Origin of the sequence: Streptomyces sp. R11, assembly GCF_041051905.1 — a bacterium.
Lineage (GTDB): Bacteria > Actinomycetota > Actinomycetes > Streptomycetales > Streptomycetaceae > Streptomyces.
Map to the genome: position 1 here is coordinate 8640426 of NZ_CP163432.1, position 57318 is coordinate 8697743.

Genomic DNA, 57318 nt, shown 5'->3' on the forward strand with positions numbered 1-57318 from the left:
CCTCGTCGTTGGCGAGCAGCAGCCGACCCTCGCTGCCGACGATGATCACGCCCTCCCGCACGGCGTGCAGGACGGCGTCGTGATGCTCGTACATCCGCGTCATCTCGTGCGGTCCGAGACCGTGTGTCTGCCGCAGCAGCCGCCTGCTGACCAGTGCCGTGCCCGCCGTCGACAGGGCGAGCGCCACCGCCGCCGCGGTCAGCACCAGCGGCAGCTGCCGGTCCGCGGTACCGCCCACGGTCGCCTTCGTGACCCCGGCCGAGACCAGCCCGACGACCTGCCCGTCGGGTGCCTTGATGGGCACCACGGCCTGCACGAGCGGTCCGATGGTGCCGGTGATCTCCTCGGTCACGACCCGCCCGGCCTGCGCGGGTGCGATGTTCCCGACGAACTGCTTGCCGATCCGGTCCGGCTTGGGGTGGGTGTAGCGGATGCCGTCGATGTTCATGACGACGATGAAGTCCACGTCCGTCGCCTCGCGCGCCGCCTCGGCACGGGGTTGCAGCACGGCGGACGGATCCGGGCTGCTCAGCGCCTCCCGGGTGCCGGGCGCGTTGGCGAACGACTCGGCTACGGCCACCGAGCGGTTGCGGGCCTCCTGCGTGGTGTCGTACCGCACCTGCAGCACCAGCGCCACCACCGCGGCGACGACCAGCAGGAGCACGATCACCACCTGCAGCAGGAACACCTGCCCGGCGACGCTGCGTCCGCCCACCGCCGCCCGCAGGGCAGCGAACCATCCCTTGCGTCGCCCCTGACCCGGCTCGTCGCCCGGGACTCCCGGCTCGGGCACTCCAAGGAAGCGGTCGGGCGCACCGCGTGTGCGCAGACCGCTGGGACGAGAGGCCGACCGGGCCCCGGATCGACCCAATAGTCGGACCATGTGCCCATGTCTACACTGCCGGGCCCCGGGAGGCGAGAGACGTCACAGACCGTGACAGGACTTGCCGGCTCTCTCACACCACGGCCACGGGTGTGATGCCCGGATTGGGGCAACTCCCGTCCCCGCAGCAGGGTTACGACGCCGAGGACGCCGCACGGCCCCCGGCGCGCGGCCTCAGCTCGGGCGCACGGGCGTGGCGCGCCGAGTGGCGAGCAGCAGCGCGATGTCGTCGGGGCGGTCCGCCATGTGCCGGGCCACCGCGGTGAGCCGGTCGGCCACGCCGGCCAGCGAGCGCCCGCCCGGCCGGGCGCCGGGGGCACCCGCCTTGGCCAGCGCCACCCGCAGCGCACTGATGCCGTCGTCGATGTCGGCACCGGGCCGCTCGACCAGCCCGTCCGTGTACAGCGCGAGGACGGCGCCCGGCTCCATCCGCAGCTCCGCCACCGGATACGTGGCCTGCGGATCCACGCCGAGCACGACCCCGCCGGGCAGGTCGACGACATGGGTACGGCCGTCCGGGCGGCGCAGCAGCGGCGGCGGATGCCCGGCCACGGCCGCCTGGGCGACGCCCGTCCTTGGATCGAGCCGGATGTAGCAGCAGCTCGCGAACAGGCCGGCGTCGAGGTCGATGAGGAGGTGGTTGGTGCCGCTCATGACCTCGTCGGGCGGCCGGTCGCCGAGCGCGAAAGCCCGCACGGCGCTGCGCAACTGGCCCATGGTGGCCGCCGCCTGCACGCCGTGCCCCTGCACATCGCCGATGACCAGCGCCAGGCCGTCCCCGGCGGCGACGACGTCGTACCAGTCACCGCCCACCTCCATGCCCTGGGTGCCGGGCAGATAGCGTCCGGCGGTCTCCATCAGCGGGTGCTGCGACAGCCGCCGGGGGAGCAGCGCCTGCTGCAGCCCACGGGCGAGCGCGGCCTCGCTCTCGTAGCGCTGCGCCTTCTCCATGGCGTGGGCGATCAGTCCCGCCATGGCGGTGAGCACGGTGCGCTCCTCGGTGCTGAAGCTGCGCGGCCGGTCGAAGCCGAGGATGCAGGACCCGACGGGACGCCCGGAGGCGATCAGCGGCAGGAAGGCCCGGGCCCCCTCCGTCGCGTCCAGCGCGATGCCCGGATAGGCGTCGGAGAGCTCCTGCATCGAGTCGAAGAACAGCGGGCGCCCGCTGGTCAGCGTCTCGACCCCGGGCAGCCGCTCGTCCAGCCCGACCCCGTCGAACGGGGCGAGGAACCCCTTGGGGAAGCCCGTCTCCCAGGCCAGGTACAGATGCCGCTCCTGCAGCAGGTAGATGGCGAGCCGGCGGCCGCCGAACACGGGCAGCAGCTCCCGCATCACCACCGCCGACACCTGACGGGCGGTGACCGCTTCGGTCAGCGCGATGGCGAGCACGATCGGGCGGTACAGCGGGGCGAGCGACGGCGCACCGGTCGACGCCGGGGTGCCGTGCGCCTGCGGGGCACCGGACGGGCTGTCCGCGACCCGGTGTCCCAGGCGGATCGTGCAGGTCAGAATGTCCGGGCCGGGATAGATGGACAGGGCGAGCCAGTCTCCCGCGACCGGGTGGGTGGCGCGCTCACGGCCGTGCGCGGACGGTCTTCGGACATGGAAGTGCACCGGATCCGGGGACAGCAGCGCGCCGCGCATGTGGTCCTCGAGGGTGGGCTGGTTGAGCCAAGGCACGCCCTCCCACAGAGCCCGGCCCAGCAGTTCGGTGCGCGGCCGGCGCAGCAGCCGTGCCGCGTGCGGATTCGCGTAGACGACCGTCCCCAGCCGGTCAAGGCACAGCACGCCGTCCGGCAGCAGATCGGCCGCCGCGTCCGCCACCGTGCCCTGCCCCGGGTCGACCACCACGCCCCGCACGTTCGTCGAACGGGAGCGTGCGGAGTCGTCGTACGGCCCCCAGACCTCGACCAGGCGAAGAGCGCCGTCCGCGGAGCGCACGTACAGCGGCAGCGCGGGCGGCCGGCCACTGGCTGCCTCCCGCAGCGCCGCCAGGATCCGCATCGCGTCAGCCGGAGCGACCGCGTCCGCGAACGCCTCCGCGGTGCTGTGTGCCTCCGCCGCAGCCATGCCGAGTACGGCGTTCAGCCGCTCGTCCGCCGCCAGGACGCCCGTCATCGGATCCCAGGTGAACCGCCCGAGCTGCCCGGCCGGCGGGCGGCCGGCGGGCGGCCGCAGACACAGGGGCCCGCTCTCCCAGGAAACCGCCGACGCGTCCTGGTCCTCCAGCTTCTCCAGTGCCACCCCCAGCTCCTCGGCCAGCCGTGCGACACGCTCGCGCAGGGGCAGCAACTCGGTGCCGTCCGACGCCGACGGCAGCAGCACGGTCAGCACACCGAAGACGCTCGACGCACCCACGACGGGAACGTGCAGGGACCCGAACGGGAACGGCAGGCCGGCCGCGAACTGGGGATAGCGGCGCATCGTCTCCGTCGCGTTGGGCAGCGCCACCTCGACCCCGAGCCGAAAGGCGTCCGCGACGGGGAACGGCCGGTCCACATGCACCCGCCACCACGGCCGGAACAACGGCCCCGGCAGCCCTTCCAGCACCGCGAGACGCAGCAGTCCGGGCGTGCGGGAGCGCAGGTAGACCCCGCCGGCGAGGCCACCGGCCGCGCTGATCGCCTCCGCCGAGGCATCGATCAGCAGCGCCGCCAACCTGCCCGGCGCCCGCTCTGCGCCCTCGGCGCTCCCAGTCATCGGCCCTACCTCGTCCGTACGCCGTCACGCGCGCGACACAGCAAGAATGCGCCACGACGCCCCCCGCCCGCACCTGGGCGGCACGAACCGACTCACCCGGCCGCGGCACCGGGCTCGCCACCGCACCACCGTGCCGAGTACCCGCTTCGACGCGGACCGACGCCGGCAAGTGCTGCGGGTCGGCGCGCAGGATGCCGAGGCCGGTGCCCGGCACGGCGGCACCGGAGATGGCGGACCCCGCAACCGGGCAGGGCCTGTCCCCGTTGTCGGTGCGAGACGTGGTGCTCTCGGGAAGACTCGGGAACAGACCGGCGGGGCGCACAGGCAGGAGACAGAGCCATGGAGTACTACGACCTCGGCACCTACACACGCTCCGTGACCACCTCGTCGGCGCAGGCCCAACTCTGGTTCGACCGCGGGCTGATGTGGACGTACGCCTTTCACCACGAGGAGGCCGTCGCCTGCTTCCAGGCGGCTGCCGAAGCCGACCCCGACTGCGCGATGGCCCACTGGGGCATCGCCTACGCGCTCGGCCCGAACTACAACAAGCCGTGGGAGTTCTTCGACGACGAGGACCTGGTGCGCACCGTCGACCGCACCCACGCCGCCGTGGAGACGGCCCACGAGAAGGCGGCGGCCGCCACCCCCGTCGAGCAGGCCCTGATCGGCGCACTGCGCGCCCGCTACCCGCAGTCGAAGGCCGTCGAGGACTGCTCGGTCTGGAACGCCCCCTACGCCGACAGCATGCGCGCGGTCTACGAGCTCGCCCCCGACGACCTGGACGTGGCCACCCTGTACGCCGACGCCCTGATGAACCTCACCCCCTGGCAGCTGTGGGACCTCAGGACCGGCGAGCCGGCCGAAGGCGCGCGCACGGTGGCGGCCAGGGCCGTCCTCGAACGGGCCCTCGCCACCGACGCGGGACGCGACCACCCGGGCCTGGTCCACCTGTACGTCCACCTGATGGAGATGTCCCCGACCCCCGAAGCCGCCCTGTCGATCGCGGACCGGCTGCGCGGTCTGGTGCCCGACGCCGGGCACCTGCATCACATGCCCTCGCACCTGGAGGTGCTCTGCGGCGACTACCGGCGGGTGGTCTCGGACAACACGACGGCGATCGCGGTCGACGAGAAGTACCACGCCCGGGCCGGCGCGATGAACTTCTACACCCTGTACCGCTCGCACAACTACCACTTCAAGATCTACGGCGCCATGTTCCTCGGCCAGTCGGAGGTCGCTCTCAAGACCGCCGCGGAGCTCGAGGCGTCCATCCCCGAAGACCTGCTGCGCGTGCCGAGCCCGCCCATGGCCGACTGGCTCGAGTCCTTCCTCGGCATGCGGTTCCACGCCCTGATCCGCTTCGGCCGCTGGCACGACATCCTCGCCCTGCCGATGCCCGCCGACCCCGAGCTGTACTGCGTGACGACCGCGATGCTCCACTACGCCCGCGGCGTCGCCCTGTCCTCGACCCATCGCGTCCCGGAGGCGGAGACGGAACGCCGGCTCTTCCACGAGGCCGTCGCCCGGGTCCCCGAGACCCGCATGCTCTTCAACAACACCTGCGCCGACATCCTCGCGATCGCCTCGGCGATGCTCGACGGCGAACTGGAATACCGCAAGGGCAACCACGACGCCGCCTTCGCCGCACTGGAACGCTCCATCGAACTGGACGACAACCTCCCCTACGACGAACCGTGGGGCTGGATGCAGCCCACCCGGCACGCCTACGGCGCCCTCCTTCTCGAACAGGGCCGTGTCGAGGAGGCGGAGGCGGTCTACCGGGCCGACCTCGGCCTCGACGACACCCTCCCGCGCGCCCTTCAGCACCCCAACAACGTCTGGTCCCTGCACGGCCTGCACGAGTGCCTGACGCGCCTGGGCCGGACCGGGGAGGCACAGATGGTGGCCAAGCAGCTGCGTCTCGCCGCCGCGCTGGCGGACGTACCGGTCGAGGCCTCCTGCTTCTGCCGACTCGACGCGATCACCGCAGGCAGCGTCGAGGGCGGCTGCTGCGCCGACTGACGGGTTCAGCCATCCGCAGGTGCGTCGGGCAGGGGTTGTTCGAACCAGACCACCTTGCCCGTGCTCACCCTCGTCGCGCCCCAGCGCTGTGCCAGCTGGTCGACCAGGAACAGGCCCCTGCCGCCCTCGTCGCTCAGCCGGGCATGCCGCATCCTCGGCACGATCGGCGAGTCGTCGCCCACTTCGCAGCGCAGCACGTCGGTGCAGAGCAGCCGCAGGGTGATCGGCCGGGACGCGAAGCGCACGGCGTTCGCCACCACCTCGCTGACCATCAGCTCGGTCGTCTCCACCAAGGACTCCAGTCCCCAGTGGTCCAGCGTCCGGCGGGTCAGGCGACGGGCCTGGCCCGCGGTCTGCGGGCGAGGCGCCATGTACCAGTACGCGACGGTCTCCGGCAGGATGCCCTCGAAGCGGGCGGCGAGCAGCGCGATGTCGTCGTCCCGGCCACCCGCCCCCAGCGCGCCGAGCGCCTTGTCGCACAGCTCCTCCAGCGCCGGCGGCCCGGACCCTGACGAGGCCGCGCGCAACCGTGCACGCAGCGCCTCCACGCCGGTCAGCACGTCCGAGTCGCGGGACTCGACCAGGCCGTCGGTGTACAGCAGCAGGGTCGCCCCGGCCGGTGCATGCGTCTCGACGGACTCGAATCCGCCGCTGCCGACGCCGATCGGCGCCCCGGGCGGGACCTGGAGAACCTCCGCCCGCCCGTCGGGATGGAGCAGCACCGGTGGCAGATGGCCGGCGCTGGACACCAGCAGCCGCTGCTGCACGGGGTCGTACATGGCGTACAGGCAGGTCGCCGTGTGCTCGCTGCCCAGCCGGCCCGCCTGCTCGTCGAGGTGGTGCAGTACCTCGTCCGGGGGCAGATCGAGCCCGGCCAGGGTCTGCACGCTGGTGCGCAGCTGGCCCATGATCGCGGCCGAGGTCATGGAGTGCCCCATCACGTCGCCGATGACCAGGGCGACCCGGTTGCCGGGCAGCGGGATCGCGTCGTACCAGTCGCCGCCGACCTGCGCGGTCCGCGAGGACGGCAGATAGCGGCTGGCCAGTCGGACACCGGGCGGCTCCGGCAGCGACGGCGGGAGCATCGTGCGCTGCAACGTGTCCGCGACGGCCGCCTCACGCTCGTACAGCATCGCCTTCTCCAGCCCGAGGGCGGTGTGCGTGGCGAGCTGGGAGGCGACGATCAGGTCGTCGTCGGTGAACTCCGGGCGGCCGGGTCCGCGGATGAGGACGGCGCTGCCCAGGACGTGGCTGCGGCCGTGCAGCGGGGCGATGATGAGCCGGTGCCCGGGCGGCAGCGCCGGGGAAGCGCTCGCCGTCCCCAGCAGCTCGGCCGCCGCGGAGGTGACGCCCGTGGTGTTGCCGAACACCGGCCGCCCGTCCTGAAGCAGTTTGCTGAGCCGGCCGTCGGCAGCGGGGTTCACGACCTCTGCCGCCGGGACGGCGCGCATGTCGGCCGGGGGCGGTCCGGAGTGCCGGGTGCCCGGTTCTCGAGGTGACGCGCGCTGCGCGCTGTGCAGCCGCAGGACGCCGGGGGCGGCGCCCGCCTCGTCGCCGACCGGCAGCGGGGCGTACAGGTGGACGAACGCGGTGTCGGTGAATGCCGGGACGGCCGCGCCGCACAGTTCGCGCAGGGTCTCGTCGAGGTTCATGCCCCGGGCGATCCGGCGGGTCGCCGCGTCAAGATAGCGGAGCCTGTCGATGTGCCGCTCGGCGTCGTCCGGTCCGCCGGCGAGGGGGGTGCCGGGGGAAGCCTGTGCGGCCGGCGGCGCGGGATCACCACCTCCGAGCTGCTTCGTCATGCCTGTCCTTCCGGCCGTGCGGCCTGCGCCGGGGCGGGCGGGTCAGGGGGCGTCAGGAATGCCGTACGCACCGCAGGAAGATCTGTACCTCGGGCTGGATGTCGGCGACCGCCGGAGCGTAGGTGTACGAGGACTCCCCGACGATCTCGAAGCCCGCCCTCTCGACGACCTCGCGCAGCTCGTCCCGCAGATAGCCGGAGACGCGGATGTTGCTGCCGATGAACGGGATCGCGAAGTCGTCCACGTCGGCCTCCACCATCGACAGCGCGAACAGTCCCCCCGGAACCAGCAGGTGGCAAACGGTCCGCAGGGCGAGGGGGATCTCGGCGCGCGGCAGCATGAGCAGGGCGAAGAAGGCGGTCAGCCCGGCGAAGCGGCCGAGGTCCAGGGAACCTGAGGGACGCAGGTCCGCGATGTCGGCCCGGTGGAACTCGCCGCCGGGCACATGATCGCGGGCCAGCGAGACCATCCGCTGCGACAGGTCCACCCCGACGACGTCGAAGCCCGCCTCCGCCAGCCGGCGGGCGGTCGGGAGGCCGGTGCCGCACCCGAGGTCCAGTACCCGGGATCCGCGCGGCAGCGACCCGATGAGCCACTCGGCGGCCGCGACCTGCCCTTCCTTGTGCGGGAAGGCTTCGTCATAGCGCTCGCCGATGGCGTCGAAGGCCTCGGCCTGACCGGTGCGGTCGAGCCGTAGGGTCCGGTAGTCGAGCTCGTCGGCGGGATTGCTCACAAGGGTTCTCCTTGCAGGCATTATGGGCTATTTCTCTGAATTCCTATAGGCGAGGACGGTTCGGGGCCGACCGCCGAGACCGTTGGTTCCCGGCGGTCGGCGTGTCCCGGCACGCCGGGGATCTACGGCGCCACGTCCTCCAGTCGTCGGCCGCTCGTCTCCTCCGCCGCCACCCCTGCCGTGACCGCCCCGACCAGCGCGACCGCGGCGAGGGTCACGAAGACGGTGCCGAGGGCGCCGCCCGCGTACACCGCGCCGACGACGATCGGGCCGAGGATGACGCCGAGCCGGTTCACGGCGCCGCCGAGGCTGGTGCCGAGGGCCCGCATCCGGGTCGGGAAGAGTTCGGGCGTGTACAGGTACAGGCAGATGTTGGCGCCGAAGAAGAACACCGCCGACAGGGACGTCCAGATCAGCACGCTGGTCGCCGAGCCGCCGGCGAAGAGGCCGAGGAAGAGCAGGCTGAGGGCGGCGCCGCCCAGACACCAGGTGACGGTGTGCCGGCGGCCGACCCGGTCCACGGTCAGGGCGACGGCGAGACAGCCGAGGAAGCCCGCGCAGGACGTCACGGTCGAATACAGCAGCGCGTCGGACAGGTCCAGGTGGAAGCGGGAGCCGTAGATGGTGGGCAGCCAGGACGAGATGCCGTAGTTGACGAAGTAGCCGCAGAACCACAGGACGCAGACGACCAGGGTGCGCTTGCGGTAGCGGCCGGAGAGCAGCTCGCGCAGACCGCCCTTGGCGGCGGACTGCCGCGCGACGGGGGCCGCGGGCGCCGGCTGCGGCAGCGGCTCGCCGGTGATCCGCTCTACCTTCGTCTCGATCGACGCCATCGTCGCCAGTGCCTCCTCGTGCCGGCCGTGGTCCGCGAGCCACCTCGGCGACTCGGGCACATAGCGGGCGACCAGCACGCACAGCACGCCGGGGATCGCGGCGAGGCCGAACATCCAGCGCCAGCCGAGGATCGGCATCAGCCACCAGGCCAGCACGGCGCACGCGGTCAGACCCGCCGGGAAGACCAGCTCGTACAGCAGGACGAAGCGGCCCCGTTTGTGGGCCCGGGTGATCTCGGCGATGAAGGTGGCCGCGACCGGCACCTCGCCGCCGATGGCGAGTCCCTGCACGAAGCGCAGCCCCATGAACGGCCCCGGTGAGGCGCACAGCGTGAGCAGCAGGCTGCACACGCTGGACAGGGCGATGCACGCCGCGATCACCTTCACCCGGCCGATGCGGTCGGCCATGCGGCCGGAGAGGAGCGCGCCGACGAGCATGCCCAGGGAGCCGACCGTGATCAGGGACGTGGTCTGCCCGGTGGTCAGCTGCCACTCGGTGCGCAGTTCGGGCAGGGCGTAGGCGATGAGCAACTGGTCGAAGGCCTCGAAGAAGGTCACCGCGCCGATGATGAGCCGGACGGTGACGTGCCACCGGCACAGCGGCAGGCGTTCGAAGCGGGCGCCGATCGCGGCGACGAGCGCCGCGGTGTCCGCGGGCCGGCCCGCGGTGGCATGGGGAGTGTCGGTCGTCATGGAGGGGTCCTCCGGACCCGCGCACGGGGTGCTGGGAAAGGCACAGGATACGCACGGGACGGTTCGGGCCGGTCGGCGGCGGCTGGACAGCCGTACGCCGGCTCGGCGGCAGAGGGGGACGGGACTCGGAGATCGGGGGCCGTAGAGGCCAGCTGGCTAAGCGCTAAATCTCTCAGCGCTCAAGTTTTATCCCGTCTGTGAAGCGGTCAGTCAAGGGTTCCTCCTCACGTCGTGGAAAAAACTTGCCGGGTTCCCCTTGCGGTCGAAATAGTTAAGCCCTTAGATGTTTAGCACTTCGATACATCCGATCCGGAGGTCCTGCCATGCCGCGCACGCCAGTCGACGAGATCCTCATCGCGGGGTGTTTCAGGCGCGGCACGGGCGCGCCGATCGAGACCGTGAACCCCGCCGACGGCACCCCGATCACCACCGTCCACGCCGCCTCACCCGCCGATGTCGACGAGGCGGCCGAGGCAGCAGCCGAGGCCGTGGCGGTGCCCGCGTGGCGGGACCTGCTCCCGCACCGGCGCGCCCGCGTCCTGCACCGCATCGGCGACCTGATCGAGGAGCACGCCGACGACCTGTCCGCCCTGCAGACCGCCGACACCGGCAAGACACTCACCGAGACCCGGGCGCTCGCGCTGAGCGCCGCAGCCACCTTCCGGTACACGGCCGCCGCGCTGGAGACCGCCGAGGAGTCGCTCACCCCCGCCCGGGGGCCGTACGTCACGATGAGCGTGCACGAGCCGATCGGCGTGGTCGGCGCGATCAACCCGTGGAACTCACCGATCGCCTCCGACGCCCAGAAGGTCGCCCCTGCCCTCGCCGGCGGGAACGCGGTGCTGCTGAAGCCGGCCGAGTGGACCCCGCTCGTCTCCCTCGCCTTCGGTCGCCTGGTCCATCGGGTGCTCGCCGAGGAGGGGCTGCCGACCGCGCTGCTGTCCGTGCTGCCCGGCAAGGGGCGCGTCGTCGGGGACGCGATCGTCAACCACCCGCTGGTGCGCCGCATCGGCTTCACCGGCGGCACCGCCACCGGCCGCGCCATCGCCCGGACCGCCGCCGACAAGCTCGCCCCTGCCTCGCTGGAACTCGGCGGCAAGTCACCGACGGTCGTGCGCGAGGACGCGGACGTCGAGCAGGCCCTCGCGGGCGTGATGTTCGGGGTCTTCTCGTCCAGCGGACAGTCCTGCATCGCCGGATCCCGGCTCTTCGTGCACCGGTCCCTGTACGACTCCTTCGTCGCCGAGCTCGTCGAGCGCGTGCGCAAGCTGCGCGTGGGGCCCGGGACCGACCCCGACACCCAGGTCGCCCCGCTCGTCCATCACCGGCACCGGGACACGGTCGCGGCGTACGTGGATCTCGCGCGGGCGGAGGGCGGGCGCGTCCTGTGCGGGGGCGCGATCCCGGCCGGGGAGGGCTACGCCGACGGCGCCTACTACCTGCCGACCGTCATCGACGGCCTGCCGAACTCCGCCCGGACCTGCCAGGAGGAGATCTTCGGCCCGGTCCTCGTCGCGCTGCCCTACGACGACGAGGACGACCTGGTGCGGCAGGCCAACGACAGCGCCTACGGGCTCGCCTGCGGCATCTGGACCCGCGACGCCCGCGCCGCCTGGCGGCTCGCCCGGCGCATCGACGCGGGGACCGTCTGGATCAACACCTACAAGCAGTTCTCCATCTCCACCCCCTTCGGCGGGATGAAGGACAGCGGCCTCGGCACCGAGAAGGGCCGCGACCTCATCCGCTCCTACCAGCGGCAGAAGTCCCTGTACTGGGGCATCGAATCCACGCCCCTGCCCTGGGCCAACTGAACCGCACCCCGGAGACCCTCACCATGACTCACCCCCCGATAGCCCGGCTGCGCGCCCTGCGCTCGGTCGAGCTGCTCACCTCTCAGTTCACGCAGGCCACCGACTTCTACGAGGAGGTGTGGGGGCTGGAGGTCGTCGAGGCCGAGCCCGGCACGAGCTGGCTGCGCGGCACCGGCGGCGAGCACCACGCCCTCCAGCTCACCCGCGCCGACCGGATCGGCCTCGGCCGGCTCGCCTTCGCCGTGGCCACCCCCGCCGAGATCGACGAAGCCGCACGGCGACTCGAAGCGCGCGGCATCACGCCGGTCACCGGGCCGGGACCGCTCGACCAGGTCGGGGGCGGTTACGGCCTGCGCTTCCGCGACATCGACGGACGGCTCATCGAACTCTCCGCCGAGACCTGGGCCGTCACGGCCCGCGGACGCGACGCCGCCGTGCCGGTCGGCGTCACCCACGCCGTGCTCAACACACCCGACATCGACGCCTCGGTCGCCTTCTACCGGGACGTCCTCGGCATGCGCGTCTCGGACTGGTCCGAGCACCAGATGGCGTTCCTGCGCTGCAACGCCGACCACCACAGCATCGCCTTCAACCAGGCGCCGTGGGTGTCGCTCAACCACGTGGCGTACGAGATGACGTCGGTCGACCACTTCATGCGCGGCCTCGGCCGGCTCCGGCACCACGGTGTCACCCCCGAATGGGGTCCCGGGCGGCACGGGCCGGGCAACAACACCTTCTCCTACTTCACCGACCCGACCGGCCTCGTCTGCGAGTACACCTCCGAGGTCGCCCAGGTCGTCGAGGACGCCTGGATCTGCAAGGTGTGGCGGCGCACACCCGAACTCTCCGACGTATGGGGCACGGCAGGACCGCCCTCCCCGCAGATCCGCGCGCACATGGCGGGCACGCCGGACGGCAGCCCCGTCGTCCCGCCCGCCGACGCAGAAGCCGCCACCGCGGTCGACGCCGCAGCCGATGCCGAAGGAGTCCGCGCATGAACAGCACCGCACCTGGCCGGGCCGACACCCCCCGCCGAGTCGGCCTCATCGGCTGGGGCGCCATCGGCCGGGTCGTCGGCGGTGCCCTCGCCGCGGGCGGGATTCCGGGCACCGAACTGGTCTGCGTGGTCGACAACCGGCCGCTAGGCGACTCGGTCCCGGCGCCGCAGCGCACCCTCGAACAGGCCCTGGAATCCTGCGACCTGATCGTCGAGGCCGCCGGGCAGGGCGTCGTGCGAGAGTGGGGTACGGCGATCCTCGCCACCGGCACGGACCTGCTCGTCGCCTCGACCGGGGCGCTCACGGACGAGCAGTTGGCGAAGGAACTCCTGAATGCCGGCCCGGGCCGGGTGTACTTCACCGGCGGCGCGGTCGGCGGCCTCGACCTGCTCCAGGCCGTACGCGCCATGGGCCCCCTCCACGAAGTGCGGCTGACCACCACCAAGCTGCCGTCCACCCTCGAACAGCCTTGGATGGACGAGGAGTTGCTAGAGCGGATGCGGTCGGCCACCGGGCCGGTCGAGGTGATGGCCGGCACCGCGCGGGACGTACCCGTGAAGTTCCCCAAGTCGACGAACGTGGCCGCGTCCGTGGCCTTCGCCACCGGAGACCTGGACGCGGTGCGGGTGAGCGTCGTCGCCGACCCCGCCGCCGCGCACACCTCCCACGTGGTCGAGGCGAGCGGCACGCACGGCACCTACCGCTTCGAGGTACGGCACCTGCCCGACGCCGCCAACCCGGCGACCAGCCAGATCGTCCCGTACGCGGTACTGCGTTCCCTCGCCGCGCTCGCCGGCCGGACGGGGCAGATCCTGTGACCGCCCCTGCGGCCCCGTACGACCCGGCCGGGCTCCACCTGGAGGAGGCGGGGGACAGCGGCCCGCTGGTGCTGTGCCTGCACGGCATCGGCTCGTCCTCGGCCGCCTTCGCCCCGCAGTTCGCGGCGCTGAGCGGGTCGTACCGGATCGTCGCCTGGGACGCCCCCGGATACGCCAAGTCGGCCGATCCGACCGGCCCGTTGACGATGGACGACTACGCCGACCTCGCGGCGGAGGTGATCCGTACTCGCGGCGGCGCCGCCCATGTCCTCGGCGTCTCCTGGGGCGGCGTGATCGCGCTGCGGCTCGCGGTACGGCACCCGGACCTGGTCGAGTCGCTGATGGCCGTCGCCTCGACGCCCGGCTCCGGCACCGATCCCGACAAGGCGGCCGCGATGCGGGCCCGCGCAGGCGAGCTCGCCCGGCTCGGCCCGGACGCCTTCGCCGCGGCCCGAGGACCGCGCCTGCTGTCCGCCGCCGCGCCCGCCGACCTCGTCGAGCGCGTATCCGCCACCATGGCCGCCGCCGTCCGGCTGCCCGGCTACGGCCACGCCGCCGAGGCCATGGCCACCACCGACCTGCGCGGCGAACTGCACCGCGTCACCGCGCCCACCCTCGTCCTGTGCGGCGACCAGGACCGGGTCACCGGTCCCGACGCCTCACAGGTCCTGGCCGGCGGTCTGCACAGGACCGCGTACGTGATCGTCAAGGACGCCGGTCACCTGGCCAACCAGGAGCAGCCCGGGCACGTCAACGCCTGGCTCGCCTCCCATCTGCACATCGTCACCCACCGCTAGGAAGGCTCGAATCCCATGCCGCTGACCACCGACGAGTACGACAACAACGGTGACCTCGCCAAGTACACCGACGCCCTGATCGCCACCAAGGACTCCCGCGAACCCGACTGGGGCACCCTGTCCTTCCAGGAGAAGGCCGGCCCGCAGTTCAAGCGCGCACAGATCCGCTACGTCGGCTCCGGCGCCACCGGCAACCACGAGAACGACAACCGGATCCTCCCCTCCGGCGGCTTCACGTTCTCCAACATGCTGCTGCCGCCCGGCGCCGAGGGCCCGGCCCACACCCACCACGACGTCGAGGAGGCGTTCTTCGTCCTGGAGGGCCAGGTCCGCGTCGGCATCCACCGCGGCCCCGACGAGGTCGAGTACCGCACCCTCGGCTACCGCGACATGATCGTGGTGCCGGCCGGCGTCACCCGCTCCCTGAAGAACGAGGGCGACACCGACGCGCTGTTCTGCGTGATCATCGGCACGCAGAAGCCGCAGGTGCCGACCTACCCCGAGTACTCGCCGCTGTACGGCGTCACCCGTGACTGAGCAGCCGGGCGCTGTCGTCGTCACCGGCGGTGGCCGTGGCCTGGGGGAGGCCATGGCCCGCCGGGCGGCGGCCGACGGATTCCGGGTCGTGGTCGCCGAGCTCAACCGAGAGTGGGGCGAGCGTACGGCCACGCGGATCCGACAGGAGGGCGGCACGGCGGAGTTCGTACCGCTCGACGTCGCCGACCCGGAGTCGGTCGCCGCGCTCGCGGACCGGCTGGCCGCCACCGGCCCGGTGTACGGCCTGGTGAACAACGCGGCGCTCGCCAACGGCGTGGGCGGCAGGGAGTTCCAGGACATCGACGTCGAGACCTGGGACCGGCTCATGGCGGTCAACGCACGCGGACCCTGGCTCGTCGCCAAGCACCTGCTGCCACTGATGACCCGGCCCGGCCGGATCGTCAACATCGCCTCGGACGCGGCCCTTTACGGCTCGCCGCGCCTCGCCCACTACATCGCCTCCAAGGGCGCGGTCATCTCCCTCACCCGGGCCATAGCCCGCGAACTGGGGGAGCGGGGCATCACCGTCAACGCCCTTGCCCCCGGCCTCACCGAGGTCGAGGCCACCGAGACGGTCCCGCCCGAGCGCCACGCGCTCTACGCCGAGCGCCGCGCCATCTCGCGACCGCAGCAGCCCGACGACCTGACCGGCCTCGTCGCCTTCCTCCTGTCCGAGGAATCCGGGTACCTCACCGGCCAAGTGATCGCCGTCAACGGCGGCTTCACCATGCACTGAACCACCCCATCTGCAAGGAGTACGTCATGGATCTCGGCCTCGCCGGCCGCACCGTCCTGGTCACCGGCGGCAGCTCGGGCGTCGGCCTGGCCACGGTCCGCGCCCTGCTCGACGAGGGCGCCCGCGTCGCCACCTGCGGTCGCGACCCCGAACGGCTCGACAAGGCCGCCGCCCGGCTCGGCGCGGGCCCCGACCGGCTGTTCACGGGAGCGTGCGATGTCCGCGACGCGGATGCCGTACGGCACTTCACGCAGGAAGCCGCCCAGCACTTCGGCGACGGCCTCGACGGTCTGGTCAACAATGCGGGTCAGTCCCGTATGAAGCGGCTCGACGAGACGACCGCCGAGGACTGGCGCGACGAACTGGAACTGAAGTTCGCCGGTGTGCTCAACCCGCTGTCCGCCGCCCGGAGTCACCTGCGCGCCTCGGACACCGCCGCCGTCGTCAACGTCAACGCGGTCCTCGCCAAACAGCCCGAGACCCGCCTGATCACCACCAGCGCCGCACGCGCAGGCATCCTCAACCTCTCCAAATCCCTTTCCGCCGAACTCGCCGCCGACGGCATCCGCGTCAACTCCGTCTGCCTCGGCCTGATCGACACCGGCCAGTGGACCCGCCGCCACGCCGGCGCGGACAGCGGCCTGACGTACGAGGAATGGCAGGCCGAACTCGCCGCCGACCGCGGAGTCGCCCTCGGACGCGTCGGGCGCGCCGAGGAGGTCGCCTACGCGATCGTCGCGCTGCTCTCCCCGCGCGCCTCGTACATCACCGGCACCAGCATCGACGTCTGCGGCGGAGTCGGCCGCGGCATCCTGTGAGGACTCTTCCCATGCAGCACGACAACGGGGGCGAACTCCTCGTAGCCCACCTGGAATCCCTCGGCATCGACACCGTCTTCGGCGTCGTGTCGGTACACAACCTTCCGCTCGTGGAGGCCGTCGACCGGCACCTGCGCTTCGTACCGGTCCGGCACGAGGCGACCGCCGTCAACGCGGCCGACGGCTACGGACGGGCGCGCGGCTCGATCGGCTGCGCCCTCACCTCGACCGGCACGGGGGCGGGGAACGCCGCCGGCTCGCTGATCGAGGCACTGGCGTCCGGGACGGCCGTCCTGCACGTCACCGGGCAGGTCGAGTCTGCGTACCTGGGCAGCGGGCGGGGCTTCATCCACGAGACCAAGGACCAACTCGGCATGCTGAGCGCGGTGTCGGCGTACGCGGCCACCGTCACCTCCGCTCATGACGCCGGGCGCGTCCTGCGCGAGGCGACGTCGGCAGCGCTCGCGGTGCCCGGAGGCCCCGCCAGCGTGGAGTGGCCGATCGACCTGCAGTACGCGGCACAGCAGGATGCCGAGGAGGCAGTCCCCGGCGGCACGGCTCCCGCCCCGGACGCCGCCGAACTCGCCGCCGCCCAGGAGCTGTTGAGTGGCTCCCGACGCCCGCTGATCTGGGCCGGTGGCGGGGCCTGCCGTGCCCGACCGGAACTCCTCGCGTTGCTGGAAGCGACCGGCGCCGGACTGCTCACGTCCAACTCCGGGCGTGGCTCCGTTCCCGAGGACCACTCCCTCGTGATCGGCAACTTCGCCACCACACCCGCCGCCCGCGCCCTGCTCGCCGACGCCGATGTCCTCGTCACCGTCGGCACCCACTTCCGGTCCAACGAGACCGCCGACTACGGCCTGAAGCTCCCCGACGCGCACATCCAGATCGACGTGGACGCGGCCGCTCTCGGCCGGGTCCACCCGGCACGCCATGCCCTGCACGGCGACGCTGCCACCGTCCTGCCCGCGCTGACCGGGGCCGCCGTGCGCGCGGACGCCGACTGGACGGCCCGTGTCACCGCTGTCCGCGAGGAGGTCCGAGCCGCACTGCACGAGGGCATCGGACCCCAGGCCGCGATCTGCGACGCCCTCGCCGCCGCCCTGCCGCGCGGCACGGTGGTCGCCCGCGACGTCACCATCCCGTCGTCCTCCTGGGGCAACCGGCTCCTGCCCATCCATGACCCCCGCGCCAACGTCTTCCCGCGCGGCGGCGGCATCGGACAGGGCCTCGGCATGGGCATCGGCGCCGCGCTCGCCCGCCCCGGCGAGCCGACCGTGGTGATCGCGGGCGACGGCGGCCTCGCCGTGCACTTCGGCGAACTCCTCACCGTCGCTCAGGAGCGGCCCCGCCTGACCCTGATCGTCTTCAACGACGGCGGATACGGGGTGCTGCGCAACATGCAGGACAAGTACGCCGAACGCCGCTCCGGCGTGGACCTGTTCACGCCCGACTTCGGCCCGCTCGCCGCCGCCTGCGCACTGCCGTACGCCCGGATCGCCTCCCCGGCGGACGCCGCACCGGTCCTTGCGGCGGCTCTCGGCGGCGACGGCCCGACCCTCGTCGAGGTCGACCTCGCCGCGCTCGGCCCGATGAAGAACCCGTTCACCCCGCCCGTCAAGATCCCCACCGCGTAGGGAGGCCCACCGTCATGACCACCACTGCCGACGAGCACGAACTCGACCTCCTCGTCCGCCGGATGACCTGGGAGGCGGACGGCGTGCTCTCCGTCGAACTTGCCCGGCCGGACGGCAAGCCGCTGCCCGCCTGGACCCCGGGCTCCCATCTGGACCTGCACGTCGGCGGGTTCGTCCGCCAGTACAGCCTCTGCGGCGACCCGGCCGACTCGACGACGTACCGCCTAGGCGTCCTCAACGAGCCCTCCTCGCGCGGCGGTTCGCGGCACGTGCACACCAGGCTCCGCCCCGGGCAGAGCGTCCGTGCGGTCGGCCCGCGCAACCACTTCGCGCTGGAACCCGCCTCCTCATACGTCTTCCTCGCCGGAGGCATCGGCATCACCCCGATCCTGGCCATGGCCCGCCAGGCGGACCGCGACGGCATCCCGTACCGGCTGGTCCACGGCGGCCGGTCCCGGGCCTCGATGGCCTTCGGCGCCGAGCTGTCCGCGCTCACCGGCGACGTGACCCTCGTCCCGCAGGACGAGCGGGGCCACCCCGACCTGGCAGCCGCCCTCCGCGACCTGCCGGCCGACGCGCTGGTCTACTGCTGCGGGCCGGAACCCCTGCTCAAGGCCGTCGAAGAGGCGTGCCCCGCCGGGCAGTTGAGGGTGGAGCGGTTCGCCGCACCCGTCGTCGAGCGCACCGGCGACGACACCGCCTTCGAGGTCGAGTGCCGAACGTCGGGTGTGACCCTGACCGTCGACGCCACCACCTCCGTCCTGGAGGCCGCCGAGAACGCCGGGCTGAACGTCAACTCCTCCTGCCGGGACGGCATCTGCGGCTCCTGCGAGACCCGCGTGCTCGCCGGCACCCCCGACCACCGTGACTTCCTGCTCAGCGAGGCCGAACGCGCCACCGGCAAGACGATGATGCTCTGCGTCTCCCGGTGCGCCTCCGACCGCCTCGTCCTGGACCTGTGACCCGTACGGAGACCCTGATGACCACCGAAGCCACCCCTTGGCCCTACCTCGCCCCGCACCAGACCCGCGACCACGAACCCACCTCCTACGAGCTGAAGCTCGCCCGGACGCTGGAGGAGATCTTCACCCAGGACGGCCACGAACTGGCCGACGTCGTCGCCGGGCTCAACGCCCGCCAGGTCCGCACTCCGTCCGGCGAGCCCTGGACCGAGGAGACCTTCCGTACCGAGATGCACCGCCTGGGAGCCTGAAATGCCACTTTCCGTATCCGACACCGCGGACCACGTCTACGCCCACGGCCTGCGCAACCAGTGGCACCCGGTCGTCCCCTCCCACTTCGTCGCGCCCGGCGGCCTGCGCAAGGTCACCGCCCTCGGCGAGAACTGGCTGCTGTTCCGCAAGGCCGACGGCACCCTGTCGATGCTCGCCGACCGCTGTCCGCACCGCGGCGCGCCGCTCTCCCTCGGCAAGCACCTGGGCGACCGGGTGGCGTGCTGGTACCACGGCGTCGAGGTCGACGGCTCCGGCACGGTCACCTCCGTACCCGGCCTGCCCGGCTGCAACCTGGAGGGCAAGACACTCGTCACGTCCCTGCCGGTCCGCGAGGTCGGCGGCGCGATCCTCGCCCACTTCGGCGACGAGGAGCACCCGGAGCCGGCGGACCTGACCCTCCCCGAGCCGCTCACCGACCCCGCCGTCTCCGCCTTCCTGTGCTACACCGAGTGGAACGTGCCGTGGCGCTACGCCATGGAGAACCTCCTCGACCCGATGCACGGCGCGTTCCTGCACCACGAGTCGCACACCATGTACGACGGTGACACCCGGGCGAAGTTCCGCATCCGGGAGACCCAGCGCGGCTACTTCTTCGAGAAGACCGACCAGCGGGGCGTCAACTTCGACTGGGTGGAGCTGTGCCGGACCGGCGTCGACTGGGTGGACCTGTCCATTCCTTACCCGCCGTCGGCGGGACCCGGCGGCGGGTTCGGCATCGTCGGCATGGCCTGCCCGGTGGACGCCGAACGCACCGGTGTCTTCTTCTGGCGCTACCGCAGGGTCGACGGCTGGCAGCGCGACAGCTGGCGGTTCCTCTACAAGACGCTCATCGAGGAACGCCACTGGCAGGTCCTCGAACAGGACCGCGTCATGCTGGAGGCCATGCCCTCCGACGCCGACCAGTACGAGAACCTGTACCAGCACGACCTCGGCGTGGTCCGCCTGCGGCGCCTCTACCAGGCCGAGGCGGCGCAGCAGTCCAAGGCCGTGCGGCAGTCCGAGACGGTCGGGGCGGGTCCGGCCGTGTGACGCCCCGGGGGAGGCGCGGCCCGCTGGTCAGCCGGCCGCGTCCTCCCCCGCCGTGTCGGATTCGACGATCGAGAATTCCAGCCCGGACAGCAGCCGGGCAAGTTGACGGCGCTCGGTGAGGGAGAGTCCGCTGAGCATCCGCCGCTCGTTTTCCAGGTGCTCGGCGAACACCTCGTCCACCTTCTTCAACCCGGCGTCGGTGAGCCGCGAGTAGACCACACGGCGGTCCACCGCGTCGCGCTCGCGCACCAGGAGCCCGTCGTTCTCCAGCCGGTCCAGACGCAGCGTCACTCCCGCCGAGGAGATCAGGCCGGAGGCGGCCAGCTGCCCCGCGGTGAGCCGGTAGGGGGCACCGGCCCGGCGCAGCGCCGTGAGCACGTCGAAACCGGCGACCGACAGGCCGTGCTTCTCCATCTGCGCGGTGAGCCGCGACTGGTACTGCAGGTAGGCACGGTGCAGCCGGGCGAGCACCTCCAGTGGCGAGGTGTCCAGACCCGGTCGCTCGCGCGCCCAGTCCTCCACGAGCCGCGCCACGGCATCCGGCCGCTTCGCCCTGCGCTGAGCCATGTCGTCCCTTCGCGGATTCCTGTCGGGAAACGCGGGCCCAGTGGCCCTGCGCAACCTCGGAGAAATCTTAGCCCTGAAACAACGTGCGGCGAACGCCCAGTGTCACCTCGCCGGGAAGATCCCCTGTCCCGGCACCAGAATCCCTCGTGGGTCGTACGTGCGCTTCGCCCGCTGCAACCCTGGCCAGGCCGGGCCGAAGTGGGCCCGCCAGTCCGCATGGCTGAAGGGGACGCTGCCGACCGGGTGCCGCCCGCCGCTGCGGTGGCCTCGTAGACCGAGCGGTTGGCGGCCCCCGCACACCGGCTACACCCGGGCCGACCGGTCCGACGAGTGGTCCTTGCGGCTCGGCGGCGAACGGGCCTCCCGGGCCTGGCGTCTGCGCGATCTGCGGGACGCGGGCGCGGTCGTCGCGCTCGGCTCGGACTGGCCCGTCGCCCACTACGACGTCCGCGCCGTCCTGGCGACCGCGCGGACGCCCCGGGGCGCGGACTCCGCCAGGGCGGGACTCACCGGTCTGCAGGCTCTGGAAGGCTGCACCGCGCACGCGGGCCTCGCGGCCGGGAGGCGACCTACGCCGGCCGCATCGCCGAAGGCTTCAGGGCCGACCTGACCGCCCTCGGCCTCGACCCGGTCGACTCACCCGCCGACGAGGCCGCCGAGGTGCCGGTGCGTCTCACCGTGACCGGCGGGCAGATCGTGCACCGGTGCGCCTGAGGGGAGTGACACGAGGCCGAAGCCCGGTCAGGGCAACTCCGCCTGCGCCGGGCTGTCCTCGAGAAAGCCCCCCGACTGGTGCTGCCACAGCTTCGCGTAGGCGCCGTCCAGGGTGAGCAGTTCGTCGTGGGTGCCCTGCTCGACGATCCGTCCACGGTCGAGGACGACGAGTCGGTCCATGGTGGCGACCGTGCTCAGCCGGTGCGCCACCACGAGCGCGGTCCGCCCGTCCATGAGCCGCCACAGCGCCTCCTGGACGAGGATCTCGCTCTCGGAGTCCAGGGCGCTGGTCGCCTCGTCGAGCAGCAGGATCGGTGCGTCGCGCAGGATCGCCCGGGCGAGCGCGACCCGCTGGCGCTGGCCGCCGGACAGCTTGATGCCGCGCTCGCCGACCATGGTGTCGAAGCCGTACGGCAGCGCGTCGGCGAACTCCGTGACGTGCGCCGCCTCCGCCGCGTGGCGGATCTCGGCGTCGGTGGCGTCCGGCCGGGCGAAGGCGATGTTGTCCCGCAGCGTGCGGTGGAACATCGCCGGGTCCTGCGGCACGTAGGCCATCAGGCCGCGCAGGTCCGCCTGGCGGAGCATGGTGATGTCCTGGCCGCCGATCAGGATCCGGCCGGCGTCGATGTCCGTCATCCGTAACAGCAGTCGGGTCAGCGTGGTCTTGCCGCCGCCGGACCGGCCCACGAGGCCGATCTTCGCCCCGGCGGGCACGGCCAGTTCGAGGCCATCGAAGAGGGGCCGGCCACCGGCGTGGGCGAAGGTGACCTTCTCGAAGCGGACGTCGGCGGGCGCGGGCAGCAGCGGCTCCGGCGACGGCGGATCGAGCACGGTCGGCGGCGTCAGGAGCAGCTCGGTGAACTGCGCGGCCTCCGTCATCGAGCTCTCCAGCCGACGGTAGATCTGATTGAAGTCGAACATGATCCGCGTCGCGTTGTTGTAGTAGGTGAAGGCCACCACGATCGCCTCCACACCGTGCGCGCCCCCGGCCAGCGTCACCGCGAGCAGCAGCCCCAGCGCGTTGGTCAGCACCGACATCGGCGCCACCAGTGTGTCGATGCGCAGATTGCCGTAGTCCCACGCCCGCAAGGTCAGCCGGCGCGACACCGCGACCCGGGAGCGGTGCTCGGCGGCCTCGCGCTCCTCGGCGCCGAACGCGCGCACCGTGTCCATGTTCATCAGGCTGTCGGCGACGTGCCCCGACACCCGGGCGATCGCCTCCTCCCGCTGGTCGACGAGGGCCTGGCGGCGCCGGATCAGGGGCACCACACACACCGCCGTCAGCGCGATCATCGTCAACAGCCCGACGACGAGCAGCGGTTCGTAGCGCCACAGCACCACCGCGCCGAACACCAGCGGCACGAAGCTGCCCACGATCTGGAACGTCAGCGTGTCGACGAACTGCTCGAAACGCGAGGCGAAGCTCAGGACGCGCTTGGTCAGCGACCCGGCGAAGTTGTCGTGGAAGAACGCGGCGTCCTTCGCGAACAGCTCGTCCATCCCGATCACATACAGATGCTCGATGCCGAGGGCGTCCAGCCGGTTCAGGCAGTGCAGCGCGACCCGCCACAGGGCCTCGGCCAGCAGCAGCACACCGACGAAGCCGAGGACGTACGGCAGCGTCGAAGCGACCGTGACGTCCCCGCCGCCGGCGATGTCGCCGACGAGCTTGGCCACGATCAGCGGCGCGACATAGTTGATGCCGATGTTGCCCAGCGCCGACAACACCATCGCGGGAGCCGTCAGCAGGCGAAGCCGGGCCAACTCCCGTCCGTAGTAGCGAAGTGCGAGAAGTACCGAGCGCTTGCCCGGCTGAACCTTGGGCGATTCAGGAGTTCCCATTTCGACCGTAGTGTCCCGTGGCGGCGACCGCGAAGTCCAAGCGTTTTCCGGTCGGTGGGGAGCTCGCAGGGGGCGTTCGGGGACCTGCGCCGGAGCGTGCGGTCGCACAGGATTCACGACTTTCCCGTACCACAAGTAACATGATCAACTTTGTCCTCAGGTGGACCTCGCAGTCACCGCGACACCCGCTCCGCCACCAACCCCCTTCCGTCGTCAACTCCGAGGACCTCGATGTCGTCCCAGACCGATGCCGTGCAGCAGGCACGTGCCGACTACGAACACCACATGCAGACCTGCCGGCAGTGCTACGCCGACTCGATACCGTGCGCAGTCGCCAAACACCTGCTGCGCCTGTACAACAACACCCGTAGAAGCGGCGCCCAGCCGGGCACGAGAGGCCGCTGACCCCGTCACCCTCGGAGGACCGCGTGCGACGCCTGCCCCGCTCCCTGTCCGGCTGGACCATGGCGGTGTTCGGCGTCCTCGCCGCAGTCATGGGCGCGGTGGGGCTCGTGGCCCCGGACGCCCTGCTCACCGTCATGGGCTTCGCCCCTGAGGCGGGCTCGCGGCGTGCGGAAGGAGACCACACCCTGGTCTTTCTGACCGCTTCCTCCATGGCGGCGCTCAACATGGGCGTCTACTACGTGCTGGCCGCGCTCTCCGACTGGAAGGCGTTCTTCCGCTGGACGGTCCCCTTCCGCCTGCTGACCTGCACGGTGTTCACACTGGCGGCGATCAGTGACCGTGCTCCCGCCGGCTTCCTGGGCGTGGGCCTGTGGGAGGGGATCGGCGCGGTGGTCACGGGCGCGGCCCTGCGCCTCGAGAGCCGGCGCGCAGCGGGCTCCGGCCAGGTCGAGGCCGGCGTCAGCTGAGCACCGTCTCCCAGGTGTCGACGGCGTAGTGAACGGCCATGCCGTGCCGGGCGTACAGCGCGGGCGCCCCCGTGGGGTTGGCGGTGTCCACTCCCAGCCCCACCGTGTCCCGCCCTCGCGCCGCGAACGCGGCGAACGCGTGCCGCAGCAGGAGACCGCCCAGACCGGCACCGCGTGCCTCGCTCAGCACGCCGATGCTCCGGATCCAGCCCATCGCCTCACGGTCGTCGCGGGCGATGAGGAACCCGGCGTCCCCCGACTCCTCGGTGCCGACGATCCACACCAGGGACCAGTCGAGCACCTCGGCGTCGACGTCGTGCAGCCACTGGTCGTAGCTCCGTGGCTGGAAGTCGAAGTGCTCGGCGAAGCTCGACTGGTACAGCGCGTGGACCCGCGCACGGTCCGCCTCCTCGGCACACGGCCGCAGGCGTATGCCCTTCGGGAGTTCCGGAACGAGGTCCGCGGAGCCGTCCACGGGCCGTTGCAGCACGTGATAGCGCCGTACGACGTGCCAGCCCCGTTGCTCGATCAGCTCCGTGTCGAGCGTGGGCTCGATGTTGAGGTGCAGATGCACCACCGCCCTGGCCGCACCGTTCTCGCGGGCCTTCTCCAGGGCTCGCGCCTCCAGCGCGTCCAGGATCAGTTCGCCGGCCTGCTGGTGGTCGGGCAGCACGTAGTGGTCGACGTCGACGCGCTCACCGGCCGACTCGTCCCACAACAGGCCGTACGCCACCAGCCGGTCGCCGTCGAAGGCCAGCCACGAGTCGCGGTCCAGAGCGATGTCGGGCCGCTTCAGGTCGGCCTCGACGGTGTGCAGGTCGGTCTCGGGCCTGCCGATCTCGATGCGGTCGACTTCGTTGAGGAGTTCGGTGATGGCGGCCGCGTCGGTGAGGCCGGCCGGACGAAGGGCGTAGGGCATGGGCCAAGGGTCGGGGGAGGGGAGGACGGCCGCAACGGATTTTCGGTGACCCGCGGCCTGCCCTCCTCTCCACTCGCCGCAGGTCGGTCAGCAGGTCGCGAAACCGGGCAGGTCCCCGTACTCGTTGCCGTTGAGGTAGCCCGCGCTCACGTAGCCCTCGACGAGCTTGACCCACACGTTGTTCGTGTAGCCGTTGTCGCGGATCGTCTCGCCGCGCACCCAGCAGTACGCGCCGCGCGGCTGGTTCGCCGCGACACTGCCGACCTGGGCGTACGAACTCGTCGGCCCGGAACGGACGTTGACCGTCTCGTACGGCACGACGGCGTACGGCGCGGCCATGATGCGTGCCCCGCCACCGTCCGCGTCGGACGCCGCCACGGCGGTCGCGGCGGTGAGCGGCCCGAGCAGGCCAGCGCACCGGCACCGACGAGCGCGGCCCGGGCGAGGATACGAGTGGACATGACCTGTTCCCCCTGTTTGACGGTCATTGCCCGGCACTCAACCGGTGCTCGGAACACAAGGGAAACGCGAGGCCACACGGATCCTGAGACTTCTCAGGTACCGCCGCTTCGCGCAACCGAGGGCGCCGCGAGCTCGTCTTTGGGATCATGGTCACCACAAGCATCGCCGGCACCCTGTCGGCGTCGTTGCGCCAGCTGCTCGATTTCGCCTGGATACAGACACGGTCCTGCGCCTTCGCCATCGCCCTGATGTCCGGCGTAGCCGCCTCCGCCCTGCTGCCCGGCCTCCCCGTGGCCCGCTACGACCTGCTCGTCGTCTACGGCGTGCTGCTGACGCTGCTGTTCTGGCTGCGGGGCTGGGAGAACGGGCGGGACGTCGCCGTCATCGCCGTCTGCCACGTCATCGGCCTGGCCTTCGAGTTGGTGAAGGTGTCCCTCGGCTCGTGGAGCTATCCGGAGCCCGCCGTACTGAAATTCGCGGGCGTCCCGCTGTACGGAGGCTTCCTCTACGCCGCTGTCGGCAGCTATGTCTGCCGTGCCTGGCACCTGTTCGACCTGGAACTGGTCCGGTACCGCCCGCGGGCGACGGCCGTGGTCGCCGCGGCCATCTACGTCAACTTCTTCAGCCACCACTGGCTCCCCGACGCCCGCTGGCTCCTCGCCGCACTGCTCCTGGCCGTCACCGCTGGCACCTCGGTCCGCTACACGGTGCGCACCACCCGCCGCCGGATGCCCCTGGCGCTGTCCTTCGTCCTGATCGGCTTCTTCCTGTGGGTCGCGGAGAACCTCGCCACCTACCTGGGCGCCTGGCGCTACCCCTACCAACTCGACGGCTGGCAGCCCGTGGGAGTGGAGAAGTTCGGCGCCTGGGCCCTGCTGATCAGCGTGACGTTCGTCCTCGCGGCAGTGACCCGGTCGCACCGGCGGCCTGCATCAGCTTGCGAGTGAAGCGATGCATGTGGGGGTCCATGGAGTCGAGCGACTCGGCGAGCACCTGCTCGGGAGTCAGCCATCGGATCGCCGTGAACTCCTCCTCGTCGTAGGAGGTGAGGGTTCGCGCGTCCGCGGTGATGACATACCAGAGCGAGACGTCGGTGTGTTCCCCCTGACCGCGGGTTCGGGTGACGGTGAGGAAGAGGGGGTGCTCGCCCGTGATGTCCGAGGCGACCGCCGGGATACCCAGTTCCTCCCGGCACTCGCGTTCAACAGCCGCCCACGGGTCCTCACCCGGCTCCACGTGGCCGCCCGGGGGCAGCCACAGACCGGCTTTGCGGTGCGCGACCAGCAGCAGTTCGCCGCACTCGGCGTCCAGCACGACGAAGTAGCTGACGAGGTGAGTGTCCGGGACGTCAGGCTTACGCGTCCTGTGGACGGGCGCGCCGCCGGCGAGCCACTCACCGGCCAGGCGCAGGTGGTCCCGCTCAAGGTCGTCCCAGGGGTCGATGGCGTCGACCAGGCCGACCAACTGGGCCCGAAGGCGACCGTCGGAGGGAGCGGGGAGGCTGTGCGAGGACACCATGTGCGCATTCTGGCATCCGGCGCGCGCCCGGAGGGCGGACACGGCGGGGGCATTGCCGCAGCCCCCGCCGCTTACCGCCGGCCGCTCGCCGTTACTCGCCCTTCGGCCCGGCCTGCTGCACGACCTCGAAGGACCACAGCGTGGACCCGCTGGCCGCCGGCTTCGGGCGCTCGGCGCCTTCCTGGCCGCCGCCCTGGTGGGCCGACTTCATGGGGCCCTCCATCCAGGCCTGGAAGGACTCCTCGTCGCGCCAGCGCGTGTACACGAGGTAGGTGTCGGTGCCCTCGACCGGCCGGAGGAGTTCGAACCACTCGAACCCGTCCGAGTTCTCCACGGCGTGGGCACGGGAGGCGAAGCGCTTCTCCAGCGTCTCGCGCTGCTCTGCGGGCACGGTCAGTACGTTGATCTTGACTACGCTCATGGTCCTCATCCTGCCGCACGGCCGCCGGCACAGGCGCGGCGGCTCGTGCTTCACAGGTGTGGCGCCACGAATCAGGCCCGTTGCATCAGGTCCGGTGCATCAGGTCCGGTGCATCAGGCCGTGTGCAGGGTCAGCCCGTACCGGCCGAGTATCTCGTTCACCGGCTGGAACCAGGTCTCGCCGCCGCCGGAGCAGTTGCCCCAGCCGCCCGAGGTGACCCCCTGGGCCTGGTCGCCGCTGATGAAGGACCCTCCGGAGTCGCCGCCCTCGGCGCAGACGCTGGTCTTCGTCATCTGGTGCACCGCGCCCTGGCTGTAGTTGACGGTCTCGTTCTTGGCCAGCACGGCGCCGCAGTGCCAGTGCGTCGTGGAGCCGGAGCGGCATATGGAGGTGCCGACGGGGGCCTCCGCCGAGCCGCGCACGAGCTTGTCCGGGACCGTGCCCCAGCCGAGGACCACCGGCACGGTCCACCAGCCGCTGCCGACGCTCACCCAGGCGTAGTCGTTGCCCGGGAACGAGGAGCCCTGGAACGTTCCGATGTGGCTGCCGTCCCAGCCCCGGACAGCCGCTCCCTGCCCACCGCAGTGCCCGGCGGTGACGAAGCCGCCGTGCACCGAGAAGCCTATGGAGCAGCGGACGTTGCCGGTGTAGTAGGGGTCGCCGCCGACCGTTCCCGCCGCGAAGGTCCGCGGGGCCGCCGCGACCGTCTCCACGGTGACGGGTCCGGCCGCGCGGGCGCGGGAGACGAAGCCGCGGACATCGTTGTCCGACCGCTTGTCGCGGACGACGTTCACGACGACGGTGTTGGCCACCGGATCGACGTGCCAACTGCTCACGCCGGACGGTGCGGGGAGACGGTCGATGCGTGCCTTGGCCGCGTCGAGATCGCGCGCGCTGTGCGCGACGGTGCGCACCGTCACACCGGTGGCGCGGACCTCCCGTACGGTCGCGGGCGCGGCGTCCGACGTGACGGCCACGGTGAGCCGCTCGCTCTTCGCGTCGAACCACGAGCCGCCGTAGGCTGACCCGGCGGCCTTGCGTGCCTTCGGTGCGACGTCCATGGCGGTGCGTTCCGCGGCCAGCCGCGCCTCGGCCCGCTCCTTCGACAGGCCGAGGTCGCGCCGCATCGCCTGCAGCAGTCCGGGGGAGGCCGGTTCGGCGTCCGCCACCGTGGGGGAGTCGTCCGCCGTGGCCTGCGCGGTTCCGCCCGCCGTCCAGCTGCCGAGGACCAGGAGCGCGGCGAGGCCGGCGTACGTGAGTCTGATGCGTCTCAAGGGAGTTGCCCTTCGTCGTTCCAACAAGGTGGGGTGGAACAACCGCAATCTGAGAGCGCTCTCATTCAGGGTCGGGCAGAGCTTAGCCCTGACGACGCATCAGGTCCATACCAGCGACCGGGTCGAGTGGGTGCGGGAGGCCGGGACCTCAGCCGAGGTTTCCGGTCCGCGCGTCCTGCCACAGGTCGACGCCGCCGTCGGTGGCGTACTTGTCGATCTCGGCCAGTTCCTCGTCGCTGAAGTCGAGGTTCTCCAGCGCGGCCACGTTCTGTTCCAACTGCTCGGTGCGCGAGGCACCGATGACCAGCGAGGTCACCCGGGGGTCGCGCAGCGCCCAGGCGAGCGCCATCTGGGCGAGGCTCTGGCCGCGGCGGGCCGCGATGTCGTTCAGCGCACGCAGCCTGCCCAGCATGTCCTCCGACAGCCACGTCTCGTCGAACGACTTGCCCTGCGTGGCGCGCGAGTCGGCAGGGACGCCGTCGAGGTAGCGCCCGGTCAGCAGCCCCTGGGCGAGCGCGGTGAAGCCGATCACGCCGAAGCCCTCCTGCCCGGCGGCCTCCAGCAGGCCCTCGTTCTCGATCCAGCGGTTGAGCATGCTGTACGACGGCTGGTGGATGAGCAGCGGTGTGCCCAGCTCGCGGAGGATGGCGGCCGCCTGCCGCGAGCGCTCGGCGTCGTAGGAGGAGATGCCGACGTACAGGGCCTTGCCCTGGCGGACGGCCGTGTCGAGCGCCCCCATCGTCTCCTCCAGCGGCGTGCTCGCGTCGAGCCGGTGGGAGTAGAAGATGTCGACGTAGTCCAGCCCCGTCCGGCGCAGGGACTGGTCGAGCGAGGCGAGCACGTACTTGCGCGAGCCGCCGCCCTGGCCGTACGGACCGGGCCACATGTCCCAGCCGGCCTTGGTGGAGACCACCAGCTCGTCCCGGTACGGCGCCAGGTCCTGCTTCATCAGCCGGCCGAAGTTGATCTCCGCGGCGCCGTAGGGCGGGCCGTAGTTGTTGGCCAGGTCGTGGTGGGTGATGCCGAGGTCGAAAGCGCGCAGGGCGATCTCGCGCTGGGCCTCGAAGGGCCGGTCGTCACCGAAGTTGTGCCAGTACCCCAGGGACAGCACGGGAAGGTCGAGTCCAGAGCGTCCGGTGCGCCGGTATCGCATGGTGCCGTCGTAGCGCTCGGGATCCGCGACGTGGTTCATCGAGTGTTCTCCGCAGGGTTGCAGTCGGGGTGGTTCGGTCCGGGTGAGGACGTGTTCACTGTGCTCCTGACTGATTCTGACGTCCAACGCATCCTTTTCATCGGATTCAGCGATGCCGTTTCTGAATGACGTGCCGGCCTCACGTGCGCGCCCGGCCCGCCGTGGTCGTCGGCACGTTGTAGCCCTCCAGCCGTACGGCCGGCCTGCCGGAGGTGAGGGAAGCGGCCGGCCAGGACAGCGTGACGCTGCGGGACTCGCCGGGGAGCAGCCAGAGGTAGTTGTCGCCGTACAGCGTGGGCAGGACCCGGTGTCCGGACTCGGCGTCGAGCAGGGAGATGCGCACCATCGCCGCGACCGTCGTGCCGCGGTTTCGCACGCGGGCGGTGAGGCCGTGGCGGGCGCCCGAGCGGTCCGCGTCGGTGATCTCCACCGACACCCTGGTCCGCCCGACCTGGTTCAGGGCGCGCATGTCGGCGGCCTCGCGGTACCGCCAGTAGGTGTTCTCGGCCAGCAGTTCCCCGCGGGCGTCCACCAGGCGCAGCCGCAGCAGATGGAGGCCGGGCAGGTCGTCCGGCCGGCCCGCGGTGAACGCCGGCGCGGTCGACGAGGCGGCGACGTCCACGGTCGCGCGCTGCTCGGCGCCGAGCGGACGGCCGGAGAGGTCGTAGCGGCGCGCGGAGAGCGTCGCGCCCGAGATGCGGCGGGGGGTGTGGTTGACCGCGATCACCTCGCCGCTCACCGGATCGGCCTGCACATGCACGGCCTCGCTCGCCTTGCGCACGCCGTAGTAGGCCCCGTTGACGTCGAAGTCGTAGTCGTACGTCTGCCACACGGTGCTGTACCAGGCGGGGTGGGACATCCACAGCATCAGCCCGCTCGCGTCGTCCCACAGCCGGGCGTTCCACGCCTCGAACATGGCCCGGAAGTTCTCGTAGTTGACGAACTGCGCCTTGCGGCAGAAGTCGTCGAGGTCCTTCGCCTCGCCGAGCCTCGTCTCGATCGCCGCCCGGTAGTTCTGCGGTGCCTGGTTCCCGCGGGTGCTCCAGTCGTGGTGGTACCAGGCGCCCTTGATGGGCCACTCCGGCTCGTCGCCCACGAGCCGGCGCATGGTCTGCGCCGTCGGCAGCACCGGCATGCCGATCTCCGTGTGGAAGCCGAAGCCGCCGCTGCCGTAGGTGGTCGCGGCGGAGTAGCGCCGCGGTTCGACCCAGCCGTAGGGGCCGCCGCCGGAGACGATGCCGCCCGCGGAGTTGTTCTGGTACAGCAGATCGGGCGCCTCCGCGCGGACCGCGGCGCGCATGCCGTCGTCGACCGGGCCGGGAGGGTTGCCCTCGTTGGCGCCGCACCACACGACGATGCTGGGGTGGCTGCGGTAGCGGCGCACGGTGTCCTGCGCCAGGCTCAGGAAGGCCTCATGGTCCGGCGGGTCCATGGCCCAGGCGTTGGGGAAGTCGTTCCAGACCAGCAGGCCGTGTTCGTCGCAACTGGCGTAGAACTCCTCGCGGTTGCTGCTTCCGAGCCAGTTCCGGATCATGGTGAAGTTCATGTCCCGGTGCATGCGCACGGCCGCGTCCATCCGCTCGGCGGGCATACGCCGCAGCAACTCGTCCCAGCCCCAGTTCCCGCCCCGGCAGAACACCCGGACACCGTTGACGCTGATCTTGAGCGGCACGGTGGAGTTGTCGACGGACTTCACGTCCGTCCAGTCCTCGCCGTCGTTGGAGACCTGGACGGTGTACTCCTTCGCGTACGCCTGCTCCCACAGGATGACCACGCGGTCGAACGCCACCCGCTCGCCCAGGTCGACCTGGATCGACTGCTCGTCCTCGTACGCCGACGACCACCGTGTGTTGGGGTCACCGTCCACGGCGTTGGCGGCCGCGCTCCCGGAGCCCTCCTCCGAGGACGCGGTGGCCGTCCTGCGCAGCGCCAGGTCGGTGCCGGGGGAGGAGCTGTCCACGACCGACAGGCTCCACATCGACGCGCCCCAGCTCGTCGCCCGGCTGTGGCACAGCACCCGGACGTGGCGCGCCGTCCGCGGCTCGAACTCCACGTTCTGCAGAGCCGCCGCGCCCGCGGTACGGAAGGGGAGCGGAGCAGCGGTGTTGTCGACGGCCGAGGCCTCTCGCCAGTCCTCGCCGTCGTCGGAGACCTGGACGGTGTACGTCTTCGCGTACGCCTGTTCCCATGTGACGACCACGCGGTCGAAGGACACCGCGGCGCCGAGGTCGACCTCGATCCACTGCTCGTCCTTGAACTCCGAGGACCAGCGCGTCTTCGGATCGCCGTCCGTCACGTTGCCGGGCCGGTTGGCCGGGTCGTCGACGGAGGACGACGTGGCCGGCCTGTGCAGGGCCAGGTCGGTGCCGGGTGACGTGCTGTCGACGACCGACAGGTTCCATATCGACGAGCCCCACTCGGTGGCCCGGGTATGGCAAAGGATCCGCACGTGACGGGCCTTCTGCCGGGCGAGGTCGACGGTCTGCGCGTAGGCGTCGCCGCCGGACTGGAAGGTGAGCGGGACGTCGTACTCGTAGCCGAACTGGCGGATGCCGAACCGGGTCGTGCGCCGGTCGCTGACCTCGCCTGCGACCGAGGCGGTGAGCTTCAGCAGGTGCAGGGCGGGCTCACCGTAGCCGTTGGGCCACCACAACTTCGGCTCGCGGATGCGCAGTTGCGGGTGATCGGCCGGGCTGAAGGTGACGTCGGCCGTCTCGCCGGCCGGCACCGTGACCGTCCGGGTCAGCCGTACGTCGTCGAAGGCGGCGGAGACGGTGACGCTCCGGGCGACGGAGTCCGCGTTGCGCACCGGGACCACGACGGTCAGCTCGGCCGTGCCGGTGTCGGGCAGATCGGGCAGCCGGGTGTCCACGCGCGGGTCGCCGAGGACGGCCGCGCCCGTCGAGCGGAGCCGGACGTGGTTCCAGATGCCGGCGGCCCGGTCACGCACCGCCGGCATCCAGTCCCAGCCCGAAGCGGCCAGATACGTCGGCGAGTTGCGGTTCATCATGTTCGCCCCGGCGTCCACGAACGCCAGGCCGGCCGGGCCCTTGTCGCCGGGGCTGCCCGGGTACGGCATGGGCTCGATCCGCACGGCCAAGGCGTGATCACCGGCGCCGGTCAGGAACTTCGTCACGTCGAAGGCGGCGCGCGCGAAGGGGAAGGTGACGGTGCCGACCCGGCTGCCGTCGAGCCAGACCTCGGCCTCGTGGTTGACGCCGTCGAACTCCAGCCAGATACGGCGACCGGTGCCGGTGCGCAGTCCCTTGGGCAGGCGGAACTCACGTCTGTACCACCAGGCGTGGCGGGAGAGAGCCTCCGGCACGTGCAGGTTGTTGAGCCCGGCGACCGGGTCGGGCAGGTGCCCCTGGTCCACCAGGGAGGACAGCACGGTGCCGGGCACCGTGGCCGGCAGCCAGCGGCTGGTGTCCACCGAGGGCTCGGACAGGTCGGTGCCTTCCCCGCCGGCCCAGTCGTCCATGGTCAGGTCCCAGCCGGACTCCAGCGGTACGGTGCCGTCCTCGGCGACCTTCAGCGCCTCAGGCGTGCGGTGGCGGACGCCCCAGTCCGTCCAGCCGGTGACGTCCGGGCGGCGTTCGCCGCACGTGCCGTACACCTGGAGGCCGTTGAGGCCCAGGGGGTTGGCGTTGGAGCGCTTGTGGACGGTCATGCGCACCCATCGCGCGCTGACGGGCCGGGGCAGTGCGATCTCCATGACGCCGCCCCGGCCGGAGTCGGTGCGGTACACGGACGTCCACGACTGCCGGTCGCGCGAGGTCTCGATCACGAACCCGACCGCGCAGCTGGAGAGGATCTCCTGCCCCGTGGTGTTGTCCCGCGGGTTGCCCCCGGGCGCGTCGACGTACGGCGGATCGTCCACGGTCGCCTCGAAGGTGAGCCGCAGCGACTCCACCTCGCACTGCGCCTGGAGGTCGACGCTGATCCACTGCGGGTCACCGCCTGCGGCACGCCAGCCCGTCCCGCGCACCCCCGTGCCGTCGAGGCCGTCCACCGCGAACTCGGCCGGCGTGGGGGCGTAGTCCGTGGAGGAGACCGACACCGGTCGGTAGGCGGCGAGTTCGCCGCGGCTGGGCGCCTGGCGCGGGTGGCCGATTCCGGCCGCGGCGGCGCCGGGCGGCAGGCTCATGCCGATCCCGAAGCCCGCGAGAAGGGTGGACCCGGCGGTGAGTACGGCACGGCGGGACGGCACAGAAGGCTGATCCGGCATGGGACAAGGGCTCCGATCAGGGATGTCCGGTGAAGGAGGCGACCTGGAAGCGGGTGTGACAACGTTGTCGAGCGATGCCTGACAACGTTGCCAAACCCTGCACCGCGGGCGTCGGCCCGTCAAGACTTCCGGCAGGGCCGGATCCTTGTTTCTGTAAATTAGTAATTAATATTGACAGGGTTCCGGCCGCGCGCCACAGTCATCGCCGTGACGCCGACGGCCCCGGCCTCCGGCGCGGCCCGCGTCACACCTCCTCCTGTTTCCCAACCTCCGGGAGAGGCACGTGACTTCACTCGCTCTCGCGACCGCGATCTCCGTGGTCCTGACCGCGTCGGCGGCCCCCACCGCCACCGCTCACACCACCGTGGACCAGGGCGCGCCCGACTACTACGACAGCGGTCTCGCCCCCACGCCATACATGGGCTGGAACACCTACTACGGGCTCGGCGCGCCCACCGAGAAGGAGGTCCGGGCCGTCGCCGACAAGCTCGTCAGCAGCGGACTGCGCGACAGCGGCTACGACATCGTGTGGCTGGACGGCGGCTGGCAGGCCGACAACCCCCGTGACGCGCAGGGGCGGTTGACGGCCCACCCCGACCGCTTCCCGTCCGGCATCCCGGCCCTGGTCTCCTACCTCCACCGGCGCGGACTGAAAGCCGGCATCTACACCGACGCCGGCGCCTACGACGGCGGCAAGACCTGCGGGCTCGGCAGCCGCGGCCACTACGACCAGGACGCGCGGCAGTTCGCCGACTGGAAGGTCGACGCGATCAAGGTCGACTTCCTGTGCGGAATCGGTGCGAAGCTCGATCCCGGGCCCGCGTTCAAGGAGTTCAGCGACGCCGTCGCCAAGTCCGGCCGCAGGATGCTGCTCAACCTGTGCAACCCGCTCACCGACGACTGGGGCCTGCCGCACACACCCGAGCAGGACGCGCACAACACCTACGCCTACGCCCCGACCATCGCGGACTCCTGGCGCACCGGGACCGACATCGCCTGGGGTACGCCCAGCCCGGGCCAGTGGCCCAACGTGCTGCGCAACATGGACGCCAACGCCTGGCACCCCGAGGCTCAGGGGCCCGGCCACTACAACGACCCCGACTACCTCATCCCGATGCGCCGCATGAGCGACGGGTCGTACGAGCTGACGCAGGAGGAGTCCACCACCCAGTTCGTGATGTGGGCCGAGATGGCCTCGCCGCTCGTCCTCGGCTCCGACCCGCGCACCCTGTCCGAGTCGATGATCAAAACCCTGCGCAACCCCGAGATCATCGCCGTGAACCAGGACCCGCTCGCCGTCCAGGGCGTCCGCGTGGCCACCGACTCCGTCGGCGACGTCTACAGCAAGGTCCTCTCGGGGCAGGGCCGCCGCGCGGTCGTTCTCCTCAACCGCTCCGACAAGCCGGTCCAGCGCACCGTGGACTTCGCCGACGCGGCGCTGGGCGGCGCGGTCAAGGTACGCGACCTGCGGGCGCGCGCCGATCGCGGCACGCACACCGGGTCGTACACCGTCGAGGTCCCCGCCCACGGCACCGCGTTCCTGAAGCTGACCGGCGCGGACGCCCTGCCCGGCACCAGCCTGGGTGAGAAGGCCACCGCGAGCCCGGCCGTGGTGCGCGACGGCGACACGTTGACCACCTTCTACCGCGGACCCCGCGGGAACCTCGTGCAGCACTCGGCGTCGACGAACGGCGGCGGCACCCCGCGTGCGAGGGACCTCGGAGGCCCGGCCAGGGGCGGGATCCTGGGCCAGCCCGCCGCCTACGCGTCCGCCGGCGGCCGTATCGACGTCTTCGTGCGCGGCGCCGACTCCCGTGTGTACCGGCGGGTGTTCGCCGACGGACGTTGGGGTGGCTGGCAGAGCCTGGGCGGGCGGGTGACCGACGCGCCGTCGGTGGCGTTCACCGACCCCGCGAACTGGACGCTCGTCGCGCGCGGGGCGGACGGGCGGATCGTGCAGCGCGGGCCGTCTTCCGGCTGGTCGTCGCTGGGTGCGCCGGGTGACCGGCCGACGTACGGCAGGCCGTCCGCCGTCGTCGACGCGCAGGGGCGGGTCCAGGTCGCCGTGCGGACCTCGGCGGACGACGTGGGGACAAGGGTGCGGGACGCCTCGGGGGAGTGGTCGGAGTGGACTTCGCTCGGCGGGACCGTGAGCGGCAGTCCGACGCTCGTCGCCGTGGGGGACTCCGTGGTGCTGTACGCGCGGGCCGGTGACTACACGCTCTGGCAGCGCCGGTACGACGGTGCGGCATGGCAGGGCTGGTCGAAGCGGGAGGAGTTCCCCAGCGCCGCCTTCGAGGGCTCGCTCGGGGCGGTCGCGGGGGAGGGCGGTGTGATCGACGCCGTGTTCCGCGGGGTCGACGGGTACGTCCACCGGACCCAGTTCAAATAAATTAGTAATTAATCTTGACGTGGTGGAAGCGCCACGCGAACCTGGATCCGCCGTGCGGACCCACAGGGAGCCCTCCATGACCAACCCTCAGCCCAGCCGACGGCGCTTCCTCGCCGGACTCGGCGCCGCCGGAACGGCCTCGCTGCTCAGCGGCTGTGTCACGTCCACCTCCTCCTCGAAGTCCTCGTCCACGGGCGCGGTCACCCTCCAGTCCAACCTGTCCGCACCGCAGGCCAAGGCGGCGATGGAGGACATCGTCGCCGCCTACGGCAAGAAGGGCGCCGGGAGCGTCAGCCTCAACACGGTCGCGGCGGAGACCTTCCGCACCCAGCTGCCGACGTACCTGACCTCCGCCAACCCGCCGGACGTGTACACCTGGTACCCGGGCTCGGTGGCGGACGCCTACGCGAAGAAGGACCTGCTGCTCGACCTCGGCGAGCTCTGGGAGTCGCCCGACCTCAAGGGCTACTCCAAGGCACTGAAGTCACTGTGCACCGCCGGCTCCGGCAAGAAGGTCTTCGTCCCCACCACCTACTACTGGTGGGGCATGTTCTACCGGAAGTCCAACTTCGCCAAGTGGGGGGTGAGCGAGCCGAAGACCTGGGACGACTTCCTCGACCTGTGCGACAAGCTCAAGAGCAAGGGCGTCGCCCCGATCGGGCTGGGCGCCGGCGGCAACACCGCCTGGGTGGCCTCCGCCTGGTTCGACTACCTCGACATCCGCATCAACGGCGCCGACTACCACCGCCAACTGCTCGCCGGACAGCACCGGTTCGACGACCCCGAGGTCCGCAGGGTCTTCGACCGCTGGCAGGAAGTGCTGCCGTACTTCGACCCGAACGGCACCGCGGGTGCCTTCCAGGACGCCACGACCGCGCTGCTGAACGGCCGCAGCGGCATGATGCTGATCGGCACCTTCTTCGCCGACGCAGCTCCCAAGGACGCCCTCGACGACATCGACTTCTTCCGCTTCCCGGTCATCGACGCGAAGGTCCCGCCAGCCGAAGAGGCCCCCACCGACGGCTACTTCGCCAGCGCCCGCACCGGCCGCCGCGACGGGGTGCTCGATCTGCTGGGCTACCTCGCCACCGCCGAGGCGCAGGAGATCTACATCAAGGGATCGTCCGGCACCGCCCTGCCCTGCCACCCCGACGCCGCCGACGCCGGTACCGCGCTGGTGAAGAAGGGCCGCAAGCACATCGAGGAGGCGGCCGAGATCACCCAGTTCTTCAACCGCGACTCCAGCGACGCCCTCCAGCCCACCGCCGACACCGCGCTGACCAAGTTCCTCGCCAAGCCCAAGGAGATCGGGAGCATTCTCACCGACTGGCAGCGCGACGCCCAGAAGATCTGGAACGTCTGACATGGCCGTCCTGACCGCCCCCCACCGCAAGCTCCCGGTCCCGGCGCCGTCCCGTGGCGGCCGGGGCCGGGGACCGAGGCGCACACCCCCGCTGGTGGTCGCCTTCGTCCTCGTCCCGCTGCTCGCCGAGGCGGTGTGGGTGTTCTGGCCCGCGCTGCAGGGCTTCTACCTCGCCCTGACCAGCTGGGACGGCGTGTCGGCACCGAGGTTCGTCGGCCTGGACAACTTCCGGGAGATGGCGGGCGACGACATCTTCCGCGGCGCGGTCGGGCACACCGTGCTGTGGCTGGTGCTGTTCGGCGGCCTCTCCGCCCTGCTGGGCCTCGCCGCAGCGATGCTGCTCCAGCAGGAGCGGCGGGGCATCGGCTTCTACCGCGCCGCGCTCTTCCTGCCCGTCGTGTTCTCCCTGGTCGCCACCGCCCTGGTCTGGCAGGCCATCTACCAGCCCGACGGCGTCCTCAACCAACTCCTCGAGTCGGTGGGCCTCGGCAGCCTGCGGCACGCCTGGCTCGCCGACCAGGACACCGCCCTGTACGCGGTCATCGTGCCCGCGCTGTGGCGGCAGATCGGCTACGTGATGGTCCTCTACCTCGCCGGGCTCAAGGGCATCGACCCGGCGCTGTACGAGGCCGCCAAGGTCGACGGTGCGAGCGCCTGGCAGCGCTTCCGGCATGTCACCCTGCCACAGCTGCGCAGCGTCAACGCGGTCGTTCTGTCCGTCATCATCATCGACTCGCTGCGCTCCTTCGACGTCGTGTGGTCGCTGACCCGCGGCGGCCCCTACCACTCGTCCGAACTGCTGAGCACCTACATGTACTCGACCGCCTTCCAGTCCCTGCGCCTCGGATACGGCTCCGCCCTGGCCGTCGTCATCTTCCTGCTGGCCTTCGGCGTCATCGCCTCCTATCTCGTGCGCGCCTTCCGGGAGGCCGACTGATGGCGACCACCCGTACCGACGCCACCCGTACCCCGGCCACACGCACCTCCGCCGGCTCCGCGGCGTTGCGCCGCCGCCGTACCGCCACCGCGGGATTCCATCTCGGCGCCGGTGCGCTCGCGGTACTGTGGCTGCTGCCCATCGCCCTGGTGCTGGTGACCAGCCTGCGCTCCTTCGACGACATCGCCGCGCACGGCCTGGGCAGTTGGCCCCGCTCCTTCACCCTCGACAACTTCCGGCTTGCCTGGGTCGACGGCGGACAGCAGCGAGCCCTGATCAACAGCCTGCTCGTGACCGTCCCGTGCGTCCTGGTGACCCTGGCCCTGGCGGCCATGGCCGCGTTCGCCCTCAGCCGCTACGAACTGCCCCTGCGCCGCTCCCTGTTGCTGCTCATGCTCGGCGGCAACCTGCTCCCGCCGCAGATCCTGCTCATCCCGGTCTCCAAGCTGAGCGAGCTGATGGGCGTCCACGACACCCTGACCGCGCTCATCGGCGTGCAGATCGGCTTCGGTGTCGGCTTCTACGTCTTCGTCCTGCACGGCTTCATGCGGGCGATACCGGCCGAGATCCAGCAGGCCGCGGTCGTGGACGGCGCCGGACCCTGGCAGATCTTCTGGCGGATCATCCTGCCGCTGACCCGGCCCGCGCTCGCCGCGCTGAGCGCCCTGTCGTTCACGTGGATCTTCAACGACCTGCTGTGGGCCATCACCGTGCTGCGCAGCGACACCAAGATGCCGATCACCGCCGCCCTCATCGGACTCCAGGGCCAGTACGTGTCGATGTGGAACGTGATCGCCGCCGGCTCCGTCATCGCGGCCGCGCCCACCGTCGCCGTGTTCCTGCGGTTCCAGCGGCACTTCGTGGCCGGCCTCAACCTGGGAGCGGTGAAGTGACCTCGCACCGGCGCTGGACCCTGCGCACCGAGCACACCAGCTACACCGTCCGCCTCTCTCCGCAGGGCCCGTGGGCCGAACTCGACGCCTGGGGCCCGCTCGGCGTCGAGCACGGCCCCTGCGCCCTCGACCGCTCCACGCGTACGCACTTCATCACGCCCGCCGACGCGGCCCCCGCCGAGTATCTGCCGCACGGACTACGGCCGTTCACCGGCGCCGACCTCATCGCGGCACGCCCGGGCGAGGAGCGGGGCGTGTGGTGGGACTTCGAGGGAGCGGAGGAAGGGCAGGGGACGCTGCGGCTCGCCTTCACCGACGAGGTGCTCGGCCTGCGCACGGTCCTGTGCTACGAGACCGTGCCGGGCACGGACGTGATCCTCCGCTGGACCGAGCACACCGGCAGGGAGGAACTGCGCCTGGAGCGGTTCGACTCCGGCGCCGTGAACATCCCGGTGACCGACGCGGCCCGGCTCACCTACCTCACCGGCCAGTGGTCGCAGGAGTTCCAGCGCACCCGACTCGACCTGCCCAGAGGGACGTTCACGATGGGCAGCCTCCAGGGCGCGCCCGGACACGCGTACGCGCCCTGGCTCGCCGTGCAGGACGGGGACGCGCAGGCCACGTACGGCATCGCACTCGACTGGCCGGGCAACTGGCACATCACCGCCGAGGCCGAACCGGGCGGCTCGGTGCGCGTGCGCGCCGGACGGGTGCCCCACGAGGGGGCCGTCCTCCTCGCGCCCGGGGACACCCTCGTCACTCCCCGCCTCGCCTGCGCCTTCAGCCCCGACGGACTCGACGGGCTGTCCCGTGTCTGGCACCGCTACGAACGCCACCTCGCGGGCGGCCGGCTGCACCGGCCCCGCAAGGTCCTCTACAACTCCTGGGAGGCCACCGGCTTCGACGTCGACGCCGCCGGACAGCTGGAACTGGCGAAGGCTGCGGCGGACATCGGAGCCGAACTGTTCGTCGTCGACGACGGGTGGTTCACCGGCCGCAGCGACGACACCGGTGGGCTCGGCGACTGGTACCCGGACCCGGCCGCCTTCCCCCAGGGCTTCGACCGGTTCGTCGACGAGGTGCGCGGCCTGGGCCTCGACTTCGGCCTGTGGGTCGAACCCGAGGCGGTCAGCCCCGGCAGCCGCCTCCACACCGAACACCCCGACTGGGTCTACCGCATCGACGGCCGGCCCGCCCGCCTGATCCGCAACCAACTCCTGCTCGACCTCGGCCGCACCGACGTCCAGGACTTCGTGATCGGCACCCTGGACCGGCTCCTCGGCACATACGACATCAGCTATCTGAAGTGGGACATGAACCGCCCGCCCACCGAACGCGGCCGCCCCGGCGCCGGGCCCGCCGACCGCCTCGACCTGGACGCCGAGCACGTCCACGGCTACCTGCGCGTCCTCGACCACCTGCGCACCACCCACCCCCACGTCACCGTCGAAGGCTGCGCCGGCGGTGGCGCTCGCGTCGACCACTCCACACTGGCCCGCACCGACGTCGTCTGGCCCAGCGACAACACCGCCCCGCTGGACCGGCTCTCCATCCAGTACGGCTTCCTGCACGCCCACGCCCCGCACGTCATGAGCTCCTGGGTCACTGACGCGCCCGGCGTCTTCGACCCGCGCCCGCGCAGCCTCGCCTTCCGCTTCGTGAACGCCATGTGCGGAGCCCTGGGCATCGGCGCGGACCTGCGCGCATGGACTCCGGAGCAGCGGGTCGAGGCCGCGCGGTGGATCGCCCGCTACAAGGATCTGCGCGAGGTCATCCACCACGGCGAGGCCCGGCTGCTCGGCTCTCCGGCCGACACCACCTGCGGGGTCCAGTACGACGCGGGGGACAGCACGGTCGTCGCCGCGCTCGGCACCGGACGGCTCGACGGCTCGCCCCTCGTGCCCGGCCGCCCCGACCGGCTCCGGCTGCGGGCACTGGAGCCGACCGCCCGCTATCGGGACACCGCCACCGGGACGACGTACAGCGGCGCCCATCTGCTGCACTACGGGCTGCCGTTCGCCTGGAGTGCCGATCATGACGCGGACCTCGTGGTACTGACACGTCAGTGAGCCGCATATGTTTCCCGCACGGCCCGCCCCCGCTCACGGAGCACACGCAGCACGCTCGCGAAGGAGTCGACCCACGATGGACCGCTTCACCGGCCGCACGGCCGTCGTCACCGGTGCGGCCTCCGGAATCGGCGCCGCCACCGCCGTACGCCTCGCGGCGGAGGGAGCCGCCGTGGTCCTCGCCGACCTGTCGCAGGAACGCGGTGCGGCGGTCGCCGAACTGATCGCGAAGGACGGCGGCCGGGCCCGGTTCGTGCGGGCCGACGTGGCGGCGGAGGACGACTGGCGGCGGATCGTGGCCGCCGCCCACGACTTCGGACCCGTGGACGTCCTCGTCGGCAACGCCTACACCGTCGACGTCGTGCCGGCCCACGAGATGACCCTGGAGTCGTGGCAGCGGCAGCTCTCCGTCAATCTCACCGCGAGCTTCCTCGGCTTCCGGGCGGTGCTGCCCGATCTGCGGGCCCGGCGCGGGGCGACCGTGCTGACCTCGTCCGTGCACGCCCGCGTGGGCATTCCCGGCCACCCCGCCTACGCCGCGTCCAAAGGCGCGCTGCTGTCCCTGTGCGGGCAGCTCGCCGTCGAGTACGGGCCCGACGTCCGCGTCAACGCCGTCCTGCCGGGCCCCATCCTCACCGCCGCCTGGGACCGGGTGCCGCCCGAGGACCGTGAACGCAGCGTCGCCGAGACGGCCGCCCGCCGCTTCGGCACCCCCGAGGAGGTGGCCGCCGCCATCGCCTTCCTGAGCGCCGACGAAGCCGCCTACATCACCGGCACGAGCCTCGTCGTGGACGGCGGCTGGAGCGTCGTGAAGGCGTCCGCATGACCGCCGCCGTCCCCCCTCCCCAGCAGAAAGGCTGTACGACATGACGCCCTACGCCCGCCGCGGCGTGCACGGCCAGACAGTGGAGGCCCTCGCCCGCCGCATCCTGGGCGGCCGGATCCCCGAGGGAGCCACGCTCGACCTGGTGGCGCTGCAGAGCGAGTTGGACGTCAGTCTCACCGCCCTGCGCGAGTCCCTGAAGGTCCTCGCCGCCAAGGGGATGGTCGACGCCCGCCAGAAACGCGGCACGTTCGTCAGAGCCCGCGCCGACTGGAACCTCCTCGACGCCGACGTACTGCGCTGGCAGTTCGAGGGCGCCGACGCCGCCACCGACGCCGACCGGACGCTGCTGGCCGACCTCGCCGAAGTACGCGCCATCGTCGAACCGGCCGCCGTACGCCTCGCCGCCGAACGCCGTACCGACGCCGACCTGGCGGCCCTGGACGCGGCGCTGGGGGCGATGGGCGAGCAGGGCTCCGACCCGGGGCAGGCCGTGGAGGCCGACCTGGCCTTCCACCGCGCCCTGCTCTGCGCCACCCACAACGAGCTGCTCCAGCGCATGGAGATGGTCATCGAGCCCGGCCTCGCCCACCGCGACCGCATCGTGCACAGCCACCCGCACAGCGAGGACCCCGTACCGGCCCACCGGGCCGTCCTGGACGCCGTGCGCGACCAGGACCCGCAGGCCGCGGAGGCGGCGATGCGGGCCCTGCTCGTCCAGGCCGGACGCGACCTGGACCGGATCGACGGACCCGACGACACGAAAGGCAACGGCGGTAAGTGAAGATCACCCGGATAGAAACCTTCCTGGTCCCGCCGCGCTGGCTGTTCTGCCGGATCGAGACCGACGACGGCGTGGTCGGCTGGGGCGAACCCGTCGTCGAGGGACGGGCCGAGGTGGTCCGCGCCGCGGTGGACGTCCTCGCCGAGTACCTCGTCGGCCAGGACCCGCTGCGCATCCAGGACCACTGGCAGGTCCTCACCAAGGGGGGCTTCTACCGCGGAGGCCCCGTCCTGTCCAGCGCCGTCGCCGGCCTCGACCAGGCCCTGTGGGACATCGCCGGCAAGACGTACGGAGCCCCCGTGCACGCCCTGCTGGGCGGCCCCGTGCGCGACCGCGTCCGCGTCTACGCCTGGGTCGGCGGCGACGAACCCGCCGAGCTCACCGAACAGATAGCCGCCCAGGTCGAGGCCGGTTTCACCGCGGTCAAGATGAACGGCGCCGGCGCCACCTCGGCGATCGGCACCGCGGCCGAGACCGCGGCGGTGGTCGCCCGGGTGGCCGCCGCCCGCGAGGCACTCGGCCCCGACCGCGACGTCGCCGTCGACTTCCACGGCCGCTTCACCGCCGCGAGCGCCCGCCGGGTCCTGGCCGAACTCGCCCCGCTGCACCCGCTGTTCGTCGAGGAACCCGTCGTCCCCGAACACGGCCATCTGCTGCCCGGCCTGGTCGCGGCGACCCCGATCCCCCTCGCCACCGGCGAACGCCTCTACTCCCGCGCCGAGTTCCTGCCCGCCCTCACCGCTGGCATCGCCGTCGCCCAGCCCGACCTGTCCCACGCCGGCGGCATCTCCGAGGTCCACCGCATCGCCTCCCTCGCCGACACCTACGGCGCCCAGCTCGCCCCGCACTGCCCGCTCGGCCCGATCGCGCTGGCCGCCAGCCTCCAAGTCGCCTTCGCCACCCCCAACTTCCTGATCCAGGAACAGAGCCGCGGCATCCACTACAACAAGGACGCCGACCTGCTGTCCTACCTCGCCGACCCCGCTCCGTTCCGTTTCGTGGCCGGCCACGCACCGCTGAACGACGCCCCGGGCCTGGGCATCACCATCGACGAGGCGGCCGTACGTGCGGCAGACCGCACCGGACACGCCTGGCGCAACCCCCTCTGGCGGCACGCCGACGGCTCCTTCGCCGAATGGTGACGACCGTGCCGGCCATCACCACCGACCCCGCGCACGGCGGCCGCTGGACGTCCCTGCGTTCGGCGGGCCGTGAATGGCTCTGGCACCGTTCGACGCCGGAACGGGACAAGGTCGTACCGGGTGCTGCGTTCGTGGACGCGGGCGGCCTCGAGGAGTGCATCCCCACCGTCCGAGGCCTCCCCGATCACGGCGACGCCTGGTCACGCCCCTGGACCCGCACCGGCGACACCGAACACGTCGAGTGCGAGTCCTTCGCCCTCGCACGGTCCATCCGCGAAGCGTCCGACGGCACCCAGGTCGATTACACCCTCACCGCCCGGCCCGGCTTCCGCTTCGTCTGGGCCGCGCACGCCCTGCTCGACCTCTCGCCGCAGGCCACCCTGCGCATGCCGGCCGGCGCGGCCACCCGCCTGTTCCCCGAGGCCGCCCCTCTCATGGCCCGGACCTGGCCCGCCGGGGCACCCTGGATCACCGGCGGCTGGCCCGCGCCCCACGGACTGCCCCTCGACCGGCTCGGACCCGACGACGGCACCGCGGTCGGGGCGGTCGTCGACTCGGCGCGATGCTGCGTCCACGACCACCGCGACCGGCTCGCCCTGGAACTGGCGGCGGACGGACAACCCGTGTCGATCGCCCTGTGGCGCAACCTCGCCGGCTACCCCCAGCCGCACCCGTACCGGAGCACGGGCGTGGAGCCCATGCTCGGCCGCGTCTTCGACCTCGCCGACGCCGGCCCCGACGACGCCGCGCGGGTACCGGCGTCCGGCGAGGTCCGCTGGCGTCTCGTGCTCACCGGGGCCTGCCGCTGCCCCTCGACCCCCGCACCGAAGGAGCACCGTCCGTGGACCTGATCGCCGCGCTGGCCACCCACCGCCTGGTCGCGATAGTGCGGGGCGGCGACCCCGATGCCGCCCTGCGCACCGTGCTGGCCCTGGCCGAGGAGGGCGTCGAACTGATCGAGGTCTCACTCGCCGCCCCGGGCGCCCTCTCCGTCATCGAACGCGCCCGGACCACGCTCGGCCCGGACCGACCCCTCGGCGCGGGCACCGTCCTGACCGCCGAGGACGCCCGCGCCGCCCACAGCGCCGGAGCCGACTTCGCCGTCACGCCGGGACTCGGCGACGGCGTCGGCGCGGCGCGGGAGCTGGGCATACCGGTCCTTGCCGGGGTGCTGACCCCGACCGAGATCATCGCGGCCCAGGCCGTGGCAGTGGCCGCGCTGAAGGTCTTCCCGGTCGCCGAGGCCGGGGGAGCGGCCTATCTGAAGGCCCTGCGCGGCCCGTTCCCCGACGCCGCGTTCGTCCCGGTGGGCGGAGTCGACGAGGCCGTCGCCCGCGCCTGCCTCGCGGCCGGGGCCATAGCGGTCGGCGTCGGCTCACCCCTCGTCGGCGACGCGGCCGACGGCGGCAGCATCACCGCCCTCAGGGAGCGCGCCCGCGCCTTCCGCAAGGTCGTGGAAGAGGCGACGCGGTGACGGCAGACCTGCGTCCCACCCGCCCCGACCGCCTCGAACTGGGCGAGGGCATCCGCTGGACCGGCTCCGGCATCGTCCTCGTCGACATCCTCGCCGGCCGCCTCCTGTCGGCCCCCGAGGACCCCACGGCACCCCTGCACACGGTGGCCCGACTCCCCGTCCCGCTGGGCGCCGTGGCACCCCTGGCCGGTCACGTCGGCACCTGGATCGCCGCCGCGGGCACGGGCATCTGCCTCCTCCACCCCGACGGCCAGGTCGACTGGCTGGCCCGGCCGGAGGACAGCGCTCGGACCCCCATGCGCATGAACGACGCCGTCGCCGACCCGTTCGGCCGCTTCTGGGCCGGCAGCATGGCCTACGACGCCGAGGAGGGCGCCGGTTCGCTGTACCGCCTCGACCGGGACGGCGCGGTCGTACGGGTGCTGGAGGGCATCACGGTCCCCAACGGACCGGCGTTCACCCCGGACGGCAGCGTCATGTATCTGGCCGACAGTGCGCGGGGCGTGGTCCGGCGCTATGCCGTGGACCCCGTCACTGCGGCCCTCGGCGCACCCCAGGATTTCGTGACGATCGGCGAGGGCAGCCCCGACGGCATGGCGGTCGACGTCGAGGGCGCCGTGTGGATCGCCGTCTGGGGCACCGGCACCGTCCGGCGCCATCTCCCCGACGGCACACTCGACCGCACCTTGCGGTTGCCTGCACGGCAGCCGGCCGGCCTGTGCCTCGCCCACGACGTCCTGCACATCACGACCGCCCACGTGGGCCTGCCCGCACCGGGCCCGGACGACGGGGCCCTGTTCACCGCCCACGTGGACGTACCGGGCACGCCGACGCCCGCGGTTCGGCCGGACATCGCCCGGCATGCTGCGACCACCTGGGATCGGGCGAGCGCGACTATCGCCGGAGATCCCTCAAGTCCCACCGCCGTCGGGGACCAGCCGTGACCGCCGCGCGGCCGTCCGGTACGGCATGCGCTGCCGCTGCCGCTGCCGCGGAGACATCCGGCGGGCCCGTCGGGCTGCCGTTCGGTGTGGGAGCCATGACCGCCGCGCGGCCGTCCGGTACGGCATGCGCTGCCGCTGCCGCTGCCGCGGAGACATCCGGCGGGCCCGTCGGGCTGCCGTTCGGTGTGGGAGCCATGGAAGCATCCGGGGCCGTAGCTGCTGAGGCATCCGGTACGGCCGGGGTTCGGCCGTCCGCTGGAGGTGCCACGGAGGCATCCGGCGTGCCCGTCGGGCGGCCGTTCGGTCGGGGGCCGGCCGTGTCCGCCGCGCGGCCGTCCGGTAGGGCTGCCGGAGGGGCATCCGGCGCTGCACCTGCCGAGGCATCCGGCATGACGGTCGGGCTGCCATCCGCTGCCGCTGCCGAGGAGACACCCGGCGGGCCCGTCGGACAGCCGTCCGGTATGGCTGCCGGAGGGGCATCCGGCGCTGCACCTGCCGAGGCGTCCGGCATGACGGTCGGGCTGCCATCCGCTGCCGCTGCCGCGGAGACACCCGGCGGGCCCGTCGGACAGCCGTCCGGTATGGCTGCCGGAGGGGCATCCGGCGCTGCACCTGCCGAGGCATCCGGCATGACCGCCGCGCCGCCGTCCGATACGGCCGCCCCGGAGGCACCCCCTACGCCTGCCGCGCAGCCGTCCACCATGACCACCCCCTGGCGCCCCACCCCGGGCCCGGTCGTCTGCGTCGGCGAGACGATGGCGGCCCTGGCCCCCGACCCGGCGACCCCGCTTGTGACCGCGGCGCACCTGCGGCTGTCGGTGGCGGGAGCCGAGTCGAACGTCGCCATGTACCTCGCCGACCACGGCATCCCGGTGGCCTGGCTCTCCGCGCTCGGCGACGACCCGCTGGGACAGCGCGTGCGCGCCACCGTGGCCGCCGCCGGCGTCGATGTGTCGCACGTGCGCACCGACCCCCACCGCCCGACCGGCCTGCTGGTGAAGGACCCGGGCTCCGATGGGACTCGCGTGCACTACTACAGGCGCGGCTCGGCCGCGTCCGCCCTGGGCCCCGAGGCCCTGGACTGCGAGCCCCTGCGCACGGCCTCGCTGCTGCACCTGACCGGCATCACGCCCGCGCTTTCCGAGCCGTGCCGTCGGCTGGTGACACGGGTGCTGGACCCCGAGAGCGACGCGCGCCCGTACGCGGTGAGCTTCGACGTCAACCACCGCGCCGCCCTGTGGCCGGACGGCTCGGCCCCGAGGGTGCTGCGCGAGCTGGCGGACCGGGCGGACATCGTCTTCGTCGGCCTGGACGAGGCGCAGGCCCTGTGGGGCGAGAACCTGACACCGGGGGACGTACGGGAGTACCTCCCGCGCCCGCGCATCCTCGTCGTGAAGGACGGCGCGAACGCCGCGACCGCGTTCAGTGACGAAGGAACAGCCACGGTGCCGACGCCGCGCACGACCGTGGTGGAGGCCGTCGGCGCCGGCGACGCCTTCGCGGCCGGCTTCCTCGCGGGCCTGCTGCGGGGCGGGACCACGGCACGCGCCCTGCGACTGGGCCACCTCACCGCCGCCTCCGCCCTTCAAGTGACGGGAGATCACGGGCCGTTGCCCGACCCGGAGGACATGGAAGCGCTGCTCGATCTCTCGGCGCGGGAGTGGGCGGAGCGGGCCGCCGTGGCGCCGTCGGCCTGAGCCGGGCGATGCCCCGGTGGGTATCCGCCCCAGCCGGATCCCGGTTCGACGCGCGGTGCGGCATTTATCTCCCTATGCTCCATTTGTGTGACGAACATTTTCGATGAGCTCGTGGAGAAGCAGCGCGCGGCCGAGCAGGCGCACCATCGCGTGGAGGAGCTGCGGGGCATGTACGGGCCGCCCAATGAGGAAGGCGGCTGGAGCTCGCGGCAGACCACCACGTACAACACGGCGTGGCGGGCCTGGCGGGACCTGGCTCGCGATGTGCGGACCGCGGTTGCCGACTACGCGAAGGCGCAGGGCGAGCAGCGCAGCGATGTCGAGACGCGGCTGAGGCAGGCCGTGCTGAAGAAGACGGGCGACGTCGACGCGTGAGGGACGAGGGGCCAGGGCGGAGGGTGCGCGCAGCCTGGCCCCGCAGCACTCTTGACGCAGTGAGTCTCGTTACGCAACTCTGAAGGTCACGGGCCTTCGTCGGGGATGGAGTTGGTGCGGGGTGGATTGGACGGGCGCGCGCTATGCGGACACGCCCACGGTCGAAGTGCGGACGTGGGTGGAGGCGCCGCCGGACCGGGTGTGGGCGATCGTCTCCGATGTGACGCTGATGCCGGACATGAGCGACGAGCTTCAGTCGGTGCAGTGGCTCGACGGCGCGGTCCGGCCCGCCGTGGGCGCTCGGTTCGTCGGCAGGAGCAGGCACGACTCCCTGGGCGAGTGGGAGACCACCTCGCATGTCATCGAGTGCGAGCCCCCGCACCTCCTCACCTGGGCCGTGTCGGACCCTGCCAGCCCCTCCGCCGTCTGGCGCTTCCGCCTGGAGTCCAAGGACGGCGGAACCGAACTGGCCGAGTGGATGCAGATGGGCCCCGGGCGCTCCGGCCTGTCCTTCGCGATCGACGCGATGCCGGACAAGGAACAGAAGATCGTGTTCGTACGCCTGCGTGAGTTCGAGCGCAACATGACCGCCACGCTGGGACAGATCAAGAAGCTGGCGGAGGCGTGATGAGGGCCGCGATCACGGTCGAGGCGTCGGGGCTCGGTTCCTGGACCCGGCAGGCGGACTTCGTCGTCGAGGCGGAGAAGCTGGGCCTGGACATCTGCTGGGTGGCCGAGGCATGGGGCTCGGACGCGCCTTCCGCCCTGGGCTACTACGCCGCCCGCACCGAACGCATGCTGCTGGGCTCCGGAGTGATGCAGGTAGGGACGCGCACCCCGGTCGCGCTCGCACAGACCGCGATCACCCTGTCCAACCTGTCCCAGGGACGCTTCCTGCTCGGCCTCGGCCCCTCGGGACCGCAGGTGATGGAGGGACTGCACGGCGTTCCCTTCGCCCGCCCGCTGGCGCGCGTCCGCGAGACGGTGGAAATCGTGCGCCAGGTCCTGGCCGGCGGCAAGATCGACCACTCCGGCACCGAGTACCGCATCCCGCTGCCCGGCGGCGACGCCGTACCGATGAAAGTGTCGATGCGGGCGGAGCATCCCGTGCCGCTGTACCTGGCCGCACTGTCACCGGCCATGCTCCGGCTGACCGGCGAGGTCGCCGACGGCTGGCTCGGCACGAGCTTCGTGCCCGAGGGAGCGGCGGGTGCCTACTTCGCTCACCTGGACGAAGGGCTGGCGCACGGCGGGCGCGCCCGAGCGGATCTGGACGTCTGCCAGGGCGCCGAAGTGGCCTTCGCTCCCGACGAGGAAGCCCTGAGCGCCATGGTGGCCGGCCGCAAGAAGGAACTGGCCTTCAGCCTCGGCGGCATGGGCTCGGCGTCCACCAACTTCTACAACCGCGCCTACAGCAGGCAGGGTTGGGCGGAGGTCGCCGCAGAGGTGCGTCAGCGCTGGCAGGCCGGCGACCGGGACGGAGCGGCCGCGCTGGTCACCGACGAGATGGTCCTCGCGACCACGTTGATCGGCACCGAGACCATGGTCCGGGAGCGGCTGCGCGTCTGGCGCGACGCGGGCGTGGACACCGTCCGCCTGTATCCGGCCGGTGCGGACCTGGCCGCCCGGCTCGACACCCTGGGCCGAGCGATCGAGCTGGTCCACGAGGCCGGAGTGCGGACATGAGCGCGCGGACGTCATTCGCGAACTGGCCGTGCTCCATCGCGCGAACCCTGGACGTGGTCGGGGACGCCTGGACCCCGCTGGTACTGCGGGAGGCGTTCTACGGCTGCCGTCGCTTCGACGACTTCCAGGGAGAGCTGCGCATCGCCCGGAACACGCTCACCGACCGGTTGCGCCGCCTGGTCGAGGCGGGGCTGCTGGAGCGGCGGCTCTACGAGAGCGAGCCGCCACGCCACGAGTACCTGCTGACGGAGAAGGGCAAGGACCTCTTCCCGGTCCTCGCGGCGATGGCGAGCTGGGGCGACCGCTGGCTCGCCGGGCCCGAGGGACCTCCGGTCACCCTGCACCACGAGGCCTGCGGCCACGACGGTCAGGCGGAGGTGGTGTGCTCCGCCTGCCACGAGCCGCTGCACGCCGACGACACGACCGCGCGGATGGGCCCCGGCTACCCGGACCGCCTCAGGTCCCGGCCCGACGTGCAGCGCCGTTTCTCCAAGGGCTGATTCGACCGGTAATTGCGGGGCTTGTGATAGTCGCTCAACTACCAGTAGATTCGGGCGAGTTCGTGCGTGTGCACTTCATGAAACTGGGGGGTTTTGAAATGACGCTCAAGAACCGGATCGAACGTCTGGGACTGCGTGGTGCCACCGTGTCCGCGGCCATTGCCGTAGCAGCCGTCACCACCATGATCGGTGCGTCTCCTGCCGCGGCCATGTGGATCGACGACAATCCCGGACCCACCGTCGACAACTGTTCGCCCGGCCACGTCTGCGTCTACGACACGTTGATTCCCATGGGGAACCCGGTTCCCGAGCACCGGTACTACTACTACGGCACGTACAACTTCGTGAACGAATACGACGACCACACCGTCTGGAACAACCAGACCGGCGGCGCGCGCGCACTGCTCTGCCTCGGCTACAACGGCACGAACTGCACCGTGACCATTCCCGCCGGGAAGGCGTTCCACGGTTCGCTGACGCCGTACAACTCGATCAAGCTGGTTCCCTGACCGTCCTTCACCGGATCCGGTGCAGCTTCCAGAACGGGTTCAGGTCCTTGCCCGTCACGGATTGGGCGGCCTTCTTGAATTCCGCGGTGGTGGAAACGCCGTACCAGTTATCGCGGGCATACTCCTTGAGGAGGCGGGCCATGGTGTTCGCGCCGAGAGTGCGTTCCAGGTCCGCCAGCGCGCAGGGCCCGGCCGTATAGAGCAAGTGGTATTCGCCGGGGTGTCCGGCCCAGTACGCCATCGAATTGGTCAGCGCTGTTTCGTCGCTCGGCCAGTCGACCTGCGACCAGCAGTCGCGGGTTTCCCAGCCGTGGAAGCGGGCGTTGGCGTACTGGGCAAAGCTCTCGTCGAGCCAGGGCGCGCCGTATTCGTCGTTGCCCACGATGCCGTACCACCACTGGTGGGCGACCTCGTGGACGACGGCACTGCCCTCGTCGGTGGTGCCGAGGAGGACCAGGCCGGGGTACTCCATGCCGCCGCCGAACCCGCTGGTCATCACGAGGTCGATCTCGCCGTACGGATAGCGGCCGAACTCCTCGCCGAACCGGTCGACGGCGGCGGCACCGTCCTGACGGGTGAGGCGCACCCCCTCGCCGGACGTGCCCGGCGCCCAGTACGACCTCACCCGCACGCCGCCGGGCGTGGTCTCCGTGGCGGTGCGGAACGGGCCCGCCGCCCACGCGAAGTCCCGTACTCGGTGCGCGACGCTCAGTGTCAGGCTGCGACCGTGCTCGCCGGGGCGCGTCCAAGTGCGGCCGGTGGCCGGGACCTTGAGGGCGGTGGGGTGGTCGATGGCCACCCGGAAGTCGCCGGCCAGGGTGTGAAAGCTCTCCCCGGTCGACACATACGGATCGAGGTGCCAGCCCTTGGCATCGTGCACGGCCAGCACCGGCAGCGCATTACCCAGGAAACGGAAGGCGCCCTCGCGGCCGAAGCGGCTGTTGCGCTCGGGCACGGTGATGGACACGTCGAAGGCGACGGCCGCGCGATCCCCGCGCGCGAGCGGCCTCGGCAGGGCGATCCGCAGAGCCGTGCAGTTCACGGAGAGCCGGCCCGCGGTACCCCCGCCGACCCTGGACACCTCGACCGGTGACGGCGTGCCTGGCGAGCCGCACTCGTCCACGCCGTTGCCCCAGAGGCGGATGTACACCTCACGCAGCGGCCGATCGGAAGAGTTGCGGAACGACACCCGCTGCCGGCCCGTCCAGCGAGAGCCGTCGGCGTTGCCGCGCAGCGACACGTCGTAGCGAAGCCGATCGGGTGTCGCGGTGGGCGTGGAGGTGGTCGTGGCCTCAGCCCCGGATGACGTGACGGCATCGGCGCCGGTGGCGCCCTGCGCGGTGAGCAGCGCGAGCAGGACGATCAGCAGACGGCCAGCGGCCCTTGACGACCACGCGGGTAACGACGGCATGGGAGCGGATCATGCCACAGCGAGTGAGGCATTGGCCCTCACCTGCGGGAAGTGGTGAGCTCCGCTCCGCTCTCGGTGGCGTGCGAGGCTGCCGACGGCAAAGCGGGACGCCGATGTCGAGGTCCACGACCGGCAGTTCGGCGGGCGGCGGTCCTGAGGCAAGGCCCACCGGAGCCCACCGGACCCGACCGCCTCACGTGTCAGCCGTTGCGAGCCTCGACGGGCGGGCTCGGGGTGCTCAGACGGGGTAGGCGTGGGTCTGTGCCGCCTTCACCGTCGCCCAGACCTCCGCGCCCGGGTGCAGATCGAGTTCGGCGGCGGCGACCGTGGTGAGGTCCGCGGCCAAGGGGAGTTCGCCGGTGAGGTCGGCGCGGATCTGGTCGCCGTGCGTCTCCAGGCCGGCCACCTGGCACTGCCACAGGTTACGTGCGCTGGAGCCGGTAGGGCGGTCGCGGTGGAGCGTGACCGCGCTGGGCGGGAACGCCACGAAGACGGGCCCGGACAGGTCCTCCGTCGTGGTGACGGACGGCCCGGCGTCGAGTCGCACGGTGTGGCCCTCGGCCTCGCCCCGGTAGAGGTTCAGGCCGACCAACTGGGCGATGTAGTCCGTACGGGGGTGGCGGGCGATGTGGGACGGCGCGCCCTCCTGGACGACTCGGCCGTGCTCGACGACGACGAGGCGGTCGGCCAGGACCATGGCGTCGAGTGGATCGTGCGTGACGAGTACGGCGACCGCCTCGAACTCGGCCAGGTGACGGCGGAGTTGGGCTCGGACCTCCAGGCGGGTTCGGGCGTCCAGCGCCGCCAGCGGTTCGTCGAGCAGCAGCAGCCGGGGGCTCGTGGCGAGCGCGCGGGCGAGGGCGACACGCTGGGCCTGGCCGCCGGAAAGCTTGCGCGGTTTGGCGCCCTCGTGATCCGTCAGCCCCAGGCGGCCCAGCCACTCGGCGGCCTGCGCCCGCGCCTGAGCCTTGGACGCGCCCTGGCAGCGCGGCCCGAACGCCACGTTGTCGAGCGCGGTGAGGTGGGGGAAGAGCAGGTAGTCCTGGAAAACGACGCCGACCGGTCGCGACTCGGGCGGCGTACGGTCCAACTCCGCACCGTCCAGCCGCAGATGGCCGCCGCTGAGCGGGGTCAGCCCGGCGAGGGCACGCAGGGCGGTGGTCTTGCCCGCCCCGTTCGGGCCCAGCAGCGCGACCACCTCGCCGGGAGCGACGGTCAGCGCCACGTCGAGGCGGAAGGCACCGCGGTCCACGACGAGGCGGGCGTCGAGCCCGTCCGGAACGGCGTCGGCGCGGACGTCGTAGGTCTCGGTCATCCGGCAGTCATCTCACGTTCGGGCAGGGCCGGCCTGGGGTGGGCGGGCGATCCTGCGGTGGTTCGAGCCTGGTCGTCGCTCTGTGGTTCGTGGGCCCGCGTGCGTGGCTGTCGTCCAGGGGTCGCGGAGGACGGGAGGCCGGGCTGCTCTCCGGGGTCCGCGCTGGGCCGGTGGCCGGACGGTCACCCCGCGGGCGGGAACGCCGGACGGCCCGGCCGACCTCCCACGGTCCCGTACCCCGGCTCATCCCGCTGTCATCCATCGGTCCCGCAACCCCGCCAGCACCGCGATCGACACAGCCAGCAGCACCAGGCTGAGCGCGATGGCCGCCTCGGGGTCGCTCTGCAACGCCAGGTACACGGCCAGGGGCATGGTCTGCGTACGGCCGGGGAAATTTCCGGCGAAAGTGATCGTCGCGCCGAACTCGCCGAGCGCGCGGGCCCAGGCCAGGACCGCGCCCGCCGCGATGCCGGGGGCGATGAGGGGCAGTGTGACCCGGCGGAATGCTGTGAAACGGGACGCGCCCAGGGTGGTGGCGGCCTCCTCGTAGCGGGGGTCGGCGGCCCGCAGGGTGCCCTCGACGCTGATGACGAGGAACGGCATCGCCACGAACGCCTCCGCGACCACGACCCCCGCTGTGGTGAACGGAAGCGTGATCCCGAACCAGGAGTCCAGCCACTGCCCGACGATGCCGTTGCGGCCGAGCGCCATCAGCAGCGCCACACCGCCGACGACCGGCGGCAGGACGAGGGGCAGGGTGACCAGGGCCCGTACGAGGCCGCGGCCGGGGAACTCCACCCGGGCCAGCAGCCAGGCCAGCGGCACGCCGATCACCAGGCTCACCGCGGTGGCGGCCGTGGCGCAGACCAGGGACAGCTGGAGCGCCTGCCACACCTCGGCGCTGGTCAGCTGCTCGGGCAGACTCCGCCACGGGGTCCGTACGAGCAGGGCGATCAGCGGCACGATCAGGAACGCCAGGCCGAGCAGAGCGGGGAACAGCAGGGGCAGCGGCACGCCCGTACGGATGCGTCGACGCCGCGGCCCACCCCGGAGGGAATCGGTCGTGGCACCGGCCTTGTCGCCCGGGATCACGGCTCGAGGAACCCGGCCGTGGTCAGGACCTTCTGGCCCTCGGCGGACTGCACCAGCGCGATGAACGCCTTGGCGGCCTCGGCGTTCTGCGCGTCCTTCAGCAGCGTGATCGGGTAGTCGTTGATGGCGTCGGCGGACTCGGGGAACTCCACGCCCTCCACCTTGTCACCCGCCGCGTGCACATCCGTCTTGTAGACGACGGCCGCGTCGGCCTCCTTCAGCTCGACCTTCGTCAGGGCGGCCTTGACGTCCTGCTCGTAGGAGACGGGCGTGAGCTTCAGGTTGCTCGCCTCCAGCGCCTTCTGCGCGGCGGCACCGCACGGCACCTCCTTGTCGCAGAGCACGACCTTCAGGCCCGACTCGGTGAGGTCCTCGAGGGAGGAGATCTTGTCGGGGTTGCCCGGCAGGGCGGCGATCTCCAGTTCGTTGCGGACGAAGGTGGCGGGCGTGCCGGAGGCGTCCCCCGCATCCGTGACGATCTTCATCGTCTTGGGGCTTGCCGAGGCGAACACGTCGGCCGGAGCGCCGCCCGTGATGCTCGCGGCGAGCGAGTCGCTGCCGCCGAAGCTGAAGGTGACCTTCGTACCCGGGTGCTCCTTCTCGAACTCCTTGCCCAGTGTCGTGAAGCTCTCCTTCAGCGAGGCCGCCGCGAAGACGGTCACCTCGCCGGAGAGCTTGCCCGACGAGGAGGCGGACGCGGAGGAGCCCGACTTCGTCGAGGAGGCGTCGTCGGACGACGAGCAGGCGCTCAGCGCCAGCAGCGCGGCGGCTCCTGCGCCGGCCACCTGCAGGGTCCGGCGGTTCCGGCGCGCGGTACGGGTCAACACGGGTCCACTCCCTCTGGTCCTGACGGACACAATCACCTGTGGTCCTGGCGGACGCACAATCACCTGTGGTCCTGGCGGACGCACAATCACCTGTCGATCTACGGTCTTTCGACGACCACGTTGGTCGACTCGATCACGGCAACCGCCGGAACCCCGGGTTCCAACTTCAGCTCCTCAGCCGACTCACGGCTGACCATCGCCACCACCCGGAACGGCCCGGTCTGGATCTCCACATGGGCCGACACGTCCCCGAGGAGCACGGCGGTGACGATCCCGGAGAGACGGTTGCGGGCCGAGGAGGCGGCGGATTCCCGCTCCGTACGGTGCAACTGCCGGGCGTAGGCCGCCAGGGCCGGCCCGGGGATGATCCGGTGACCCATGTCTCGCGTTCGGCGGTGAGTTTCCCGCCGTCGACCAGACGCCTCACGGTGTCGGCACTGACGCCGAGTAAGGCGGCCGCGTCCCCGATCCGGTAGGTGTGCATACGCCGATGATAATGCCGCAGATGCAAGGGGAAAGTCGCCTGTTGCATCGCATGAGCCGGAGGGGTGATCGCGCGGGCTGGCATGTGCGTTTGTACGGGATCAGGGTCCGGGTACGGTCATCCGGGAGGTGGTTGTCGTGAGTCGATCCCTGGCATCTGTCGGTACGGCCGCCGGACGGGTGGCTGAACTCGCCCTCACCGGTGATCTGGCCCATCCGGCCCGCCTGACGGTGCCCGACCTGCTCGCTGGCCGCAGCACGAGGCCGAGGTCAGCTTCGAGTGCGCCACCAGCGGTATCCGGCACCACCGCTTCACCGGGCCGCTGCTGTACGACGTCCTGTCGGCGGCCGGTCCCGTCTTCGACCCCGCCCGCCGCAAGGACCGCCTGCGTTTCCTGATCGCGGTCTCCGGCACGGACGGCCACCACGCCCTGCTGTCCTGGGCGGAGATCGACCCCGACTTCGGCCGCGCGCCCGACCTGCTCGCGGTCGGCATCGACGACACCTTTCT

At 71.8% G+C, this 57318-nt stretch carries 51 protein-coding genes and 3 pseudogenes (2 of these 54 running past the window's edge); 34 read left to right on the forward strand and 20 right to left on the reverse strand.

From position 1 onward, the window contains the following. A protein-coding gene (locus AB5J55_RS39895; protein WP_369275316.1) for a SpoIIE family protein phosphatase crosses the window boundary here: on the reverse strand, positions 1-883 show its 5' end (the start). Its footprint begins 1895 nt before the window's first position; the window shows 883 of its 2778 coding nt (coding positions 1-883); the start codon lies at positions 881-883; its stop codon lies beyond the left edge, outside the window. Positions 884-1057: 174 nt separating this feature from the next. After that, complete coding sequence (locus AB5J55_RS39900; protein WP_369275317.1) at positions 1058-3583, reverse strand: SpoIIE family protein phosphatase; 2526 nt, start codon at positions 3581-3583, stop codon at positions 1058-1060. 339 nt (positions 3584-3922) lie between these two features. Between AB5J55_RS39900 and AB5J55_RS39905 the strand changes: the two genes are divergently transcribed. Further along, entirely contained in the window at positions 3923-5605 is a 1683-nt protein-coding gene (locus AB5J55_RS39905; protein ID WP_369275318.1) for a hypothetical protein, read from the forward strand. Positions 5606-5610: 5 nt separating this feature from the next. Here AB5J55_RS39905 and AB5J55_RS39910 read toward each other — a convergent pair whose 3' ends face one another. From AB5J55_RS39910 to AB5J55_RS39920, 3 genes are all read right to left on the reverse strand, one after another. Beyond that, complete coding sequence (locus AB5J55_RS39910; protein WP_369275319.1) at positions 5611-7407, reverse strand: SpoIIE family protein phosphatase; 1797 nt, start codon at positions 7405-7407, stop codon at positions 5611-5613. 52 nt (positions 7408-7459) lie between these two features. Continuing rightward, a complete protein-coding gene (locus tag AB5J55_RS39915) occupies positions 7460-8140 on the reverse strand; it encodes a class I SAM-dependent methyltransferase (RefSeq protein ID WP_369275320.1) in 681 nt (226 codons plus the stop codon). 122 nt (positions 8141-8262) lie between these two features. Then, entirely contained in the window at positions 8263-9666 is a 1404-nt protein-coding gene (locus AB5J55_RS39920) for an MFS transporter (protein WP_369275321.1), read from the reverse strand. A gap of 323 nt (positions 9667-9989) precedes the next feature. Here AB5J55_RS39920 and AB5J55_RS39925 point away from each other — a divergent pair, with 323 nt between their 5' ends. Genes AB5J55_RS39925 through AB5J55_RS39975 form a run of 11 tightly spaced genes read left to right on the forward strand, consistent with a single transcriptional unit; the run spans position 9990 to position 20082 of the window. Further along, the gene (locus AB5J55_RS39925; RefSeq protein ID WP_369275322.1) at positions 9990-11477 is read left to right on the forward strand and encodes an aldehyde dehydrogenase; all 1488 of its coding nucleotides are present in this window, start codon (positions 9990-9992) and stop codon (positions 11475-11477) included. Between the two features lie 23 nt (positions 11478-11500). Further along, positions 11501-12475 carry a VOC family protein gene (locus tag AB5J55_RS39930; RefSeq protein ID WP_369275323.1) on the forward strand — a complete coding sequence of 325 codons (975 nt, stop codon included), beginning with the start codon at positions 11501-11503 and terminating at the stop codon, positions 12473-12475. Then, positions 12472-13293: an aspartate dehydrogenase domain-containing protein gene (locus tag AB5J55_RS39935; RefSeq protein ID WP_369275324.1), complete on the forward strand. Its 822-nt coding sequence runs from the start codon at positions 12472-12474 to the stop codon at positions 13291-13293. Before AB5J55_RS39930 ends, AB5J55_RS39935 begins: the two co-directional genes overlap by 4 nt. Beyond that, on the forward strand, positions 13290-14090 hold the full coding sequence (locus AB5J55_RS39940; protein ID WP_369275325.1) for an alpha/beta fold hydrolase: 801 nt from the start codon (positions 13290-13292) through the stop codon (positions 14088-14090). Before AB5J55_RS39935 ends, AB5J55_RS39940 begins: the two co-directional genes overlap by 4 nt. Before the next feature lie 15 nt (positions 14091-14105). Continuing rightward, positions 14106-14627, forward strand: a complete 522-nt coding sequence (locus AB5J55_RS39945; protein WP_369275326.1) for a cupin domain-containing protein — start codon at positions 14106-14108, stop codon at positions 14625-14627. Beyond that, positions 14620-15363 (forward strand): SDR family oxidoreductase, encoded by a 744-nt coding sequence (locus AB5J55_RS39950; protein WP_369275327.1) that lies wholly within the window; start codon positions 14620-14622, stop codon positions 15361-15363. Before AB5J55_RS39945 ends, AB5J55_RS39950 begins: the two co-directional genes overlap by 8 nt. Before the next feature lie 26 nt (positions 15364-15389). Beyond that, complete coding sequence (locus AB5J55_RS39955) at positions 15390-16181, forward strand: SDR family oxidoreductase (protein WP_369275328.1); 792 nt, start codon at positions 15390-15392, stop codon at positions 16179-16181. A gap of 11 nt (positions 16182-16192) precedes the next feature. Next, entirely contained in the window at positions 16193-17818 is a 1626-nt protein-coding gene (locus AB5J55_RS39960) for a thiamine pyrophosphate-binding protein (protein ID WP_369275329.1), read from the forward strand. A gap of 14 nt (positions 17819-17832) precedes the next feature. Continuing rightward, positions 17833-18780: a 2Fe-2S iron-sulfur cluster-binding protein gene (locus AB5J55_RS39965; RefSeq protein ID WP_369275330.1), complete on the forward strand. Its 948-nt coding sequence runs from the start codon at positions 17833-17835 to the stop codon at positions 18778-18780. Between the two features lie 17 nt (positions 18781-18797). Then, the gene (locus AB5J55_RS39970; RefSeq protein ID WP_369275331.1) at positions 18798-19031 is read left to right on the forward strand and encodes a recombinase-like helix-turn-helix domain-containing protein; all 234 of its coding nucleotides are present in this window, start codon (positions 18798-18800) and stop codon (positions 19029-19031) included. Position 19032: 1 nt separating this feature from the next. Continuing rightward, positions 19033-20082 carry a Rieske 2Fe-2S domain-containing protein gene (locus AB5J55_RS39975; protein WP_369275332.1) on the forward strand — a complete coding sequence of 350 codons (1050 nt, stop codon included), beginning with the start codon at positions 19033-19035 and terminating at the stop codon, positions 20080-20082. Between the two features lie 27 nt (positions 20083-20109). Here AB5J55_RS39975 and AB5J55_RS39980 read toward each other — a convergent pair whose 3' ends face one another. Beyond that, the gene (locus tag AB5J55_RS39980; protein ID WP_369275333.1) at positions 20110-20649 is read right to left on the reverse strand and encodes a MarR family winged helix-turn-helix transcriptional regulator; all 540 of its coding nucleotides are present in this window, start codon (positions 20647-20649) and stop codon (positions 20110-20112) included. Positions 20650-20751: 102 nt separating this feature from the next. Further along, positions 20752-20949 (reverse strand): hypothetical protein, encoded by a 198-nt coding sequence (locus tag AB5J55_RS39985; protein ID WP_369276427.1) that lies wholly within the window; start codon positions 20947-20949, stop codon positions 20752-20754. Between AB5J55_RS39985 and AB5J55_RS39990 the strand changes: the two are divergent. Then, a pseudogene (locus AB5J55_RS39990) lies at positions 20936-21363 on the forward strand (amidohydrolase family protein); the annotation flags it as partial. The gene AB5J55_RS39985 and the pseudogene AB5J55_RS39990 overlap by 14 nt on opposite strands. Positions 21364-21390: 27 nt before the next feature. Here AB5J55_RS39990 and AB5J55_RS39995 read toward each other — a convergent pair. After that, positions 21391-23205 carry an ABC transporter ATP-binding protein gene (locus AB5J55_RS39995; RefSeq protein WP_369275334.1) on the reverse strand — a complete coding sequence of 605 codons (1815 nt, stop codon included), beginning with the start codon at positions 23203-23205 and terminating at the stop codon, positions 21391-21393. A gap of 231 nt (positions 23206-23436) precedes the next feature. On the opposite strand from AB5J55_RS39995, the gene AB5J55_RS40000 reads away from it, so the two are divergent. Further along, complete coding sequence (locus AB5J55_RS40000; RefSeq protein WP_369275335.1) at positions 23437-23610, forward strand: hypothetical protein; 174 nt, start codon at positions 23437-23439, stop codon at positions 23608-23610. A 59-nt stretch (positions 23611-23669) separates the two neighbouring features. Further along, positions 23670-24077, forward strand: coding sequence for a hypothetical protein (locus tag AB5J55_RS40005; RefSeq protein WP_369276428.1), 408 nt, complete (start codon positions 23670-23672; stop codon positions 24075-24077). Here AB5J55_RS40005 and AB5J55_RS40010 read toward each other — a convergent pair. Both AB5J55_RS40010 and AB5J55_RS40015 read right to left on the reverse strand, forming a co-directional pair. Beyond that, entirely contained in the window at positions 24070-24996 is a 927-nt protein-coding gene (locus tag AB5J55_RS40010) for a GNAT family N-acetyltransferase (protein WP_369275336.1), read from the reverse strand. The two genes, AB5J55_RS40005 and AB5J55_RS40010, sit on opposite strands and share 8 nt — an antisense overlap. Before the next feature lie 87 nt (positions 24997-25083). Beyond that, positions 25084-25374, reverse strand: coding sequence for an SH3 domain-containing protein (locus tag AB5J55_RS40015; RefSeq protein WP_369275337.1), 291 nt, complete (start codon positions 25372-25374; stop codon positions 25084-25086). A gap of 230 nt (positions 25375-25604) precedes the next feature. Between AB5J55_RS40015 and AB5J55_RS40020 the strand changes: the two genes are divergently transcribed. Beyond that, positions 25605-26405: a DUF817 domain-containing protein gene (locus AB5J55_RS40020; protein WP_369275338.1), complete on the forward strand. Its 801-nt coding sequence runs from the start codon at positions 25605-25607 to the stop codon at positions 26403-26405. Here the strand turns inward: AB5J55_RS40020 and AB5J55_RS40025 are convergent. The 5 genes from AB5J55_RS40025 to AB5J55_RS40045 all read right to left on the reverse strand — a co-directional run bounded on the left by AB5J55_RS40025 (position 26338) and on the right by AB5J55_RS40045 (position 34091). After that, complete coding sequence (locus AB5J55_RS40025) at positions 26338-26976, reverse strand: NUDIX hydrolase (RefSeq protein WP_369275339.1); 639 nt, start codon at positions 26974-26976, stop codon at positions 26338-26340. The two genes, AB5J55_RS40020 and AB5J55_RS40025, sit on opposite strands and share 68 nt — an antisense overlap. A gap of 91 nt (positions 26977-27067) precedes the next feature. Beyond that, complete coding sequence (locus AB5J55_RS40030; protein WP_328419826.1) at positions 27068-27397, reverse strand: antibiotic biosynthesis monooxygenase; 330 nt, start codon at positions 27395-27397, stop codon at positions 27068-27070. Positions 27398-27510: 113 nt separating this feature from the next. Further along, positions 27511-28671, reverse strand: a complete 1161-nt coding sequence (locus AB5J55_RS40035) for a S1 family peptidase (RefSeq protein WP_369275340.1) — start codon at positions 28669-28671, stop codon at positions 27511-27513. Between the two features lie 148 nt (positions 28672-28819). Continuing rightward, positions 28820-29863: an L-glyceraldehyde 3-phosphate reductase gene (gene mgrA, locus AB5J55_RS40040; protein WP_369275341.1), complete on the reverse strand. Its 1044-nt coding sequence runs from the start codon at positions 29861-29863 to the stop codon at positions 28820-28822. Positions 29864-30002: 139 nt separating this feature from the next. Further along, positions 30003-34091 carry a discoidin domain-containing protein gene (locus tag AB5J55_RS40045; protein ID WP_369275342.1) on the reverse strand — a complete coding sequence of 1363 codons (4089 nt, stop codon included), beginning with the start codon at positions 34089-34091 and terminating at the stop codon, positions 30003-30005. Positions 34092-34374: 283 nt separating this feature from the next. On the opposite strand from AB5J55_RS40045, the gene AB5J55_RS40050 reads away from it, so the two are divergent. The 17 genes from AB5J55_RS40050 to AB5J55_RS40130 all read left to right on the forward strand — a co-directional run bounded on the left by AB5J55_RS40050 (position 34375) and on the right by AB5J55_RS40130 (position 51679). Continuing rightward, the gene (locus tag AB5J55_RS40050; RefSeq protein ID WP_369275343.1) at positions 34375-36483 is read left to right on the forward strand and encodes a glycoside hydrolase family 27 protein; all 2109 of its coding nucleotides are present in this window, start codon (positions 34375-34377) and stop codon (positions 36481-36483) included. A 76-nt stretch (positions 36484-36559) separates the two neighbouring features. After that, the gene (locus tag AB5J55_RS40055) at positions 36560-37846 is read left to right on the forward strand and encodes an ABC transporter substrate-binding protein (RefSeq protein ID WP_369275344.1); all 1287 of its coding nucleotides are present in this window, start codon (positions 36560-36562) and stop codon (positions 37844-37846) included. 1 nt (position 37847) lies between these two features. After that, a complete protein-coding gene (locus AB5J55_RS40060; protein WP_369275345.1) occupies positions 37848-38783 on the forward strand; it encodes a carbohydrate ABC transporter permease in 936 nt (311 codons plus the stop codon). Beyond that, on the forward strand, positions 38783-39676 hold the full coding sequence (locus AB5J55_RS40065; protein WP_369275346.1) for a carbohydrate ABC transporter permease: 894 nt from the start codon (positions 38783-38785) through the stop codon (positions 39674-39676). The genes AB5J55_RS40060 and AB5J55_RS40065 overlap by 1 nt, the downstream gene beginning before the upstream one ends. Further along, positions 39673-41745 (forward strand): alpha-galactosidase, encoded by a 2073-nt coding sequence (locus tag AB5J55_RS40070; protein WP_369275347.1) that lies wholly within the window; start codon positions 39673-39675, stop codon positions 41743-41745. The genes AB5J55_RS40065 and AB5J55_RS40070 overlap by 4 nt, the downstream gene beginning before the upstream one ends. A gap of 76 nt (positions 41746-41821) precedes the next feature. Next, positions 41822-42571, forward strand: a complete 750-nt coding sequence (locus AB5J55_RS40075; protein ID WP_369275348.1) for an SDR family NAD(P)-dependent oxidoreductase — start codon at positions 41822-41824, stop codon at positions 42569-42571. 40 nt (positions 42572-42611) lie between these two features. Then, on the forward strand, positions 42612-43352 hold the full coding sequence (locus tag AB5J55_RS40080; RefSeq protein WP_369275349.1) for a FadR/GntR family transcriptional regulator: 741 nt from the start codon (positions 42612-42614) through the stop codon (positions 43350-43352). Beyond that, positions 43349-44494: a galactonate dehydratase gene (gene dgoD / locus AB5J55_RS40085; protein WP_369275350.1), complete on the forward strand. Its 1146-nt coding sequence runs from the start codon at positions 43349-43351 to the stop codon at positions 44492-44494. The genes AB5J55_RS40080 and dgoD overlap by 4 nt, the downstream gene beginning before the upstream one ends. Then, the gene (locus tag AB5J55_RS40090) at positions 44488-45345 is read left to right on the forward strand and encodes a hypothetical protein (protein WP_369275351.1); all 858 of its coding nucleotides are present in this window, start codon (positions 44488-44490) and stop codon (positions 45343-45345) included. Before dgoD ends, AB5J55_RS40090 begins: the two co-directional genes overlap by 7 nt. Then, the gene (locus AB5J55_RS40095) at positions 45336-45968 is read left to right on the forward strand and encodes a bifunctional 4-hydroxy-2-oxoglutarate aldolase/2-dehydro-3-deoxy-phosphogluconate aldolase (protein ID WP_369275352.1); all 633 of its coding nucleotides are present in this window, start codon (positions 45336-45338) and stop codon (positions 45966-45968) included. Before AB5J55_RS40090 ends, AB5J55_RS40095 begins: the two co-directional genes overlap by 10 nt. Continuing rightward, a complete protein-coding gene (locus tag AB5J55_RS40100; RefSeq protein ID WP_369275353.1) occupies positions 45965-46912 on the forward strand; it encodes an SMP-30/gluconolactonase/LRE family protein in 948 nt (315 codons plus the stop codon). Before AB5J55_RS40095 ends, AB5J55_RS40100 begins: the two co-directional genes overlap by 4 nt. Positions 46913-47613: 701 nt before the next feature. Further along, on the forward strand, positions 47614-48609 hold the full coding sequence (locus tag AB5J55_RS40105; RefSeq protein WP_369276429.1) for a sugar kinase: 996 nt from the start codon (positions 47614-47616) through the stop codon (positions 48607-48609). A gap of 87 nt (positions 48610-48696) precedes the next feature. After that, positions 48697-48984, forward strand: a complete 288-nt coding sequence (locus AB5J55_RS40110) for a hypothetical protein (protein ID WP_369275354.1) — start codon at positions 48697-48699, stop codon at positions 48982-48984. A 121-nt stretch (positions 48985-49105) separates the two neighbouring features. Further along, positions 49106-49612, forward strand: coding sequence for an SRPBCC family protein (locus tag AB5J55_RS40115; protein WP_369275355.1), 507 nt, complete (start codon positions 49106-49108; stop codon positions 49610-49612). Beyond that, a complete protein-coding gene (locus tag AB5J55_RS40120) occupies positions 49612-50670 on the forward strand; it encodes an LLM class flavin-dependent oxidoreductase (protein ID WP_369275356.1) in 1059 nt (352 codons plus the stop codon). Before AB5J55_RS40115 ends, AB5J55_RS40120 begins: the two co-directional genes overlap by 1 nt. Continuing rightward, on the forward strand, positions 50667-51170 hold the full coding sequence (locus AB5J55_RS40125) for a winged helix-turn-helix transcriptional regulator (RefSeq protein ID WP_369275357.1): 504 nt from the start codon (positions 50667-50669) through the stop codon (positions 51168-51170). Before AB5J55_RS40120 ends, AB5J55_RS40125 begins: the two co-directional genes overlap by 4 nt. 98 nt (positions 51171-51268) lie before the next feature. Then, complete coding sequence (locus AB5J55_RS40130) at positions 51269-51679, forward strand: hypothetical protein (RefSeq protein WP_369275358.1); 411 nt, start codon at positions 51269-51271, stop codon at positions 51677-51679. Positions 51680-51686: 7 nt separating this feature from the next. On the opposite strand, the gene AB5J55_RS40135 is transcribed toward AB5J55_RS40130, so the two are convergent. The 5 genes and pseudogenes from AB5J55_RS40135 to AB5J55_RS40155 all read right to left on the reverse strand — a co-directional run bounded on the left by AB5J55_RS40135 (position 51687) and on the right by AB5J55_RS40155 (position 56808). Continuing rightward, the gene (locus AB5J55_RS40135) at positions 51687-53090 is read right to left on the reverse strand and encodes a M1 family metallopeptidase (protein ID WP_369275359.1); all 1404 of its coding nucleotides are present in this window, start codon (positions 53088-53090) and stop codon (positions 51687-51689) included. Between the two features lie 238 nt (positions 53091-53328). After that, a complete protein-coding gene (locus AB5J55_RS40140) occupies positions 53329-54405 on the reverse strand; it encodes an ABC transporter ATP-binding protein (protein WP_369275360.1) in 1077 nt (358 codons plus the stop codon). 243 nt (positions 54406-54648) lie between these two features. Then, a complete protein-coding gene (modB, locus tag AB5J55_RS40145) occupies positions 54649-55497 on the reverse strand; it encodes a molybdate ABC transporter permease subunit (protein ID WP_369275361.1) in 849 nt (282 codons plus the stop codon). Beyond that, complete coding sequence (gene modA, locus AB5J55_RS40150; protein ID WP_369276430.1) at positions 55494-56321, reverse strand: molybdate ABC transporter substrate-binding protein; 828 nt, start codon at positions 56319-56321, stop codon at positions 55494-55496. Before modA ends, modB begins: the two co-directional genes overlap by 4 nt. 101 nt (positions 56322-56422) lie before the next feature. Continuing rightward, positions 56423-56808, reverse strand: a pseudogene (locus AB5J55_RS40155) (molybdopterin-binding protein). Positions 56809-56945: 137 nt separating this feature from the next. Between AB5J55_RS40155 and AB5J55_RS40160 the strand changes: the two are divergent. Further along, positions 56946-57318: pseudogene (locus AB5J55_RS40160) on the forward strand (hypothetical protein) (it continues 127 nt past the right edge of the window).

Coding starts and splice junctions, on each gene's coding strand:
- mgrA (WP_369275341.1), bottom strand. CDS start 29,863: ATGAACCACGTCGCGGATCCCGAGCGCTACGACGGCACCATGCGATAC.
- AB5J55_RS39900 (WP_369275317.1), bottom strand. CDS start 3,583: ATGACTGGGAGCGCCGAGGGCGCAGAGCGGGCGCCGGGCAGGTTGGCG.
- AB5J55_RS40075 (WP_369275348.1), top strand. CDS start 41,822: ATGGACCGCTTCACCGGCCGCACGGCCGTCGTCACCGGTGCGGCCTCC.
- AB5J55_RS39970 (WP_369275331.1), top strand. CDS start 18,798: ATGACCACCGAAGCCACCCCTTGGCCCTACCTCGCCCCGCACCAGACC.
- AB5J55_RS40025 (WP_369275339.1), bottom strand. CDS start 26,976: ATGGTGTCCTCGCACAGCCTCCCCGCTCCCTCCGACGGTCGCCTTCGG.
- AB5J55_RS39980 (WP_369275333.1), bottom strand. CDS start 20,649: ATGGCTCAGCGCAGGGCGAAGCGGCCGGATGCCGTGGCGCGGCTCGTG.
- AB5J55_RS39995 (WP_369275334.1), bottom strand. CDS start 23,205: ATGGGAACTCCTGAATCGCCCAAGGTTCAGCCGGGCAAGCGCTCGGTA.
- AB5J55_RS39960 (WP_369275329.1), top strand. CDS start 16,193: ATGCAGCACGACAACGGGGGCGAACTCCTCGTAGCCCACCTGGAATCC.
- AB5J55_RS39920 (WP_369275321.1), bottom strand. CDS start 9,666: ATGACGACCGACACTCCCCATGCCACCGCGGGCCGGCCCGCGGACACC.
- AB5J55_RS39930 (WP_369275323.1), top strand. CDS start 11,501: ATGACTCACCCCCCGATAGCCCGGCTGCGCGCCCTGCGCTCGGTCGAG.
- AB5J55_RS39925 (WP_369275322.1), top strand. CDS start 9,990: ATGCCGCGCACGCCAGTCGACGAGATCCTCATCGCGGGGTGTTTCAGG.
- AB5J55_RS40045 (WP_369275342.1), bottom strand. CDS start 34,091: ATGCCGGATCAGCCTTCTGTGCCGTCCCGCCGTGCCGTACTCACCGCC.
- AB5J55_RS40090 (WP_369275351.1), top strand. CDS start 44,488: ATGGTGACGACCGTGCCGGCCATCACCACCGACCCCGCGCACGGCGGC.
- AB5J55_RS40030 (WP_328419826.1), bottom strand. CDS start 27,397: ATGAGCGTAGTCAAGATCAACGTACTGACCGTGCCCGCAGAGCAGCGC.
- AB5J55_RS40140 (WP_369275360.1), bottom strand. CDS start 54,405: ATGACCGAGACCTACGACGTCCGCGCCGACGCCGTTCCGGACGGGCTC.
- AB5J55_RS40020 (WP_369275338.1), top strand. CDS start 25,605: ATGGTCACCACAAGCATCGCCGGCACCCTGTCGGCGTCGTTGCGCCAG.
- AB5J55_RS40060 (WP_369275345.1), top strand. CDS start 37,848: ATGGCCGTCCTGACCGCCCCCCACCGCAAGCTCCCGGTCCCGGCGCCG.
- AB5J55_RS40010 (WP_369275336.1), bottom strand. CDS start 24,996: ATGCCCTACGCCCTTCGTCCGGCCGGCCTCACCGACGCGGCCGCCATC.
- AB5J55_RS40130 (WP_369275358.1), top strand. CDS start 51,269: ATGACGCTCAAGAACCGGATCGAACGTCTGGGACTGCGTGGTGCCACC.
- AB5J55_RS40135 (WP_369275359.1), bottom strand. CDS start 53,090: ATGCCGTCGTTACCCGCGTGGTCGTCAAGGGCCGCTGGCCGTCTGCTG.
- AB5J55_RS40120 (WP_369275356.1), top strand. CDS start 49,612: ATGAGGGCCGCGATCACGGTCGAGGCGTCGGGGCTCGGTTCCTGGACC.
- AB5J55_RS40005 (WP_369276428.1), top strand. CDS start 23,670: ATGGCGGTGTTCGGCGTCCTCGCCGCAGTCATGGGCGCGGTGGGGCTC.
- AB5J55_RS40055 (WP_369275344.1), top strand. CDS start 36,560: ATGACCAACCCTCAGCCCAGCCGACGGCGCTTCCTCGCCGGACTCGGC.
- AB5J55_RS39910 (WP_369275319.1), bottom strand. CDS start 7,407: ATGACGAAGCAGCTCGGAGGTGGTGATCCCGCGCCGCCGGCCGCACAG.
- AB5J55_RS39965 (WP_369275330.1), top strand. CDS start 17,833: ATGACCACCACTGCCGACGAGCACGAACTCGACCTCCTCGTCCGCCGG.
- AB5J55_RS39975 (WP_369275332.1), top strand. CDS start 19,033: ATGCCACTTTCCGTATCCGACACCGCGGACCACGTCTACGCCCACGGC.
- AB5J55_RS40125 (WP_369275357.1), top strand. CDS start 50,667: ATGAGCGCGCGGACGTCATTCGCGAACTGGCCGTGCTCCATCGCGCGA.
- AB5J55_RS40105 (WP_369276429.1), top strand. CDS start 47,614: ATGACCACCCCCTGGCGCCCCACCCCGGGCCCGGTCGTCTGCGTCGGC.
- AB5J55_RS40080 (WP_369275349.1), top strand. CDS start 42,612: ATGACGCCCTACGCCCGCCGCGGCGTGCACGGCCAGACAGTGGAGGCC.
- AB5J55_RS40065 (WP_369275346.1), top strand. CDS start 38,783: ATGGCGACCACCCGTACCGACGCCACCCGTACCCCGGCCACACGCACC.
- AB5J55_RS39905 (WP_369275318.1), top strand. CDS start 3,923: ATGGAGTACTACGACCTCGGCACCTACACACGCTCCGTGACCACCTCG.
- AB5J55_RS39945 (WP_369275326.1), top strand. CDS start 14,106: ATGCCGCTGACCACCGACGAGTACGACAACAACGGTGACCTCGCCAAG.
- AB5J55_RS40000 (WP_369275335.1), top strand. CDS start 23,437: ATGTCGTCCCAGACCGATGCCGTGCAGCAGGCACGTGCCGACTACGAA.
- AB5J55_RS39955 (WP_369275328.1), top strand. CDS start 15,390: ATGGATCTCGGCCTCGCCGGCCGCACCGTCCTGGTCACCGGCGGCAGC.
- AB5J55_RS39935 (WP_369275324.1), top strand. CDS start 12,472: ATGAACAGCACCGCACCTGGCCGGGCCGACACCCCCCGCCGAGTCGGC.